This window comes from Pseudoxanthomonas sp. (genome assembly GCF_027498035.1).
GTDB lineage: Bacteria > Pseudomonadota > Gammaproteobacteria > Xanthomonadales > Xanthomonadaceae > Pseudoxanthomonas_A.
The window spans coordinates 1,666,539-1,723,982 of sequence record NZ_CP114978.1; the positions used below are offsets into that span (position 1 = coordinate 1,666,539).

Genomic DNA, 57,444 nt, shown 5'->3' on the forward strand with positions numbered 1-57,444 from the left:
GGCCGCGCGCAAGGCCGGCAACCACGACGACGTCACCGAGCGCCTGGAACAGGTCCTGGCAGCACAGCCGCTGCGTGCCACGGGGCTGCGCGCGTCGTTGCCCGCTTCGCGCCATGACGACTTCGATACCGGCGCCTCGCTGCTGCTGCGCCTCATCGAAGAACTGCGCGACATGACCCACACCGCGGCCGCCATGCAGCACCCGGGCATCGGCGGCCAGCTCGCACGCGCCAGCGAGAAAGTGCGCTTCCGCTACGCCACCGACCGGATGTCGGTCGCCGTCACGGTGGTGCGCAGTTTCCTGGTATCCCTGCTGCTGGGCCTGGCCTGGATGTCCAGCGGCTGGGCCAGCGGCGCCGGCGCGATGGCCAATGTCATCGCCTTCACCGCGATCCTGGCCGCAGGCCCCAATCCCAACGTCACCGCCGCGCAGATCACCAAGGGCTTCTCGCTTGGCCTGTTGATGGCGTTCCTGTGCGTGACCCTGGTGATGCCGCGGATCGACAGCTACGGGATGCTGGTGCTCGGTACCGCACCGTTCCTGATGTTGGCGGTGTATCTATCCACGCGTCCGCCACTGTTCGGCATGAGCCTGGGGATGTGCCTGGGCACGCTGGTGCCGCTGAGCCTCGGGCTGGCGCCGAGCTTCGACGTGGCCAGCTTCCTCAACAACGGTGTCGCGTTCCTGCTGGGCGCGGTGCTGGCGATGATCGCCTTCCAGCTGATCCCCTCGGTGATCGGCACGCAATGGCAGCGCCGGCGCCTGCTGACCGAACTGCGCCACCAGGTCACGCTGGCCGCGCGCGCGCCGCTGGATGGCCTGGCGCCGCGCTTCGAAAGCGTCAGCCGCGACCTGTTCCTGCAGGTGGTCACCCATACCCAGCCCAACAGCAGCGAATCGCGCACCCTGCTGGCCTGGGCGCTGGCCGTGCACGAAACCGGCCGCACCTTGATCGAGCTGCGCCACGACAGCATCGATGCGGCCGTGCCACATGCCATCGAAGCGCACATCGACGCGGCCGTGTCGGCGATCGCGCGCCTGTACGACCACCTGTCACCCGCCGACCACCAGGCCGCGCTTTCGCACCTGGATGCAGCGCTGGCCGATACCGTCGTCAACGGCGCCGTGCCCCCGTCCCTGCAACGGGTCCGCCAGCACCTGCACCTGCTGCGCAGCGCACTGCGCGACGCCGATTCCGTCCTGGCCGGCGCCGCCGGCGGCAACCCCGACACTCCCCCGGAGCCTTCCCGTGCTGCCTCCTGAGATCTCCATCGGCGGCGTCTACGTGCCGGGCCTGCTGGTCCTGGCAGTGGCGCTATTCGTCCTGTTCTGGGTGCTGGATGGCATCGCCGGCCGCATCGGCCTGTACCGCCATGCCTGGCACCCGCCGCTGTTCCGCCTGGCCCTGTATGTCTGCGTGTTCGGACTACTGGGCCTGCTCCTGCTCAACTGAAGAATCACGATGAAAACCCAATCCCTGATCCGCACTGCCCTGACCGTGATCGTGGTGCTCGCCGCCGCCCTCATCGCCCACGCGTTGTGGAAGCACTACATGTACTCGCCCTGGACCCGCGATGGCCGCGTGCGTGCGGAGATCGTGCGAGTGGCACCGGATGTCTCCGGCCTGGTCGCCGAAGTCGATGTGCATGACAACCAGCTGGTGAAGACCGGCGATGTGCTGTTCCGCATCGATCCGCGCCGCTTCCAGCTGGCCCTGGCCCAGGCCGATGCCGACCTGGGCGCCGCACAGGCGGCGGCGCGCGCGGCCGGTGCCAGCATCTCCGCGGCCAGCGCCGGCACCGCCGCCAGCCAGGCCGACTATGAGAAATACGAAGCCCAGTCCGAGCGTCGCCAGAAAGCCGCAGCAGTGATTTCCGCTGAAGACCGCGCCGATGCCGTGGCTACCGCGCGCGCCGCGCAGGCGGCCGTGGCCCAGTCGCGCGCCAACCGCAACGCAGCGACCGCATCGCAGGCACAGGCACTGGCCGCAGTGGAACAGGCGCAGGCCGCGCTCGACCTGGCCCAGCTCAACCTGGACCGCACCACCGTACGCGCCACCGCACCGGGCTACATCACCAACCTGGACGTCCGCGTCGGCGACTACGCCAGTGCCGGTAGCGCACGCATGGCCCTGGTGCGCAGCGACAGCGTCTGGGTGTACGGCTATTTCGAAGAGACCAAGCTGCCGCTGATCCGTGTCGGCGACCGCGCCGATATCCGCCTGATGAGCGGCGGCCACGCGCTCAAGGGCACGGTCGAGGGCATCGCCCGTGGCATCACCGACGCCGACAACCCGACCAGCAGCGGCGACCTGCTGGCCGATGTCAGCCCGACCTTCAACTGGATCCGCCTGGCCCAGCGCGTGCCGGTGCGCGTGCGCATCGATCCGGCCAGCATCCCCAGGGACACGGTCCTGGCCGCGGGCATGACCGCCTCGGTCACCGTGCATCCGGGCGAAGGGCACAACCGCGCGGCCGACTGACGCCCGCTTCCTCACAACCCGGCAGAAATCGCCCGGTTCCGCGTAGCCCTACACGATCAATACCCACAAAAAAGCCCCGCAATTGCGGGGCTTTCTCGTCACCTCAGGCTGGATCAGCCCTTGGGGTAATCACGGCTCGGCGAGCCGGTGTAGATCTGGCGCGGACGGCCGATGCGCGCATCCGGATCGACCTGCTGTTCCAGCCAATGCGCGACCCAGCCCGGCGTACGGCCGATGGCGAACATGACGGTGAACATTTCGGTCGGGATCTGCAGCGCCTTGTAGATGATGCCGCTGTAGAAATCGACGTTCGGATAGAGCTTGCGCTCGACGAAGTAGTCGTCCTGCAACGCAGCTTCTTCCAGCTTCATCGCCACTTCCAGCAGCGGATCGTTGACGCCCAGTTCGCCCAGCACCTTGTGGGTCATCTCGCGGATGATCTTGGCGCGCGGATCGAAGTTCTTGTAGACGCGATGACCGAAGCCCATCAGGCGGAACGGGTCGTTCTTGTCCTTGGCGCGTTCGACCGCCTTGGCCACGTTCTTGGCATCACCGATCTCGGCCAGCTGCTTGAGCACCGCCTCGTTGGCGCCGCCGTGTGCAGGGCCCCACAGGGCAGTGATGCCAGCGGCCACCGACGCATACGGGTTGGCACCGGTCGAACCGACCAGGCGCACGGTCGAGGTCGAGGCATTCTGCTCGTGGTCGGCGTGCAGGATGAACAACAGGTCCATCGCCTTGGCGACCACCGGGTTCAGCTCCAGCTCCTCGCTCGGCACTTCGAACATCATGTGCAGGAAGCGGTCGACGTAGCCCAGGTTGTTGCGCGGATAGCGGATCGGATGACCGGAGGTGTAGCGGTGCGCGGCGGCAGCCAGGGTCGGCATCTTGGCGATCAGGCGGATCGCGGCCAGGCGACGCTGCTCGGGATCGTTCAGATCCAGCGTGTCGTGGTAGAAGGCCGAGAGCGAGGCGACCGAAGCAGCCAGCATCGCCATCGGATGCGCGTCATGGCGGAAGCCCTGCAGGAAGCTCTTGAGCGACTCATGCATCATCGTGTGATGCGTGACTTCGTGTTCGAACTTGCTCAGCTCGTCCGAGCTGGGCAGCTCGCCGTTCATCAGCAGGTACGACACTTCGGTGAAGCTGGAGTTGGCCGCCAGCTGGTCGATGGGGTAGCCGCGATACAGCAGCACGCCCTTGTCGCCGTCGATATAGGTGATGGCCGATTTGCAGCTGGCGGTGGCGCCAAAACCGGGGTCGTAGGTGAAGAGACCCGTTTCCTTGGTCAGCTTGGAAATATCGACACAGTCGTTGCCAAGCGTGGGTTTCAGTACAGGCAGGGCCACCGATTTTTCACCGGCGGTCAGCGTGACCTGGTCAAGTTCGGACACAGTGCACTCCTTCGTGGGGAAGCGCCAAAGCCTGTCGGCCGTGGCGCAGGACAGGATCCACGGCGAGGTGCCGCGGAGTCCGAGGATTATCGCATACGGCCCCGGATCGATGCCCGTTTTGAATGGATTCCGTCAGGTGACTGGCCGCGTTTTCGGCTGCACGCTTCGGTCACCCGGACAAACGAAAACGGCCGCATCCCAAGGGGATGCAGCCGTTGTCTGGAGCAGCGAAACGATTTGTTCGATCAGCGCGCGTAGCGCTTCTGGAACTTGTCGATGCGGCCGCCGGTGTCCATGACCTTGTGCTTGCCCGTGTAGAACGGGTGCGAAGCCGAGGACACTTCGACCTTGACCAGCGGGTATTCGTTACCGTCTTCCCACTTCACGGTTTCTTTGCTGGCAAGGGTCGAGCGGGTCAGGATCTTGAAATCGGAAGTGACATCGTGGAAGACGACGTCACGGTACTGCGGGTGGATGTCGGCTTTCATGGCGGCACCAAAGTAAATGAAAATTTGAGCCGGGCATTCTAGCGGCCCGGCCGGGGCCACGCAAGTGGCCTCAACCGGCGGCGAGCGCGGCCTGCACCAGCGCCTCGAACCGGGCCTGGTCGTAGCCCAGCAACAGCCGGGCATTGTCCGGGCGGCCGGTCTGGCGATTCCAGTCAGTCACCGTGGCACCACGGGTCAGCGTGCCGGTCAGCTCGACCGCAAACGGCCGCGACTCCTGGCGCGTGGCACCGTCCGGATTCAGGGCGAAGGCCATCGCCAGCGCGTCGGCGCTGTGCCAGCGGTCGCCACGGCGGTCGGCCGACCACAGCCGTGTTTGGCGCGAGATCTGGTCATAGAACGCCGCGCGCGGTGACGGCGAGGCCAACCACTGCTCGACGTCGCTATGCGGCAGGCCGTGGGCCATCGTGGCTTCCCAGTCCGCCACGTCGAACTGCGGGAAGGCCTGGAACACCAGGTGCGCCGCCTCCGGATCGAAGGCGACGTTGAATTCGGCCGCCGGGGTCAGGTTGCCGTGCGCGGAGACCGCGCCGCCCATCACCACCAGCCGGGCCACGCGCTGTGGCAGGGTCGGATCCAGCTTCAGCGCCACCGCCACATTGGTCAGCGGGCCCAGCGTCACCAGCAGCAGCTTACCGGCGTGTTCGTGCGACAGGCGCAGGATCGCCAGCGCCGCGTGTTCGGCCTGCACGTCATGCGCGGCCGGCGCGTAACCGACATCGCCGAAACCATCCAGGCCATGCACGTCGGCTGCATCCGGTGAGGGGTGCAGCAGCGGACCCGGGCAGCCGGCGTACACCGGCACATCGCTGCGGCCGGCGATTTCACACAGCTTCAGCGCGTTGCGCACGGTGTGGTCCAGGCCCACGTTGCCGGCGGCGATGGTCAGGCCCACCACCTCATGCGCGGTGTCGTTGAAGGCCATCAACAGGGCGAGCGCGTCATCCACGCCCGGGTCGGTATCGATCAAAAGCGGAATGCGTTGGGTCATGTTCGTCTCACCTGCCGGCGGGCGAGTCTCTCATCGTTGCCAACCTGTTGGAAGCCATGCGCGGGCATTGGCAGTACCATCGGCACGACGCCAACCCGGCCTGCCTGTTGATCGCAGCGTTCTCGCGAGATCGATCAACGCGGCGGCTCCACGCGTGCAGACAACTGTGAACCCTTCCCGCTCGATGGAGACCGGGAAGCGATACGCTCCCCGCCCCCAAGGGGAGGGGAGGTTCAATGCCACACACGACACATCGCTGCTTCGCAGATGACATCAAGACGGAGGCCGCGACGCCGCCTACCGGCCCGCACGCCGCAAGGGCAAAAGACAGGCGGACCTCAACCGCCTGGACGGATTCGGCCCAATGACGGCGGATGCGCGTTGGCCGCGCATCCGTGGCTACTTCGAAGCACTGTGCGATCGACCGGAATCGGAATGGCGCCCGACGCTTGATGCCTGGGGTGCTCCATCCGATGAAGTCGACGAAGCACTGCAACTGCTGCATGCACAGACCCGGAAATTGGGTGGAATGGGCGCGTCGCTGACCAGCCTGCTGCTGCACCTGGACAACCCACGGGACTGGCTCGGCCGCTGCATTGGCCCGTGGCGCCTGGTGAGCCTGTTGGGCAGCGGCGGAATGGGCGCGGTGTTCCTGGCCGAACGCGCCGACGAGCTCTATCAACGGCAGGTCGCGTTGAAGCTGTTGCGCTACCAGCATGACGATCTGCTGGCCCAGCGACTGGCCCGGGAATGGCAGATCCTGGCCGATCTGCAGATCCCGGGCATTGCCCGGTTCTACGACGCAGGCACGAGCGACAGCGGGCAGCCCTACCTTGTGATGGAGTACGTCAAAGGCCGTACGCTCGATCAATCCGTGTTGACGCTTGGATTGCACCCCCGACTGCGTTTGTTCGCCGCGATCTGCCGCACCGTGCATGCCGCACACACCAGGCTGGTGGTGCACTGCGACCTCAAGCCCAGCAATATCCTGATCACCGATGACGGCGCACCGGTGCTGCTGGACTTCGGTGTCTCCCGCCTGCTCGACCATGCAGAACAAGGCCAGGATGAACTGTATGCCAGCCCGGTCTATGCCAGCCCGGAACTGCTGCGCAGCGATGTGCAGGTCGACGTCACCAGCGACGTCTTCAGCCTGGGCGTGATCCTCACCGAACTGCTGTCAGACCGTGCCCTGCAACCTGACAACTCCCAGGCCGGGCAAACCGCGGTCCGGCCCAGCCAATGGGCCACCGCAGCCTGCCCGTGGCGCGCGCGCCTGCCTGGCGATCTGGATGCCATCGCCTCCCGCGCCTGCGCCTGGGCGCGGGAGCAACGCTATGCCTCGGCAGAGTCGCTCGCCGACGACATCGAGCGCTACCTGGACCGGCGCCCGGTCCGTGCCCACCGCACCAGCCGCCTGCACGCGCTGTCGCTCGGAATGCAGCGGCACTGGCAGGGCGTATGCCTGGCATTGATGGTCGGGGTGGGCGCGCTGGTCTTCATCTGGCGGCTGGATATGGCCCGCAAGTCCGCCGAGGCCAATGCCGCGGTGGCCGAGCAGGCCAGCGAATTCCTGGTGAACGCATTCGAAGCAGCCGACCCGGGCCTGCACGGCAACCAGGACGAAATGACGGTGCGCGAGTTGCTGGATCGCAGCGCCGTGCGCATCGACACCGACCTGAGCCGGACCCCGGCCCTGCAGGCCCGCCTGCAGTCGGTGCTGGGCAAGGCCTACCAGCACCTGGGCCAACCGCTGACGGCCGAGACGATGCTACGACGCGGTGCACGCGGCCAGGTCGAAACCGGCCAGCTGGACAAGGCCGCCGAAACCTATCTCAGTCTGTCATTGCTGTTGAGCCGTGCCGGTCGGTATGCCGAAGCCCTGTCCTGGGCCAACCAGGCCCAGGATCTGCTAGCGCCCACCGCCGGCGATCAGATCAACGCGCAGGTCCTGCCGGCAAAGGCCCTCGCCTACGCCGGCCTGGGCCGACCGCTAGAGGCCGAATCACTGCTGCAGCAAGCGTTGACCAGCGATGATGACAACCACCTGCAAGGCAGTTTCGAAGCACTGCTGATCCTGGGTGATGTGTACCGCAGCGTGGGCCGGCTGGACGATTCGGAGCACTGGTTGCGCCGCGCCCTGCAGCAGGCAAGCAAGCAACGCGGCGAGCGCAGCTTTGCCGTCCAGGCTGGCCTGCAGTCGCTGTCCTCCACCCTGTTCGACCAGGGGCGGATCGACGAAGCACTCACGGTCGCCGAACGTCGGCTGGCCCTGCTGGAGGCGTTGGTGGGCGAAGACAGCAGTCACACCGCCAGTGCCGAAGCCGAGCTGGCAGGGCAATACCTGGACCTGGGGCGTTACCGGCAATCCGCCCAACACTTCAGCCACAGCCTGCAGGTCAGCGCCAAGGTTGATGGAGAAGACAGTCGCGCCTATGCCCTCAAGCTACTGGCCGACGGTTCGATGGAAGAAGCCCGGGGTGACATGGCGCGGTCGGAGCAGCGATACCGTCAATCCCTGGCGATCCTGCAGAAGGCGCTGGGCAACAATCATCCCGATACGCTTGAAGCAGAAATGTCCCTTGGGCGCCTGTTGATGCGGAACGGTCAAACCGGACAGGCCCGTGCGCCACTTCGCCATGTCCTGGATGCGGGCTATCAACGGCTTGCCTCCAACCCGCCTGAGTTGAACTTCTTGCGCCTTGTCGAGGTGGAGTGGTGGATCCGCACCGGGCGCTATGCACAGGCCGAAACCGAACTCGAGCGGTTGGCCAAGGCGCAACCACAGATGACGCCCGGGGCCCTGCTGCGCTGGAACATGCAGGCGGCCCTGCTCGCCCGGCGTCGTGGCCAGCATGCAAAGGCGGTACAAGCCTGGGACGAGGTAGTGAAGACCTTTTCCGGATTGTATGGGGCCGATTCAACCGCCACGGCAAAATGGCGGGTCGTCCTGGCCGATGCGCTGGTTGCAGACGGCCAGCCGGATCTGGCGAGGGCACAACTGACGCGGGCTGACCCGCAGTTGACGGAGCTGGCACCGAATGCCTATTTCCTGGAGCGCTCCCGGCACCTGCGTGCCCTGCTGGCATCGACACCCGCCATCGCAACGACATCGACATCGGCATCGGCATCGGCATCGGCCGAGCAGACGATGTGGTGACCTTCCTGGCCAAGCGCCATGACACTGCGCCTGCCCCAGGCGTCATCGGGCACACCACTGCGGACGCACGCACCAATGCGGAAGCGGCCCGGACACGATCCAGAAATCAGCCAGCCATGCGTCCCAACGCGCGATCCTGCAACCGCATCTCTCGCGCCAGTCCGCTGGCTCGGATGCCCAGGTACTTGGCACGACTCTCCGGACCAGGTTCCACGCCCAGTTCCGAGCGCAGGCAACGGGCCATGTCATCGTAGACATCCATCGCCCTTGCGTATTCGCCGGCCAGGGCCAGCACCCGCATGAGGCCGCGACAACGCTCCTCGCTCCAGGGGTCCCGCTCCACCAGTCGATGGGCGATGTCCAGCGCTTCTTCGATGCGATCGGTGCGCGCCAATTCGTCGCGCAGCCGTTCCAGGCTGCGTTCCCTGTCCCGGGCCAGTCGCAACCGGGCCGTCCCCAGCCACTGGTTGAACTCCGTGCAATCACCCACGCACACCCCGTCCAGGAGTTCGTCAACCATGCCCCCGTCGTTGGCGAAAACCTCCACAGAGGCCGCAATGCACAACGCATCCACCCGCAAGGCCGACTGCGGCCGCCAACAGACGGATACCCGGTCGCATTCCAGGGCGGCGCCCACCCCAAGGGCAGCCAGCACCTGGTTGAGGTCGCACAGCACCTGGCGCAGGTTGACCAACGCAGCCTGCTCGCGCAGCTTTGGCCACAGCAGCTCGGCCAGCCGTACACGGCTGTGGCGCTGTGCCGGTTGCAGGACCAGCCATGCCAACAATGCCCAACCCTTGCGGTACTGGAGCCGATGCGTACGCCCATCGGCCGCCACCAGAGCAGGCCTCCCCATCAACCGCAGGCATGCAGATGCCGTGTTTCCAACTCTGCGATGCCGCAGGCCCCGGGCGAGATGCGGCGTGGAATGGATTTCGGCAACGGCTGAATGATCGTGCATGGTGGCCCCTGTTATCAGGGTCCCCCGACCCCTTGCATGGATAACCAGGGAAAGCACTTCAAACCCATCACGCGAATTTCACCTGTACCACCCCGGATCACTTCAGAACGACATCCAATGCCTGCATGCGCTCCAGGGCTTCGGCGCCAGGTAGTAGCTGCGCGATCAGGACCGGACTGGCCAGCGCCAATTGGGTCCGGGCCGACGCCCGACTCCCCGATGCTGCCAGCGTCTCGGCCAGCGACAGGCGCAACTTGGCCAGCAGAACACCCGATGCGGGCTGGCTGGCCTGGCTCCGCTCGACCAGGGCTTGCCAAGCTTCGGCGGCCGCGACCTCGTCACCGCTGCGTTGCGCGATCTCGGCCGACAGCATGTCGCGTCGATCCTGCAAGGGCTGGGACATGCTCGACCAGCCCTTGGCCGGCGCCGCGGCGGCCAGTGCCTGGCGCGCGCGCACCGGATCACCGCGACGCATCCATAGTTCGGCCCGCGTGAGGCGTTGGATCACCATCAACGGGTTGTCTGCATCCAGCAGCCTGGCCAACCCGTCGTAGGCGTGCTGCAACAAAGGCTCGGCCTGATCCATGCGACCGGTCCGCAACAACAGCCGCCCCAGGTTGGCCTCGGTCGTCAGGCTCATCCGGGCTTCCGCTCCCAGCGCGTCGCGCCGGATACCCCATGAACGACGGTACAGCGCCTCGGCATTCGCCACGTCACCCCGCAGTTCCTGCAGGGTCGCGAAATTGTTGAGCAGAACCGCGTCATCCAGGCCGCCCTGTTCGCCCAGCGCGTCCGTCGCGTCACGCGCCTGCTGGTAATAGTCACGCGAACGCACCAGGTCACCCAGGTCCTGGTAGGTCCCGGCCAGTTCCTGGAAGGCGCTGCGTACTACTTCGTTTGGGCCATCACCCAGCTGGCCTCGGGCTAGCGCCAGGCCGCGCTCGAGGAGTCCGGCAGATTCATTTAGGCGCCCCTGGTCGCGCAGCACCAACGCCAGGCCCTGCAGGGAACTCCGGTACTGGTAGCTGCTGTCACCCTCACGCGCGCGGAAGACTTCCAGTGCCGCCTTGAAATAGCGCTCGGCACCGGCCAGGTCGCCCTGTGCCTTGCGCACCAGGGCGAGGTTGTGGAGCATCGATCCATCATCCGGACCAGCTGCGCCGCCACCTTCGCGGGACTGGCTGCGCATCTGCGCACGGCGCATGGCCAGCGCGCGCAGCAGCGCATCCTCGGCTTCGGGATAACGGTCCAGCGCCTTCAAGGACAGTCCGACCATGTTGAGCGATCCGGAAATCATCCCCGGATCGCCCGTGCGCTCGGCCTGCGCCAGCGAGCTGTTGGCCATCGCCAGCGCTTCCTCGCCGTGGTTCTGGTTGCTGAGCATGAGTGCCAAGTCGTGCTGCGCGCTGGACAGCTCGTAAGGCATGTCCAACGTCCTGGCCTCCGCGGCGGCCTGGCGCAGCAGCGCCTCGGCCTGTGTGGACAGGCCCAGGTAGAGGTAGGCACGACCCAGGACGCCGCGCAGGCGCGCGCGCGTGGCGGCGCGTGCCCGCCAGGTCCTGGTCGATGCTGCGCGCACTGGCGTCGAGTATCTCGCGCGCGGTGATCGTCTGATTCCCCTGGCGGCCGCGCGCACGTGGATCGGCCGCCTTGAAGGCGGTGACCAGGAAGTCGCTGACCCGCTGTGCAGTCGCGGCCTGTTCGCGCGCGTCATCGCGCGCCGCCCGCAGGCTCCACATGAAAGCCAGCACCATGGCCAGCACGCAGGCAGCGGCCATCGATGCGCGCCAGCGCCGGCGCAGCAGTCGCCCCGCTGCATACAGGCGTCCACCGCCGCGTGCAGCGACCGGGTAATGCGTCCGCCAGCGCTGCACGTCGCCAATCAATTCCGCGACGGTGGCGTAACGCCTGTCCGGGTCGATCGCACAGGCACGGGCAACGATGGCATCGAAGTCGCCATCCAGCCGCCTTGCCCAGGGCAGCTGGCCACGGGCGAGTACGCTCGCGCGCGGCAACGCCTCTGCATGCGTGTCCATGGCGCGCACCGGTGCCGAACCGGCCACCAGCTCAAGCAGCATCACGCCCAGGCTGAACACATCACTGACGATGCCGATATCGCTGCCGGCGAGCAGCTCCGGGCTGGCATAAGGCAACGTGCAGAACCGCGCGCGCTGGTCCGCTTCGGTTCGATCCAGCAGGCGCGCGATGCCGAAATCCAGCAGGACCGGAGCGCCGTCGGCATTGACCATCACGTTGCCCGGCTTGAGGTCGCAATGCAGCACCAGCTTCCCGTGGGCAGCCTGTACTGCCTGGCAGATGCTGACGAACAAGTCGAGCCGTGCATCCAGGCCAACCGGTTGCGAGCGCAGGTGGACATCCAGGGTTTCCCCTTCGATGTACTCCATCACCAGATAAGGCTGGCCCAGCGGCGTGGTTCCGCCGTCGTAAAGACGCGCGATAGACGGATGCTGCAGGTTCGCCAGGATCTGGCGTTCGCCCGCGAACTGGCGCGCCGCGTAGGGATCGGACAGACCCCGGAGGAATTTGACGGCGACCCGCTGTTCGTACAGCGAATCGGCGCGCTCGGCGACGAATACACTTCCCATTCCGCCGCTCGCCAAATGACGGATCAAGCGCCAGGAGCCGACCTCGTCCCCGACCTCCAGTTCGGGACAGGCCAGCTGCTGCAGCAGTTGGTCCAACTGGGCGGACATCCCATTGAGATGTGCAGTCTGGGCGCCAAGCAGTCGCAACGTCTCGGCCACCAAAGCCGCATTGCTGGTCCGGTGTTCCAGCGCCTCCCGCCATTGCGAAGCGGGCAGCGTGCATACCTGCTCGAACAGATCACGCACCTGCCGCCAGCGGTCGGCCTCCATGCCTAATCGACATCCTCTGCAAGGCGACGCTTCAACCAGGCCCGCGCGATACGCAGGTCACGCTCGACCGTCGGCACCGACACATCAGCCACCAGCGCGATTTCGTTCTGCGTCATGCCCGCGAAATAAGACATCTCGATGGCTTTCGCCGCGCGCGGGTCGATCGTGGAAAAATCCTCAAGCGCTTCGTGCAGCGCCAGTACGTGATACTCCGCGCCTCCGGCGGCCGCCATCTCGGCCTGGGAAAGCGTGACCTGGACCAGGTCCCCGCCACGCTTGCGTGCCAGCGTCGCACGCGCGTGGTCCACCAGCACCGAGCGCATCTTCAATGCCGCCATCGCGAAAAAATGCGCGCGGTCATGGAAGCGCACCTCGCTCCCGAGCAAGCGCAGCATCGCCTCATGCATCACCATCGTGGGCTGCAGCAGTACGTCTCGACTGCTCGCCTCGGCCATGCGTGCGGCAGCCATGCCGCGCAGCGCTGGATAGACCAGGGACATCAGATGCTCGCCCGCCGAGGGGTCCTGCCCCTGCTGCCACTTCCACAGCAATCGCGTCAGGTCCCCGACCGGTGCCTCGCCGGCACTATCCGTGCGAAGACGGTATCCCTCCGTCGTGGACGCTTCCTTGTCATCGTCTTGCATATGACCACCCAGTTCTCGAACTAACCAACACCCGTCGCCGCCATGCCGCGGAAAGATCCAGGCACGCCTCACGCACCGGGCCGATGCCGCAAAGTCGGCCGTGGTGACGCCATCCACCGATCGAAAGGGCGGCCAGGATCGATACCGCGAAGCCCAAACCGGCCAGCCATGACCCGCCCCCTTGCCCAACCACCCCGGCTGGAGCCCACGGCGCATTCTATGGGGCAGCACACGCTGACAACGCGTGCCACGCGCGACTCGCACCCGCGGATTTGTGATACCCGTCGAGAAGCGGTGCACAGTCGCGGCGGTCCGCGTTGCGAATGCGATCAACCCCACCCGGACAACCGAAGACACACCGACCAGGCCACCTTCAACCGCTCAAGCGCTTGCATAACGCGCGGCGCCGCCGATCCAGCGTTCGGTGATGCGCTCAGCCAGCTGCGGTGATGTCGCCAGAAGACGCTCCGCCAGGTCATGCACCTGTGGCAGCAGGCCGGCATCGCGCGCCAGGTCGGCCACGCGGAAGGCAGCCAGGCCGGTCTGGCGCGTGCCGAGCAGTTCGCCGGGGCCACGCAGCTCCAGATCCTTTTCGGCGATGACGAAGCCATCGTTGGTCTGGCGCATGGTGTCCAGGCGCTGCCGCGCCATCTGCGACAGCGGCGCCTGGTACAGCAGCACGCAGGACGAAGCCGCCGCGCCGCGCCCCACCCGCCCACGCAGCTGGTGCAGTTGCGCAAGCCCGAGCCGCTCGGCGTTCTCGACCACCATCAGCGAGGCATTGGGCACGTCCACGCCGACTTCGATCACGGTGGTGGCGACCAGCAGGTCGCTTTCGCCCTGCTTGAAGGCGCGCATCACCGCCTGCTTTTCCGCTGGCTTCATGCGCCCGTGGACCAGCGCCACGCGCGCCTGCGGCAGGGCTTCGGTGAGCTGCTCGAAGGTGGTCTGCGCGGCTTGTGCATCGACCCGCATCGCCGGGCCACCGCGTGCCGCGGGCGCGGCCTTGGGATCGTCCTCGGCTTCTTCGATCAAGGTGCAGACCCAATACACCTGGCGGCCTTCGGCGCAGGCCGCGCGGATGCGCTCGACCAGTTCCGGTCGGCGCTCGGCACTGAGCGCGATGGTCTGCACCGGCGTGCGTCCTGGCGGCAGTTCGTCGATGGCCGAGACATCCAGGTCGGCATAGGCGGCCATCGCCAGCGTGCGTGGAATCGGCGTGGCGGTCATCACCAACTGGTGTGGCACGCGACTGGCGCCGTCGCCGCCTTGCGTGCCCTTGTCGCGCAAGGCCAGGCGCTGATGCACGCCGAAGCGGTGCTGCTCATCGACGATGGCCAGGGCCAGGTCATGGAACGCCACCGACTCCTGCATCAGCGCATGCGTGCCGACCACGACCTGCGCATGGCCGGACGCGACCTCTTCCAGCACCTTCGCACGCGCCTTGCCGGTGACCTTGCCGGCCAACCAGGCCACGCGCACGCCCAGCGGCTCCAGCCAGCCGCGCAGGTTGGCCAGGTGCTGTTCGGCCAGCAGTTCGGTCGGCGCGGCCAGCGCGACCTGTTTGCCCGCCTCCACCGCCAGCATCGCGGCCAGCGCGGCGACCACGGTCTTGCCGCTGCCCACGTCGCCCTGCACCAGCCGCAGCATCGGCCGCGGATGCGCCAGGTCGCGATGGATCTGGGCGAAGACTTTCTGCTGCGCACCCGTGAGCTTGAACGGCAGCGCCTTGGTCAGCTTTTTCACCAATGCGCCCTTGCCGTTCAGCGCATGCGCGCCGTGCTGCTGCAGGGCGATGCGCTGGCGGCGCAGGCTGAGGTGATGGGCCAGTAGTTCCTCCAGCGCCAACCGTCGCTGGGCCGGATGCGTCCCCGCCGACAGCGCGGCGACATCGGCATCGCGCGCGGGGCGATGCATGGTGATCAGCGCCTCGCGCAGGGTCGGAAGATGCAGCTCGCGCAACAGGCTTTCCGGCAACAGCTCCAGCGTGGCCTGGTCCGGCAGGCGATCCAGCGCCTGCACGATCAACTTGCGCATCGTGGCCGGGCCGACGCCTTCGATCGCCGGATAGACCGGCTCCAGCGTGTCACCCAGTGGCGCCTCGCCGTCGCGGCTCAGCAGCTTGTAGCTGGGATGGACGATCTCCAGTCCCTGCTGGCCCGGACGCGGCGTGCCATAGACGCGAATGCGCGCGCCGGGCGCGAACTGCCCGACCTGCGCGGCACGGAAATGGAAGAACCGCAGCACCAGCGTGCCATGCGAATCATCGCCAATGGCCACCCGCAGCACAGGGCGATAACGGAAGCCGCGCTCGACCGCCTCGATGGTGCCCTCGACCTGCGCGGCCACGCCGGGCTGCAGCCGGGAAATCGGCGTCAGCGACGTGCGGTCCTCATAGCGCAGCGGCAACTGCAGCCACAGGTCCTGCAGGGTCAGCAGGCCACGCGCGGCCAGCTTTTCGGCCACTTTCGGACCAGCGCCGGCCAACCCGACGATGGGCTGGCCGAACGTGGATTCCAGGCTGCGGACGACGGACGGCGACATCCCGTCAGGATGCCGGCCGCCACTGGGCTTTACCACCACAGCGCATCGCCCGCGGCTGTCGGAAAACACCGCGCACGGCGCGTCCGGTCAGTTGCCCAGGACCATTACCGCATCGACTTCGAACAGCGCGCCCTTGGGCAGGCCGGAGACTTCGATGGTGGAACGGGCCGGGAACGGTGCGGCGAAGTATTCCTGCATCACCGCGTTGACCGCGGCGAACTGGCCCAGGTCGGTCAGGTACAGGCCCAGGCGCACGATGTCGCCCAGTGAACCGCCGGCGGCTTCAGCCACGGCCTTGAGGTTGTCGAACGAACGACGCGCCTGGGCACTGATATCGCCATCGACGATGTTGCCGGTCGCCGGGTCCAGCGGGATCTGGCCGGAGAAGTAAACAGTGTTGCCGGCGCGCACGGCCTGCGAATACGGACCGATCGCGGCCGGTGCCTGGTCGGTATGGATGATCTGCTTGGTCATGTGGGCGGGCCCTGGTGATGAAAACGAGGCCCGCATTGTAGGCGCTGCGCCGCGACAGGCCGAATCACCAGTCCGCGCGGCGTGCTGCCTTACGCGCGCCGCACGCCCAGCACCGATTGCAGCCGGCGCACCCGACGCATCACTTCAGCCAGGTGGCTGCGATCGCGCACCTGGATGTTGAAACGCATGACCGCGGCGTTGATGTCGCGCTCCAGGTATTCGACGCGCTCGATGTTGGACTGGCTCTGGGCCACCGCGGCGGCCACCTGGGCCAGTGCGCCAGTGCGATTCTCCACTTCGATCATCAGGCTGGCGTCGTAGTCGCCGCTGACGCTGGAATCCCAGCCGATCTGCACCCAGCGATCAGGCGACTTGCGGAACTCGACCACGTTCGGGCAATCCAGCCGGTGCACCACGATGCCCTTGCCGGCGGTGTGGAAACCCATGATTTCGTCGCCGGGAATCGGCTGGCAGCAGTTGGCGAAGCTGATCACCCCACGCTCGCCACCGGTGATCAGGATCTTCTCCTGCGAATGCTTGGAGTGGCCGCCACTGCGCAGTTCGGCAAAGGCCATCATCGCCTGCGCGGCCTGGGCCGGCATCCAGTTGCCCAGCGCCACGTCTTCCAGCAGGGCTTCCAGGCGCGGGTATTTGTGTTCGGCCAGGAAGGCCTCCAGGCGCTGCGCCGGCAGGCGGTCGAGCGAACTGTCCAGGTCTTCCAGCGCGCGATCCAGCATGCGATGGCCCAGCTGCACGGCATCTTCGTGACCCAACTGCTTGAGCTGGTGGCGGATGGCGGTGCGCGCCTTGCTGGTGACCACGAATTCCAGCCACTGCGGCTTTGGCGCAGCCGATTTGGCGGTGATGATCTCCACGCTTTGGCCGCTGGTGAGCTTGGTACGCAATGGCACCAGCCGCTTGTCCACGCGCGAGGCCACCGCCTGGTTGCCCACGTCGGTATGCACGGCGTAGGCGAAATCCAGCGCGGTCGAATTGCGCGGCAGCGACAGGATCTTGCCCTTGGGCGTGAACAGGTAGACCTCGTCCGGGAACAGGTCGACCTTGACGTTGTCCAGGAATTCCAGCGACGACCCCGCCGAGCGCTGGTTTTCGATCAGCTCCGAAATCCAAGCATGGGCGCGGCTCTGCGCGCTGCTCGGCATCTGCTGGCCGAACTTGTAGGTCCAGTGCGCGGCGATGCCGCGCTCGGCCACCAGATCCATTTCCTCGGTGCGGATCTGCACCTCGATCGGCGAGCCGTACGGCCCGAACAGCACCGTGTGCAGCGACTGGTAGCCGTTGGCCTTGGGAATCGCGATGAAATCGCGGAAGCGCCCGTCCAGCGGCTTGTACTGCGCGTGGGCCGCGCCAAGCGCGTGGTACGCATCGGGCACCGAGGCTACCACCACGCGGAAGCCGAACACATCCATCACCTGGTCGAAGCTTTTCCCTTCGCTGCGCATCTTGTTGTAGATGCTCCAGGCGGTCTTGACCCGGCTGACCAGGGCGGCTGGAAATGCCTTCGCGCGTCATCCGCTGGGCCAGGTCGGTTTCGATCTGGGCCAGCGCCTCGCGGCGCATCACCGGCTGGCTCTGGATGTGCTTGCGGATGATCGCGTGACGCCACGGATACATCGCCGCGAAGCTCAGGTCCTGCAGCTCCGACTTGACCAGGCTCATGCCCAGGCGCTGGGCGATGGGCGCGTAGATGTCCAGGGTTTCGCGAGCGATGCGCGCACGCGCCTCGGCACTCTGCGCGCCCAGCGTACGCATGTTGTGCAGGCGGTCGGCCAGCTTGATCATGATCACGCGCAGGTCGCGCGACATGGCCAGCAGCATCTTGCGGAAAGATTCGGCGGCGGCTTCCTTGCGGTCGCGGAACTTCAGCTTGTCCAGCTTGGTCACGCCATCGACCAGCTCGGCCACCGCTTCGCCGAACTCGCTGGCGATTTCCGCGCGGGTCAGCGGCGTGTCTTCGATGGTGTCGTGCAGGACCGCCGCGATCAGCGTCTCCACGTCCATGCCCAGCTCGGCCAGGACCTGGGCCACGGCGACCGGATGGGTGATGTAGGGCTCGCCCGACTTGCGGGTCTGGCCTTCATGCGCGGCTGCACCGACTTCCCACGCGCGGCGCAGCAGCGGCAACTGCTCTTCGGGCAGGTAGCTGGCCGCGGCCTTGAAACGGCGCACGTACTCGGGCAGCTCGTCACCCTGGGGCGGCGGTGTGCGGATGGCCTTGCTGGAACGCCCTGGATTCATTGCGAAAGCCTATGCCAGCCAAGCCATCGCGGCAATGCACCATGTGCGGGAAACCACACCTCGTGATGGTGCAGTCACTGCACACCATGCGCGAATGCACCAGAACCCGACGCCGCAAACGCCGACGGCCCGCACAAGGCGGGCCGTCGGGGCAGGCATTCAGGCTGATCTGCGAAAGATCAGTCGTCGCCCTTGGACATGTCGTCGTCGGCGACCACTTCAGCGGCAGCCCACTCCAGCGCTTCGCGCTCGGCGCGCTCACGCTCGGCCTTCTCGACGCGGTCGATCAGCTCGTTGTCGATCGTACGGGCCGCGATCTCGCGCAGCGCCAGCACGGTCGGCTTGTCTTCGGAGTCGTTCTCGATCGTCGGCTCGACGCCGTTGGCAAGCTGGCGGGCGCGCTTGGCGGCCATCATGACCAGGTCGAAACGGTTGTCGACGACTTTCAGGCAATCTTCTACGGTGATGCGGGCCATGTGGGCTCCAGGCGGACTGCCACCGGCAAGGTGGGCCGCGCGACTAGCGGAAAGGGACCGCGGATTTTAGGCATCTGCGCCCAGGATTGCAAGGCAACCCTTCAAAATCAAACGGTTAAACCGGATTTCGGCTTCCCATGGGCCTAGCGCCTGGGCAAATGGCGCGGCACGCGCACCTGCAGCAGCTCGACCAGTGCCGGATCCATGAAGGCGTAGTCGTCCGGGATGTCCAGGCAGGCCACCCGTACGCCATCCAGATGCGCGCGGAATTTCTGTGACAGGCGCGAACGCTGCGCCTTTTCCATCACCAGCACCAGATCCGCCCAAGCCAGCAGCTCGGGGGTCAATGGATTCTCAGCAGTGTGGTTCAAGCCGGCGGAAGCGACTTCAATCCCGGGCCAATCCGCGAAGACCTGTTCGGCCGTCGGGCTGCGCAGCCGGTTCTGGCTGCAGACGAACAGGACGTTCAAAGCGTGCAGCGAATGCGCAGGCTCAATCAGCCAGCAGCGCGTCGATCAGGCTGCGGTGTTCGGCCAGCTGTTGTTCGCGGCGCAGGCGGCTGGCGGTGAAGATCGAGCACATCTCGTCCACGGCCTGGTCGAACACCTCGTTGACGATCACGTAATCGAACTCATCGAAGTGCGACATCTCCTCGCGCGCGGCAGACAGGCGCTGGGCGATGACGGCCTCGCTGTCCTGGCCACGCTTGCGCATGCGCTCTTCCAGCGCACCGCGCGAGGGCGGCAGGATGAAGACGCTGACCGCGTCCGGCACCTTCTCGCGCACCTGGCGCGCACCCTGCCAGTCGATCTCCAGCAGCACGTCCTGGCCAGCAGCCAGCTGCGGCTCGACGGACTGGCGGGCGCTGCCCTTCCAGTCGCCGTGGACACGGGCGTATTCGAAGAAATCGCCGGCGTCTATCATCGACTGGAACTGATCGGCACTGACGAAGTGATAGTGCTGGGCATGGCGCTCGCCCGGCCGTGCCGCGCGCGAGGTGAACGAGATCGACAGGCTGATGCGCGGGTCGCGCGCCAGCGTGGCATTGACGATGCTGCTCTTTCCGGCGCCCGAAGGGGCCGCGACGATATAGAGGGTGCCGCGCATGGCGTGTGGTGGCCTTGGCATCGCCGGGTCAGCGGCGGTTGCTTCAAAAGGCGGGCAAGTCTAGCAAAGCCGCGCCGGGCCGCCAGCCACGGTCATTCCAGGTTCTGGACCTGCTCGCGGATCTGGTCGATCAGGACCTTCAGCTCCACCGCGATATTGGTCGTGCGCACGTCCACCGACTTGGAGCCTAGGGTGTTGGCCTCGCGGTTGAACTCCTGCAGCAGGAAGTCCAGGCGCCGGCCCACCGCGGCATCCTGCTTCAGCACCCGGCGGATCTCCTTGATATGGCTGCCCAGGCGGTCCAGCTCCTCGTCCACGTCCAGCTTCTGCAGCGACAGCACCAACTCCTGTTCCAGGCGGCCCGGATCGGCCGGCTGGGCCAGATCGGCCAGGCGCGCTTCCAGCTTCTGGCGCTGGCCGGTGCGGATCAGCGGAATCAGCTCACGCGCCTCGGCCGCGTGCGCCTCGATGCCGTCCACGCGCTCGGCGATGGCTTCGGCCAGCTTGCTGCCTTCGCGCTCACGGGCGGCGACGAACTGGTCCAGCAGCGCATCCAGCAGTTCCAGCGCCGCGGCCTGCAGCATCTCCGGATCGATCCCACGGCTGCGCAGCACGCCCGGGTACTGCAGCAGTTCGGTCAGGCTGGTGCGCAGGCCCGGGAAGCGCGAGGTCAGGCCCAGGTTGAGCTGGGCCAGCTCGTCGACCATCGCCTGGTTCAGGTGCAGGCCGCCCTCGCCTTCGGCCGCGCGCAGGCGCAGCACCAGGTCCAGCTTGCCACGGCCGATGCGGGCCGAGACGCGCTCGCGCAGGGCCGGCTCCAGCGCGCGCAGTTCGTCGGGCAGGCGCAGGCCAAGCTCCAGGAAGCGGTGGTTGACCGCGCGGAGTTCGGCGCTCAGCGAGCCGCCTTCGATCTGGCGCTCGACGGTGGCATAGGCGGTCATGCTGCGGATCACGGCGGTCGGCTTCCAGGGGCAAAAGGGGCGTGGATGGTACCCTAGCGTGCCTCGCGGCCCGGTCGATCACGCCGCCGCGACCCACTTCTTCAAAGCGATTTTTCATGACCTTCTCCCGCCCCAGCGGTCGCGCTGCCGACCAGCTTCGTCCCGTGTCGATCCAGCGCGGCTTCACCAAGCACGCGGAGGGCTCGGTGCTGGTGTCCTTCGGCGACACCCGCGTGCTGTGCACCGCCAGCGTGGAGAACCGCGTGCCGGGCTTCCTGCGCGGCAAGGGCGAGGGCTGGGTGACCGCCGAATACGGCATGCTGCCGCGCTCCACCCACACCCGCAGCGACCGCGAGGCCGCGCGCGGCAAGCAGGGTGGGCGCACGCTGGAAATCCAGCGCCTGATCGGCCGCTCGCTGCGCGCCTGCGTGGACCGCGGCGCCCTGGGCGAACGCACCATCACCCTGGACTGCGACGTGCTGCAGGCCGATGGCGGCACCCGCACCGCGGCCATCACCGGCGCCTACGTGGCCCTGGCCGATGCCATCAGCGGACTGAAGGCCCGCCGCGAGATCAAGCGCGACCCGATCTTCGGCGCGATCGCCGCGGTGTCGGTCGGCATCTACAAGGGCGTGCCGGTACTGGACCTGGACTATGCCGAAGACAGCGACTGCGATACCGACATGAACGTGGTCATGAACGACGGCGGCGGCTTCATCGAGGTCCAGGGCACGGCCGAAGGCCATGCGTTCCGCCGCGAGGAAATGGATGCCCTGCTGGGCCTGGCCCAGGCCGGCATCGACCAGCTGGTGCAGGCCCAGCGCGACGCGCTGGCAGGATGAAACGCCGCATCGCCCTAACTACGTTGTTGGTGCACGACTACGACGAGGCGATCGCCTGGTATACCCGTGCGCTCGGTTTCACCCTGCTGGAAGACCGCGCAATGGGTGCCGGCAAGCGTTGGGTCGTGGTCGGCCCTGGCGACAGCAACGCGGCCGGACTGCTGCTGGCCCAGCCTGGCAACGACGCCCAGCGCGCGCGGGTCGGTGACCAGACCGGCGGGCGCGTCGATCATTTTCTGTACACCGACGATTTCCAGCGCGACCACACCGCCATGCGCGGGCAAGGCGTGGAATTCCTGGAGACGCCACGTGACGAGGCCTATGGCACGGTCGCGGTATTCCGCGACCTGTACGGCAACAAGTGGGATCTACTGGAGCCCAAGTGATGAAACGTCTTGTCCTGGCCAGCGGCAACGCCGGCAAGCTGGCCGAGTTCAACGCGATGCTTGCGCATCTTCCGTACGAAATCGTCCCGCAGAAATCGCTGGGCGTGGAAGACGTGCCAGAGACCGGCCTGACCTTCGTCGAGAATGCGCTGATCAAGGCGCGCCATGCTTCGGCCGTCACCGGCCTGCCGGCGCTGGCCGACGATTCGGGCCTGATCGTCGATGCCCTGGGCGGCGCGCCCGGCCTGTACAGCGCGCGCTATGCCGGCACGCCGACCAGCGACGCGGCCAACAACGCCAAGCTGCTCGAGGCGATGCAGGACGTGCCCGATGGCCAGCGTCGCGCGCGTTTTTACGCAGTGATCGTGCTGCTGCGCCACCCGGAAGATCCGCAGCCGCTGATCGCCGAAGGCGCGTGGGAGGGCGAGGTGATCCGCGAACTGCGCGGCAATGGCGGCTTCGGCTACAACCCGCTGTTCCTGGACCCGGACCATGGATTGACCGCGGCGGAAATGGACGCCGCGCTGAAGAACAAGCTGAGCCATCGCGCCCGCGCGCTGGACGTGCTCAATCAACAGCTGACTGCGCTGTTCGCCAACATCTGACCGGCTGGATCCGTTCGTCTCCCGATGCCATCCATGGCGCAACCTCCAGGTCACACCAACCACCGGCCCGGCCATCCATGGCCGGTCGATCAGCCGCACGCGGAGCAGTGCTCCGCAAACGTGCAGCTGATCCCACCGCCCCTGTCGCTGTACGTGCACCTGCCCTGGTGCGTACGCAAATGCCCGTACTGCGATTTCAATTCGCATGAAGGCAAGGGCGCGCTGCCGTTCGACGACTACGTCGATGCGCTGATCCGCGATTTGGAACAGGACCTGCCACTGGTGTGGGGCCGCAGCGTGCACAGCGTGTTCTTCGGCGGCGGCACGCCGAGTCTGTTCCCCGCCGAGCAGATCGACCGCTTCCTGCAGGCCGCCAGCGCACGACTGCGGTTCGTGCCCGAGTGCGAGATCACCCTGGAAACCAACCCCGGCACGGCCGAGCACGGGCGCTTCGATGCCTACCGCGCGGCGGGCGTGAACCGGTTGAGTTTCGGCATCCAGAGTTTCGATGACGCCTGCCTGCGCCGGCTCGGCCGCATCCACGACAGCGCCCAGGCCGAAAGCGCGGTCAAGCTGGCCCAGGACGCCGGCTTCGACAACCTCAACCTGGACCTGATGTACGCCCTGCCCGGCCAGGACCCGGACATGGCCCTGGCCGACCTGGAACGCGCCTTCGCCTTGGCGCCGGCGCACATCTCGCATTACCAGCTCACCCTGGAACCCAACACCGTGTTCTTCGCCCGCCCGCCCAAGGGCATCCCGGACGAAGACGGCGCCTGGGATATCCAGGAAGCCTGCCAGGCGCGACTGGCCGACGCCGGCTATGGCCATTACGAAGTCAGCGCCTACGCCAGGCCGGGCCGGCAGTGCGCGCACAACCTGGGCTACTGGCGCTATGGCGACTACCTGGGCATCGGCGCCGGCGCGCACGGCAAGATCACCTCCGGCGGCGAACAGACGATCCTGCGCCGCTGGAAGATCAAGCACCCAACCAGTTACCTGGCCAGCGCCGGGACCCCTGCCAGCCTTGGTGGCGACGACCTGATCGCCCCGGAACGGCGGCCGTTCGAATACATGCTCAACCTGCTGCGCCTGCGCGAGGGGTTTGCCCTGCGCGATTTCCAGGTGCGCACCGGGCTGCCGGCCGCGCACATCGCCCCGGCCCTGGCGCAGGCCGTGGAGCGGGGCTGGCTGGATGTCAGCGGCACGCGCGTGACCCCCACCGCGCTTGGCCTACGTTTCGCCAATGACGTCATGGAGCTGTTCCTGGGCGAGTGAAAGCACCGCGATGCAGCGGCCCCGAGCCACCGGGACTGCCCAGGTGTGTTAAAAATCCGTGGCAGAGCGCAAAGCCAAAATGGAACCCAATGGCTGCTTCAGGGGCTGCTTCACCCATTCATCCCACCACGGACACGCTGGCCGCGTCCGCGCTGCCGCAGCGCGTCCGTCGCATCCTGGATGTGCTGCTGACCCAGCTGCAGCCGCATCTGGTCACGCGTCTGGAGGCCACGGTCCACGCACTGGAGCAGGAGCTGTTCACCCAGGCCGAACGCGCCCGCAGCAATGAGCTGCAGGGCACGCACCTGGCCAACCTGCAGCACCTGCGCAGGCACCGCTCGCGCCTGCTGCCACGCATGGCTGCCGTGCTGGAAAGCGAACTGGCCAACCTGCGCACGCCGCGCGAGGCACGGGAAGAACCCGTCGATATCCCTTCGATGCTGACCCTGGTGGCCGACGACGACGTCGACCAGGAGATCGTCCTGCAGGAAATCGCGCGCCGGCACGAAAACCGCAACCACGAAGCCCTGCACCTGCTGTCGCAGCGGATGGGAGTGCTGGCCGGCAGCCCGGCGCTGGAAGAAACCCAGCAGCCGCTGTCGCCGCAGTCACTGTGCCGTGCCCTGCGCGCAGCCGCCGTCGAACTGGACGTGGACCTGCCGACCCAGCTGCAGCTGTACCGCGTGTTCGAACAGCAGGGCATGGCCAGCTACGGCGCGCTGCTGGAGGAACTCAACGCCTTGCTCGGCCAGCAGGGCGTGTTGCCCGGACTGGTGTTCGCCCCGCAACGCGCACGCACGCCGTCCGGCCGCATTCCGGTCACCCGTGACAGCCAGTCACCGGAAGCGGCCGCCAGCAAAGCACCGACGGCCGCAGCCGCGGCACACTCCCAGTCGCAGGAGTCCGCGCCCAGCTGGACCCGCCCGCCCGCCTCCAGCCGCCCGCAGGAAGCGGTGTCGAGCTTCGCCTCGCTGCAGCGCCTGCTGTCGGCCAGGCATGCGCGTGTCCCCACCCCTCCGTACAGCGGGGGCGCCCCCGCTGGCGCGGACCCCGTGGGCATTCGCGGCGCGATGGGCGGCACCGATCAGGCCCGGCGCAGTGGCGCCGGCCCGGGCACCGGTCACGCGGGCGACGCGGGAGGTGGCAATACGCTCTCCACCGGCAAACTGCTCAACACCTTGCAGACACTGCAATTGCAGGTCTCGCAGGGCCAGGTACCGCAAGCGCCGATGTCACTGGATGAAGTGCGCGAACGCACCCTGGCCGGCCTGCGCCGCGCCCACGGGCCCGATGCACAGCTGGCGCGCGAAGACGCCGACACCTTCGAACTACTGGACCTGCTCTACCACGAGATCGGCCGCGAGGTGCGCAAGGGCCCGGCGTCGGACCTGCTGGGCCAGCTGCAGGTGCCGGTGGTGCAGGCCGCGCTGAACGACCGGGAGTTCTTCCTGCGCCCGCAGCACCCGGCGCGCGAACTGCTCAACGCGGTGGCCGAATCCGGCGCCAGCTGGCTGGGCGAAGACGAGATCGACCCGGCCCTGCTGCAGAAGCTGCGCACGGCCGTGACCAATGTGCTGACCGAGTACACCGGCGACGAAGCCGTGTTCGAACGGGCCCACCGCGAAGTGCAGGACCATTTCCAGGTCGCCGCGCGCAAGGCCGAAGTGGCCGAACGCCGGCATGTGGAAGCCGCGCGCGGCCGCGACCGGCTGGAGATGGCCAAGCGCGCCGCCGCCCAGCTGATCGACACCAGCCTGGGCGGACGCCAGCCAGCGCCCTTCGTGCAGGCGCTGCTGACCCAGGCCTGGGCCGACGTGCTGACCCTGACCCGCCTGCGCAACGGCGAGGAATCGGCCGAATGGCAGGAAGCAGCCGGCATCACCAGCCAGATCGCCGAGGCCATCGGTTCGGCCGATGCAGCCCCGGAACCGGCACTGGCCCCACGCATCGAACGTGCGCTGGTGCAGGTCGGTTACCACGGCGACGAGGCGGCAGTGATCGCCCAGCGCCTGTCCGGTTCGCAGGCCGAACCACCCGGGGGCACCGACCTGGCCGCACGCGTGCAGGCGCGTGCGAAAAGCGCCGCGGCCGATGCCGACGCGCCCAAGGTGGACCTGCCGACGCGCAGCAGCGCCGAGCAGGCCAGCTACGACATCCTTCGCAAGCAACCGTTCGGCACCTGGTTCGAGTTCACCCACAACCAGCAGGGCGACGTACGCCGGCTGCGGCTGTCCTGGTTCAACCCGACCAGCGACCATGCGCTGTTCGTGAACCAGCGTGGCCAGAAGGTCGGCGACTACACCCTGGACAGCATCGCCCGGCTGATGGCGCGCGGGCAGGCACGTGTGCTGACCGAAGACCGCGGCCGCCTGATCGACCGTGCCTGGCAGGCCACCATCGGCAAGTTGCGCGAGATGGCCGGAGTCGCCGCATGAGCATCACCGAAGCCCGCCGCGCCCAGCGACGCAACCCCAATGGCGCCATCATGGTCAGCGACGTGATGACCAGCCAGGTGATCGGCCGGATCGGCAACATCTCCGAGGCTGGCATGTTGCTGGTCGCCAGCGAACCGCTGCGCGAGGACGCGCTATACCAGCTGCAGTTCACCCTGCCCGGCAGCACGCCCGCGCGCGAAACCACGATCGATGCCGGCGCGCACCTGCTGTGGACCGGCGCGGCGCATACGCCGGGCCAATCGCTGTGCGGCCTGCGTTTCCTGACGCTCTCGCCCGCGCACCTGGCCGCCCTGCGCGACTGGGTGGGGCGTTAAGCCAGCACCCAGCGTCGGCGGGGCGATTCCGGCAAAATTGCGGGCTCATCCGTGCCCCGAGCTTTCGCCATGACGCTGCAACCCGATCCCGCACCGCTTTACGCCGATCACCTGGCCACCCTGACCCGGCGCGCGGATCAAGCCCTGGCTCGTGGCGGGTTGGATCACCTGGTCATCCCCAGTGGCCGCCTGCATTACCAGGCGTCCGATGACCTGGGCTATCCGTTCTACGTCAACCCGCAGTTCAAGGCCTGGCTGCCGCTGACCCGGGTGCCGGACAGCTGGATCGTGTACACGCCCGGCAAGCGCCCGCAGCTGATCTTCCTGCAGCCGCGCGACTACTGGCACGTGGTGCCGGGCACGCCAGAAGGCTGGTGGGTGGAGCATTTCGATATCCACATCATCCGCACCCCGGACGAAGCCATCGCGCTGCTGCCCAAGCCGGCCAACCGCTGCGCCATCCTGGGCGAGCCGCTCAGCACGCTGGGCGAATACGCACCCAACAACCCGGAGGCCGTGGTCGATTACCTGGCCTGGCATCGTTCGTACAAGACCGCGTACGAAATCGCACTGATGCGCCAGGCACAGGCCCTGGCCGTGCGCGGCCATCGCGCCGCCGAAGCCGCATTCCGCAACGGCGCCAGCGAATTCCAGATCCACATGACCTATTGCGCCGCCGTCGGCCAGGACGCGAGCGAACTGCCGTACGGCAACATCATCGGCCTCAACGAACACGCTGCGGTGCTGCACTACACCGAACTGGGCCGCAGCGCGCCGGCGGTGTCGCGCAGCTTCCTGATCGATGCCGGCGCCAGTGCCGCCGGATACGCCAGCGACATCACCCGCACCTATGCGGCCGATACGGGCAGCGAGTTCCAGGCGATGATCGACGCAGTCGATGCCGCGCAGATCAGGATGTGCGAAGCGGTGGGCCCGGGCGTGGACTACAAGCAGCTGCACATCGACGCGCACCTGTCGCTGATGGGCATCCTGAAGGACTTCGGCGTGATCACCGTCTCGCCCGAGGCCGCGCTGGTCAGCGGCGTGTCGGCAGCATTCTTCCCACATGGCCTGGGCCATCCGCTCGGCCTGCAGGTGCACGACGTGGCCGGCTTTGCCGAGTCCGACCGCGGCGGTCGCATCCCGCGCCCGGCCGGCCATCCCTACCTGCGCATGACCCGCCTGCTGGAGCCGGGCATGGTGGTGACCATCGAACCGGGCCTGTACTTCATCGACATGCTGCTGGACGACGCCAAGGCTGCCGGCCATACCGATGCGATCAACTGGGATCGCGTGGCGCACTTCAAGCCCTTCGGTGGCATCCGCATCGAGGACAACGTGCTGTGCACTGACAGCGGTGCCGATAACCTCACACGACCGGCGTTCGCGGCCGCGCCATCGCATTCGCGCTGACGTCCCTCCAGACGCACTGCGCGTCCGTAGCCAGGATAAGCGAAGCGCATCCGGGATGACTGCGGATGCCGTGTCCCCGGGTGCGGCCTATGGCATGACCCGGGCGACGTAACCAAGCGCCCCTGCAAGAGCGGCCCATGGCCGCGATGGGGCTCACCGGTAGGGCCGCTCCTACGAAGCGCTGGCCATGACCTGCTCGATTTCATCCGCGCTGCGAGCCAGCGCACCGGTCAGCACTTCGTGACCTGTGGCGGTGATCACCACGTTGTCCTCGGTGCGGATGCCGATGCCGCGCCACTTGGCGTCCACGCTGGTGTCGTCGGCGGAGATGTACAGGCCCGGTTCGATGGTGAAGACCATGCCCGGCTCCAGCAGGCGTGACTCGCCGTCGATGCGGTAGTCACCGACGTCGTGCACGTCCAGGCCCAGCCAGTGGCCGGTCTTGTGCCGGTAGAAGCGCTTGTAGCTGCCATCGGCGATGCACGCCTCCAGCGTGCCCTTGAGCAGGCCGAGCCGGAGCAGCCCTTCGGTCAGGGTTGCCACGGCCGCCTCGTGTCCAGATTCGTAGGACACCCCCGGCCTGGCCTGTGCCATTGCAGCCGACTGCGCCGCACCGACCAGATCATGCAGCGCGCGCTGCGCGGGGCTGAAGCGGCCATCCACCGGGAACGTGCGGGTGATGTCGGCGGCGTAATTGCGGTATTCGGCGCCCGCGTCGATCAGCACCAGATCACCAGCCCTGGCCTGGCCGTTGTTGGCCACGTAATGCAGGGTGATCGCGTTGGCGCCGGCGCCGACGATGCTGCCGTACGCCGGCCACGCATCGTGGCTGCGGAACACGCATTCCATCATCGCCTGCAGCTGGTACTCGCGCATGCCGGCACGCACGCAGCGCATGGCGAGCAGATGCGCTTCGACACTGATGTCCGCGGCGCGCTGCATGAGCTTGAGCTCGTCCTTCGACTTGAACAGCCGCTGCTCGTGCAACAGGTGGCCCAGCTCCAGGAACTCATGCGGCGGCTGCGCGCCGGTCCGTCCCTGGGCGCGGACCTGGTCCACCCAGCCGATCAGCTTGAGGTCGAATTCGGCATCGCGGCCGAAGTGGTAATAGACCCGCGAACGGCCTTCCAGCATCCCGGGCAGGATCTCGTCCATGTCCTCGATGGGATAGGCATCGTCCATGCCGTAGTCGTCGACCGCGCCCTGCTGGCCAGCGCGTGGGCCGTCGTAGACCTCGCGGGCCGGATCGCGGTCGCGGTTGAACAGGATCACCTCACCGTGGCGGCGGCCCGGGATCAGCACCAGCACCGCATCCGGCTCCGGGAAACCGCTCAGGTACCAGAAGTCCGAATCCTGCCGGAACGGATAGTGCGTATCGTTGCTGCGCACCCGCTCCGGCGCGGCCCGCAGCACCAGGATCGCGTCGTCACCGGCCATGCGCATCAGCTGCCTGCGCCGCCGCGCGAATTCGGCGGCGGCAATGCCGGCCGTGCTTTTCATGCGGGCCTGGAACCCATGTCGAACCGGCCACCGTTCCCGCTGGCCACGTCAGCGCACGCGCGGTGGGGCGCCATCACTCGGGCATGTATCGACATACATTTCCTCATTCGTCCTGGCCCCGCACGCGCGCTGGTGCAGCGGCAGCCAACAGCCCAGGCCTTAGTTCAGGCGCTTGCGGTGCCTGGGCGCCAGCACGCAGTCGCCGTGCAGCAGCAGGACCGCCACACGCACGAACTCCTCGATCTCGGCCAGCGCTTCCTCGTCTTCCTCTCCCTCACCCAGCTCCGGGCTGGCCTGGGCGAGCTTGCCGAGGTCGGCCAAGGCTTCGGCGCCATCGTCGGACAACGACGCATCGCCAACCGCTGCCAGGCCGAAACCACCCAGGAACGACCGGCACCAGTCGAACAGGGCCTGGGCGCGTTCTTCCAGCCCTGCCGCGGCCTCGGGCAGCAACAGGTCGAAGCCGAAGCCACGATCTTCCAACTGGGTGGCCGTGGAAGTGCGCAGTTCATCGAGCGGGCTATCGGGCGCGGGCGTGGCCAGCGACGGATCGGCCAGCACGCGGGCCGGCCAGTCCGCGACATTGTCGCCACCGCCCGCCAGCCAGCCGCACAGGCCTCCATGGAGTTCAAAAGGGCTCGCGCCAAGACCCAGGCTGCGTGCGGCCTGGTCGACGTCTTCGGGGGTCGGCAAAGTCATCGCGTGGCGGCCTGCGGCCGATCAAAAGCATCAGATTGCATGCGCGAAATTGTAGAACGAAAGCCGCCCAACCGCTTGTTGCGTGACGCACCGCACGCCTACACTCCGGGCATTCCCGGCGCTGGCGAACGAAGCGGAGTCGTTTCCGAAGTGATGCCAACGTTCACCGTCCTTGCTCTGCTGGGTAGCGCCCAGCCTGCCAGCACCGCCCGCACGGTGTGGATGATCGTCGCTGCGCTGGTCCTTGCCGCGGTGCTGGTAATCGGCAGCCGCCGGCTGTGGTTGCCTGCGTTGCTGAGGCGCCTGCCGCGGACGCCGCCGGTACACGAAGGAGACGACCACCTGAAGCTGGCCCTGTGGGCTTCGAGCGAGGTGTTCTGGGACTACGACCTGGTCCAGCGCCGCCTGCACCACATGCGGACCGACGAACCCTCCCCGTCCAGCAGCGCCATCACCATGCTCACCCGCGTGGGCGAGGTGCCGTCGATCCATCCGCACGACCTGCCACTGGTGATCCAGCGTCTGCGCAACCACCTGCGTGGCCAGGCGCCGCTGTTCACCTCCGAACACCGCATGGACATGGCCGGCAACGGCAGCTGGGCCTGGGTGCGCGCGCGCGGCCGGGTGGTCGAATCGGATGGCACCGGGCGCGCCCTGCGCCTGGCCGGCACCGCCCGTGACATCACCGCCAGCCGCAAGGCCGAATACGAACACCGCGTCGCCAGCGAGGTCATGCGCAGCATGAGCGAAGCGGTGGCAGTGCTGGATTCGGAATACCGCTTCATCACGGTCAACCCATCCTTCAGCCGCATGACCGGCTACGACGGCGCCGAAGTCGCCGGCCAGCCGCTGGCCCTGCTGGACAGCCGCAAGAACGCCGGCGACAGCACCTCGCGCCTGAGCAACCGGCTGCAGCACGACGGCCGCTGGTCCGGCGAAGCCTGGAAAGCGCGCAAGGACGGCGAGGAAATCCTCTGCCGGATCGAAACCAACGTGGTACCCGATGCCAGCGGGCAGCAGCTGATGGTGGTGCTGGTGCTGAACGACATCACCGAGCAGAAGCGCGTCGAACAGGAACTGCGCTACCTGGCCAACTACGACACCCTGACCAGCCTGCCCAACCGCTCGCTGCTGTCCGAACGGCTGTCGCGCGCGGTGGTCCGCGCCCGTCGCGAACGCAGCCGGGTGGCGGTGCTGTTCATCGACCTGGACCGCTTCAAGGACATCAACGATTCCCTGGGGCACGCCACCGGCGATCGCATCCTGCGCGCCGCCGCCGCACGCGTGCAGCAGACCGTCGGCGCACAACACACCGTCGCGCGACTGAGCGGCGACGAATTCACCGTCGTGCTGGAAGCCATCGCCTCGCTGGCCGAAGCCGAACGCGTGGCCGAACGCGTCATCCAGGCCTTCACCCAGCCCCTGTCCTTCAGCGAAGGGCTGGAGCTGGCGGTCTCACCCTCGATCGGCATCAGCGTGTACCCGGACCACGCCCAGGTGCCGACCGAACTGCTCAAGCATGCCGACACCGCCATGTACCAGGCCAAGGCTGCCGGCCGCCACACCTGGGCCGTGTATTCGGAGGCGATGGACGAAAAGACGCGCCATCGCGCGATCCTGGCCAGCGCGCTGCGCCGCGCGCTGGAACGCAACGAATTGCGCGTGGTCTACCAGCCACGCCTGTCACTGCACGACCAGCAGATCATCGGCACCGAAGCACTGCTGCGCTGGGAAAGCCGCGAGCTGGGCGAAATCTCCCCGGCCCAGTTCATCCCGCTGGCCGAGGAAAGCGGGCTGATCGTGGACATCGGCATCTGGGCCCTGCGCCAGGCCTGCCAGACCCTGCGCGACTGGCACAACGCCGGCCTGGAGGAACTCAGCATGGCGGTGAACGTCTCGTCCCTGCAGCTGCAACGTGGCGACCTGGCCGACGTGGTCGCACGGGTCCTGGCCGAAACCGGCATCGATGCCGCGCGCCTGGAGCTGGAGCTCACCGAAAGCGTGCTGATGGCCAACCCCGAGCAGAGCAGCAGCGAGCTGCGCGCCTGCCGCGCGCTGGGCGTGTCGATCGCGATCGACGATTTCGGCACCGGCTATTCATCGCTGGCCTACCTGAAGCGCCTGCCGCTGACCACGCTGAAGATCGATCAGGAATTCGTGCGCGACATCGACCATGATATCGAGGACGAAGCCATCACCAGCGCCATCATCGCCATGGCACGTTCGCTGTCGCTGAACGTGGTGGCCGAGGGCGTGGAGACCGTCGCGCAGATGGCCTTCCTGCAGCAACGCGGCTGCGACGAGATCCAGGGCCACTACGTCTCGCGTGCGCTGGAACCCAACCAGTGCCTGGATTTCATCCGCGCTTACTACCCCCGTTCCGACCTGTTCGCCAGCATCTGAACAACACCCGCGCGCGGCCGCTCCCGCGCGCTTGACCGGCCGCCACGCGCGTGCCTATCGTGCCGCCCATGGACCCTTCCGATGCGATCGAACAGCTCCGCGCCCTGGCCTCACGCCTGCAGGAGCTGGGCGACCGCTGCCAGCGTCTGACTGACGAGAACCGCAGCCTGCGCGCACAACAGGAGCAACTGGCTGGCGAGCGTTCGCAACTGCTGGCCAAGAACGAACTGGCCCGGTCGCGCGTGGAGGCCATGATCACGCGCCTGCGGTCACTGGAGCAGCACACGTGAGCAGCAACGAAGCGGTCAACGTCCACATCCTGGATCGTGAATACACCATCGGTGTCGAACCCGGCGAACGCGGCAGCCTGATGGCTGCAGCCAGGCTGCTGGATACGCGCATGCGTGAAGTCCGCGGCGCGCACCGCCTGGCCTCGGCCGACCGCATCGCGGTCCTGGCCGCGCTGAATCTCGCCCATGAACTGCAGCAACTGCGTGACCAGCAGGCCGCGCAGGACAACGAGCTGACACGCACGCTGGGCGACCTGCACCGCCGCCTGGATGGCTGGCTCGAACCACGCTGACGCCAGCTTCGTCCTGAACCGTGCCGACAAACGGACTAGGCAGGAAACGATGCGCCGCTATACTGGCCGCACATCCTCTGCTGTGAGCGACAGCGTCAAAACATTCGCCTTGTCCCTTAATGACGACAACGGGGCATCGACGGAAGCCGGGAGCGCAAGTCCGCCTTAGTAGCGGGAAGCCCGATGGCCCCCAAGGTGTCCCACTTGAACCCCGGGTTCAAGGTCGTTTCGAAGCATCGCCATTGGCGGAGGATGTCTTGAATCTTCTAGAATGCCGCGCCCTGCACCAGGACGCGGCATTCTTTTTTCCATGAGCGAAAACGACGCCCGCACCCTCCTGCGGCGCAGCCTGCGCCAACGACGCCGGGACCTGCCCGCCGCCCAGCGCATCGCTGGCGCCGAAGCACTGGCCAGGCAGCTGTTCGCATTGCCATTTCTGCCCGACAGAGGTTACGTCGCCGGCTATTGGGCGATGGACGGAGAAATCGGCCTGCATGCCTTCCAGCTGAAACTGCCCGCCGGCCTGGTGTATTGCCTACCGGTGCTGCATGGCGAAGAGCTACGCTTTGCGCCCTGGCGCGCCGGCGATGGCCTGGTGACCAACCGCTTCGGTATTCCCGAACCGGACGTATCGCCCTCCTCTGCACTGGAGCCCGAACAGATGGCGCTGGTGGTGATGCCGTTGGTGGGCTTCGACGACCAAGGCCACCGGCTGGGCATGGGCGGCGGCTGGTACGACCGCAGCTTCGCGTTCCGCCATGCCGCCGCCGCGCCGCCATGGCTGGTCGGCGCCGGTTTCGAGGCGCAGCGCACCGAACCCCTGGACGTGCAGCCCTGGGACGTGCGACCCGACGCCATTTGCACCGAATCCAACACCTTGATGGCCCAACGATGAGCACGCGCACCCGCTACTGGCTGATGAAGTCCGAACCCGAGGACTTCTCCATCGACGATCTTGCGCGCGTGGGCACCGAGCCGTGGACCGGCGTGCGCAACTACCAGGCGCGCAACTTCATGAAGGACGGTATGCAGGTCGGCGACGGCGTGCTGTTCTACCACTCCAATACCGAGGTGCCGGGCATCTACGGCATCGCCCGCGTGGCCAGCACGCCGTACCCAGACCCGACCCAGTTCCAGAAGAAATCCAAATACTTCGACGAGAAGGCCACGCCTGAACAGCCACGCTGGTTCCTGGTGGACGTGGCCTTCGAGCGCAAGCTCAATGCAGGCATTTCGCTGAACGCCATCCGCGAACATGCCGAGGCGCTGGGCGAGGACTTCGCCCTGATCCGCAAGGGCACGCGCCTGTCGGTGCTGCCGGTGAGCACGGCGCAGTGGAAGCTGCTGCTGGCACTCGAATCCAAATAATCGCCCCCACTTTCCATCCCACTTCCAATCGAGCATCCCATGTCCGAAGCCAAGCGCCTGGCCGCCGAAAAAGCCATCGAGTTCGTTGAAGACGGCATGACCGTCGGCGTGGGCACCGGCTCGACCGTGGCCTATTTCATCGATGCGCTGGGCCGCGACCCGGGCCGGATCAAGGCGGCGGTGTCCAGCTCCGAGCAGAGCACCGCGCGCCTGCGCGCGCACGGCATCGAAGTGATGGACCTCAACCACAGCGGCAACCTGTCGCTGTATGTGGATGGCGCCGACGAGTGCGACCCGAACAAGTACCTGATCAAGGGCGGCGGCGCGGCGCTCACGCGCGAGAAGATCATCGCCCAGGCCAGCGCCAAGTTCGTCTGCATCGTCGATCCGAGCAAGCAGGTGCCGGTGCTGGGCAGGTTCCCGCTGCCGGTGGAAGTGATCCCGATGGCGCGCAGCCTGGTCGCGCGTGAAATCCTGGCCATGACCGGCGGCCAGCCGGTGTGGCGCGATGGCGTGACCACCGACAATGGCAACGTGATCCTGGACGTGCACAACCTGGCAATCACCGACCCGGTGGCGATGGAAACCGCGCTCAACCAGATTCCCGGCGTGGTCGCGGTCGGCCTGTTCGCGCGTCGCCCGGCCGATGTGCTGATCATCGGCGGCGACACCGCACAGGTGCTTTGAGCCAGGCCCAAACACCGTCTGCCGTTCCTCCGTCACGCCCGCAGGAGTCCCCATGTCCGTACGCTTCGCTGCCCTCGTCACCCTGCTGCTGATCGGCCTCACGGCCTGCGCGCGCACGCCGTGGGTGGAACTGGACGGACACCGTTATTCGATCGAGATCGCCGACGACGAAACCGAACGCGCGCGCGGCCTGATGTTCCGCGACCAGATGGCGGCCGGTCACGGCATGTTGTTCATCCACGACGACGAGGAACCCATCGCCTACTGGATGAAGAACACCCACATCCCGCTGGACATCCTGTATTTCGACCACGACCTCAAGCTGGTCGGCGAGCAGCGTGACGTGCCGCCGTGCACTGCTGGCAACGCCTGCCCGTCGTATCCCAGCAACGCCCCGGCGATCTATGTGCTGGAACTCAATGCCGGCCAGGCCGCCCGGATCGGCCTGAAGAAGGGCGACACACTGAAGGTCGATTCCAGGGTGACGCTGAAGGCCAAGTCGAACTAAGCAGAGCGATCATGGTGTCGTTCGCCGTTCCCACGAACCAACCGCCAGGACACGCCCCCGCTCGACCGCGCCCAGCGCACCTCCGGGGCTTGATCGCCCGCGCGAATCGCTGCAGTCTTGGGCCATGGACGATCGACTGATACTGCCAGAATGGAGTTCGTTGGCCAGCCAGGCCGGTGACGACACCCTGCCGCTGCTGGGGACCGCGCTGCTGATTGCGCGCGACGAATATCCAGACCTGGATGCGGATCTGTATGACACGCTGGTCCAGAGCCACGCCGAACACCTGCGCCACGAGACCGACATGATCGAGTCCTGGCCGCTGAAGATGGCGGCCATCAACCGGCACCTGTTCGAGGAGCTGGGCTACGCCGGGGACCACGACGAGTATTACGACCCGCGCAACAGTTACATCAACGAGGTCTTCGAACGCCGGCTCGGCAATCCGATCTCGCTGGCCATGGTCCAGATCGAGGTTGCGCGCCGGTTGGGCGTGCCGCTGGACGGGGTGTCCTTCCCGGGGCATTTCCTGGTCCGCCTGCCGGTGGACGACGGCATCCTGGTGATGGACCCGTTCAACGGCGGCCGCCCGCTGGGTGCCGATGAACTGCGCGAACGCGCCAAGCCACACCTGGGCGGCGATGTGCCCGACGACAACGCGCTGCTGCAGATCCTGGACCCGGCGCCACACCGCGCCATCCTGGTGCGCGTGCTGCGCAACCTGCACGGCGTCTACGCCGAACGCGGGGAGTGGGACCGCGCGGCGCGCAGTGCCGACCGCGTGCTCAAACTGATCCCCGACCAGCCCGACGCACTGCGCGACCGGGGGCTTGCTTACCTGAAGATGGATCATCGCAAAGGCGCGCTGACCGATCTGGGCAGGTACCTGCACCTGGCGCCGTCCGCGGCGGATGTCGAAGCGATACGCGACCAGTTGGTCGGATTGAGCACCAGGCCAATGCGCATGCATTGAGGCACGGCTGCCCTCCGGGGCATGCAATCGACCGGACAGGGCTTATAGTCCCCAGGCGCAGGATGGTCGCCGCCGCCATCCATCCTGCGTGGTCGTCCATGGCCCTGGCCACGCGCGATGCTTCAGGAACCTGTGGCGGTCGCTCCAACGTGCGCCGCCGGAGGCCTACGTGTTCAAGCGTCTGTTACTGATCCTGATCGGCCTGGTCGTCGTGGGATTCGCAGGACTGCTGATCCTGGCCTATCGGCCGGCCATCGCGCCGATTGCGCCGCCGTCTGCCTCCAGCTTCCCCACCGAGCGCATCGCCCGCGGCAAGATCCTGGCCGGACTAGGCGACTGCGCCGTCTGCCACACCCGCAAGGATGGCCAGACCTATGCCGGCGGCTATCCGATGGAGACCGGCTTCGGCACGATCTATTCGAGCAACCTCACGCCAGACCCGGACACCGGCATCGGCCACTGGTCCGAGGCCGCCTTTGCCCGGGCCATGCGCCAGGGCGTCGCGCGCGATGGCTCGCACCTGTTCCCGGCCTTCCCCTATGACCATTTCAGCCTGGTCAATGATGAGGACATCGGGGACCTCTATGCGTATTTCATGAGCCTGGCACCGGTGAAGGCCGCCACCCCGCCCGTGGACATGCCCTTCCCGCTGAGCTGGCGGACGCTGCAAGCCGGATGGAAACTGCTGTTCTTCCATCCCAAGGCCTACGGTCCGCTGACCGCACCGGGCAAGAGCCCCGAGTGGGAGCGCGGCGCCTATCTGGCCGAGGGACTGGGACATTGCTCGGCCTGCCATAGCCCGCGCAATGCGCTGGGCGGTGAAAAAACCGGCGATGCACGCTATTCCGGCGCGCAGATCGACCGCTGGTATGCGCCGCCCCTGGCCGCGACCAATCCCACTCCGATCCCATGGACCGAGGACGAGTTGTACGGTTACCTGAGGACCGGGGCCACCGCATTGCACGGCTCCTCGGCCGGGCCGATGGCACCGGTGATCTACGAAGGCCTGCGCGAAGCGCCGGACAGCGACATCCGCGCGCTCGCGGTGTACTTCGCAGACCGGTTCGGGACAACGGGGCAGCAGTACACCCCGGATGCGCGCCTGTCCAAAGTCATGGACAGCAACAAGCTGGGCAGCGCCCATCAACCGCGGCAGGGCGCCAATCTGTTCAACGCGGCCTGCGCGTCATGCCATTACAACAGTGCGGCCGTGCCGACGCTGGTGCGGCCGGAACTGGGGCTCAGCAGCGCGCTGAACGCATCCGATCCCTCCTCCCTGATCCAGATCATCCTGCACGGCATCAACATCAAGGAAGGCGTGCCCGACACGATGATGCCCGGCTTCTCGCGGACCCTGGACGATGCACAGGTGGCCGAACTCGCCAGCTGGCTGCGCAGCACCCGCACCAGCCAGCCGCCATGGCAGGACCTGGAAGCCCAGGTCGCCAAGCTCCGCACCCTGCCCGCCTCCGCCGAAAGCCAGAAGTCATCCCAATGACCACCTTCCAACTCAATGGCAAGACCGTCACCGTCGATGCCGATGAAGACACCCCGCTGCTGTGGGCCATCCGCGACGATCTGGGCCTGACCGGGACCAAGTTCGGCTGCGGCATCGGCATGTGTGGCGCCTGTACGGTGCACGTCAACGGCCGTGCGATCCGCTCCTGCATCACCCCGGTCGATGCGGTCGACGGACAACAGGTCACCACCATCGAAGGCCTGTCGCCCACCGGTGAACACGCCTTGCAGCTCGCATGGATCCAGGCCCAGGTGCCGCAATGCGGCTACTGCCAGTCCGGCCAGATCATGCAGGCCGCGACCCTGCTGCACGACTATCCGGCACCAACCGATGCCGAGATCGACGCGGTCATGGCCGGCAGCCTGTGCCGGTGCATGGCGTATGTCCGCATCCGCAAGGCGATCAAGCTGGCCGCCACCGCACTCCAGTCATCCCCACAGGACACCGCCACCCATGAATGACTTCCGTCGTCTGCGTGCGGGTGCCGGTGGATTGCAGGGCACGCTGTCGCGCCGCAGCTTCCTGATCGGCGCCGCCGGCACCGGTTTCGTGATGGCCTTCGCCAAGGCTTCGCTGCTGGTCCCTGCGCCCGGTGCGGCCGACCAGGTCGTCGCCGCCCGGACGTTCGATCCCAACCTGTGGTTCCGGATCGACGCCGATGGCCAGATCACGGTCAACATCATCCGCGCCGAGATGGGCCAGCACGTGGGCACCGCGCTGGCCCGCATCCTGGCCGACGAGCTGGAAGCGGACTGGGCCAAGGTGCGCTTCGAACACGTGGACAGCGACCCGAAGTGGGGATTCATGGTCACCGGTGGCAGCTGGTCGGTGTGGCAGAGCTTCGAAGTCCTGAGCCAGGCCGGTGCAGCCGGGCGGACCGCGTTGATCGAAGAAGGCGCCAAGCTGCTGGGCGTCCCGGCCACGGCCTGCACCGCACGCAACAGCGCCGTGCATGCCGGCGCACGTTCCATCGACTACGCGCAGATCGTCCAGCGCGGCAATCTCAGCCGCAGCTGGAGCGCCGAGGAACTCAAGCAAATGCCGGTCCGGCCCGCGTCCGAACGTCGCCTGGTCGGGGTGGACACCCAGGCGCTGGACATCCCGGCCAAGACCAACGGCACCGCCATCTATGGCCTCGATGCACGCGTGGACGGCATGGTCCATGCCAGCCCGCGGATGCCGCCGACACGCAACGGGTCGCGCGTGACATCGGTCGACGATTCGCTGGCCAAGCAGGTCAAGGGCTACCAGGGCTACACCATCCTCAAGGACCCGTCCGAGAGCGTTCCGGGCTGGGTCGTCGCCTATGCCGACACCACCCACCGCGCCATGAAGGCCGCCGCGGCCTTGAAGGTCGAATGGAGTAGCGATGACACGGCCAGGACCTCGGAAAAGGACATCCAGGACCACGCCCGTACCCTGATCTCCGACCCCAAGGCCGGCGTGCGCGTGGTCGACATAGCCGGCGTGGAAGCTGCCATGGCGGCCGCCGCCTCCACCCTGGAAGCGGAATACACCACCGCCAGCGTGCTGCACTTCCAGCTGGAGCCGGTGAATGCGCTGGCCTTCCAGAAGGACGGCATCTGGGAACTGCATGCAGGCACCCAATGGCAGAGCCTGTCGCTGCCGCCCCTGGCCAAGGCACTGGGCGTGGCCGAGGACAAGGTGGTCCTGCGCAGCTACTTCCTCGGCGGCGGATTTGGCCGCCGGCTCAACGGTGACTACCTGATTCCCGCGGCACTGGCATCGCAGGCCATCGGCAAGCCGGTCAAGCTGACCCTGACCCGAGCGGATGACGTGAACTTCGACTCCTTCCGCTCACCTTCGGTGCAGCGCCTGAAGCTTGGCTTCAGCGCGGATGGAACGCCGGTGGCCATGCAGCACGATGCCTCCGCCGGCTGGCCCACCCAGGTGATGGCCGCGGCCTTCCTGGCCAAGGCGCCCGATGGCGGCGCCTATGATCCGTTCGCGATTGCCGGCGCGGACCACTGGTACACCGTGGGCAAGCACCGGGTGCGCGCCATTTCCAATGACCTGGCCAACCGGGCCTTCCGCCCGGGCTGGCTGCGCTCGGTGGGCCCAGGCTGGACCAACTGGGCGCTGGAGAGCTTCATGGACGAAGCCGCGCACAAGCTGGGCAAGGATCCGCTGCAATTCCGCCTGGACCTGCTGGACGGCAGCGGCGACAACGCGGGCAGTGCGCCGAATGCAGTCGGCGGCGCGCATCGCCAGGCGGCGGTGCTGCGGCGCGTGGCCGAGATCTCCGGGTGGGGCCAGCAGCAGCCGGCCGACACCGGCCTGGGCATCGCCACGACGTTCGGCCAGGAGCGTGGCATGCCCACCTGGGTGGCCTGCGTGGCGCGCGTGAAGGTCGAGCGCAGCAGCGGCCGGGTTGCACTGGAAAAACTCTGGGCAGTGGTCGATGCCGGCACCGTCGTCCATCCCGACGGCGCCCTGGCCCAGACCGAAGGCGGCATGCTCTGGGGCGCCAGCATGGCACTGCTGGAAGGCACGCAGTTCGAGAACGGCCGGCCACGCGACCTCAACCTCAACACCTACACGCCCCTGCGCATCGCCGACGTGCCGGAACTGCAGATCGAATTCCTGCCCAGCACCGAAACCTCGGTGGGCCTGGGCGAACCGGGGACCACCGTGGTCGCGCCGGCGATCGGCAATGCGATCTTTGCCGCGGTGGGCGCGCGCGTCCGCCACCTGCCCATCCGGGCCGACGACCTGCTTGAGGTGCTTGCAAAGCCGACCACCTGAAGCAGGTCCGTTACCGGCAGTGGTGGCGCTGCAGGCGCCCCATCAAGGTGGGGATGCCAGAACCCAGGCGGCGCGGATCAGCCGCCTGGGGCCGTCGCTAGGCCACCGGCGCCAGGTCGGGGCGGATCATCGCCATGGTCAGGCCCAGCGCGCCACGCCCGCGTTCAACCAGGAGCCGGCCTTCGGTGGCCATGTGCTGGCGGCGCGGCGCATCGGCCAGCAGCGATTCGAGCAGCTCGCCGACCTCTTCGGCGCTCTTGCCGATCTCGAGCGCGCCGGCTTCCTGCAGGCGACGCGAGATTTCGACGAAGTTATGCAGGTGCGGGCCGGTGACCATCGCCGTGCCCACCGCCGCCGGTTCCAGCAGGTTGTGCCCGCCGATCGCCTGCAGGCTGCCGCCGACGAAAGCTACGTCGGCACAGGCGTAGAACGCCATCAGCTCGCCCAGCGTATCCAGCACGAAGACCTGATCGCCTTCGCGCGGCCAGCCTGCGACGCTACGCCGACCCACCTGCCAGCCCGCGCCCTGGGCCAGCTCGGCGGCACGAGCGAAGCGCTCGGGATGGCGCGGCGCCCACAGCATCAACAAGTCGGGAAAACGCGCCAGCAGCTTGCGGTGGATTGCCACCACAGCGGCTTCTTCATCCGGATGGGTGCTGGCCGCGATCCACACCGGCCGCGCACCAACCTGGCCGCGGAACTGCGCGACCAATGCATCCAGGCCGGTCGGCGCAGCGATGTCGAACTTCAGGTTGCCGGTCTCGACGATGGCCTCCGGTGCCGCGCCCAGGTGCACGAAGCGTTGGCCATCGGCCACCGACTGCGCACCAATGCGATGCACGCTGGCGACCACACGCCGGATCAACGGCGCCAGCACCCGGTAGCCACGCAGCGAGCGCGCCGACAGCCGCGCGTTGAGGATATAGGTGCGGATGCCGCGCGCCCGGCAACCCAGCAGCAGGTTGGGCCACAGCTCGGTTTCCATCACCAGCGCCACGCCAGGGCGGAAATGCTTGAGGAAGCGCCCGACCGCGCCCGGCAGGTCGTACGGCGCGTAGACATGCAACACGCCATCGCCCCACAGCGCGCGCACGCGGTCCGAACCGGTCGGGGTGATGGTGGTGATGAGTAGCTTCAAGTGCGGATGGTCGCGGCGCAGCGCATCGACCACCGGCGCGGCGGCATTGACCTCGCCCACCGACACCGCGTGCACCCACACATCCACGTCGTGCGGCAGCCCGCTCCAGGCCGCGTAGCGCTCGCCCCAGCGCTGGAAATAGCCCGGAACGCGGAAGCCGCGCCAGATCAGGTGGTAGACCGTGGCCGGCGTCAGCACGTAGAGCACGGCCGAATACAGGGCACGCAACCAAATTTCAGTCAGGTCACGACGCATTGGTCGGCAAGGATACGAAAAAGGCAGCCGGCTACAATGGCCGCATGACTGATCGCCCTGCCGAAGCCGCGCCGCGCCAGGCCACCCCGTTCGATCCCGGCCCGCCACCGATGCAGCCTTCGACCTGGCTGACCTGGCTTGGGGTGGGCTTTTCCGCGCTGATCGCACGCCTGCCCTGGCCACTGCAGCGCGCGCTGGGCCGGCCGCTGGGCGCCTTGCTGAAAATCGCGCTGGGCTCACGTCGCAAGGTCGCCGCGCGCAACCTGGAGCTGTGCTTCCCGGACATGGCGCCTGCCGAACGCGCGCGCCTGCTGGACCATGCCTTCACCGCGCTGGGCACGGCGATGTTCGAGTTCTCGCGCGCCTGGTGGGGCGACGTGGCGCCGATGCGCAAGGACCTGCGCGTGGAAGGCCTGGAGCACCTGAAGGCCGCGCAGGCCGGCGGGCGCGGGGTGATCGTGATTTCCGGCCACTTCACCACACTGGAACTGTCCGCCCGGTTGATGTGCGACTACGCGCCGCTGGCCGGCATGTACCGCCCGCACGCGACCGGCGCGATGGAATGGGCGGTCAAGCGTGGCCGGCTGCGCTACGCCACCGCGATGTTCGGCCGCGAGGAACTGCGACCGGCGCTCAAGCACCTCAAGCAAGGCGGCCTGTTGTGGTTCGCACCAGACCAGGACACGCGCCGCGGCGACAGCGTGTTCGTGCCGTTCTTCGGCCGGCCGGCCTACAGCCTGACTTCCACCCACCAGCTGGCGCGACTGTCCGGCGCGGCGGTGATCGCCTTCGCCCATGTGCGTAGGCCCGATGGCGGCTACACGCTGCGGCTGTCGCCGCCGTTCGAAGATTTCCCATCCAAGGATGCGACCGCCGATACGGCGCGGGTGATGGCGGCGATCGAAGCAATGATCCGCGCAGTGCCCGAGCAGTACCTGTGGATCCATCGGCGCTTCAAGCGCCAGCCCGACGGCCGCGGCGCGCTGTACCGGTAAATCATCGGGGGCGCCCGATTGCAGGAGCGGCCCATGGCCGCGATGACGCTCTCCCGGTAAAGCCAATCGCGGCCATGGGCCGCTCCTACAGGTAAGGCGAAACTTCACCTTCCGGACGGGTCTTGAAGCGCCGGTGCCACCATAGGTACTGTGCCGGATGCTGGCGAATGACCGCTTCCAACTCGCGCATGTAGCGCGCGGCAAAGGCAACGGGATCGGTGCCGCTGGCCTCATCCCAGGGCGCATCGAACCGCACCCGGTAGCGACCATCCTCCAGCCGCTGGCACCAATGCGGCACGATCGCCACGCCCGCGCGGTGCGCCAGCTCCAGCGTGGTGGTCAGGGTCGCCGCCTGCACGCCGAAGAACGGCACGAAGGCGCTGTTGTAGGTGAAGTTCTGATCGGCCAGATAGACCACCATGCCGCCGCGCGACAAGACGCGCAGCAGGCCGCGTACATCCTTCTTGCCGATGACGGTGGCAAAGGCCGCGCGCCGGCCCTCCTGCATCATCCGTTCGCCGCAGTTGCCGCCCAGGCGCCGGACCATCCCATTCAGCGGTTCACCCAGCACCTCGCCCAGCAATCGCGCACCCAGGTCCAGGTGCGGGAAATGGGCCGTCAGCAGCAGCACACCGCGACCGTGTTCGCGCGCGGCCTGCAGGTGTTCCAGCCCTTCCACGTCGGCCATGCCGCGCAAGGCGGACGCAGGCGCGTACCAGGCCCGCGCCATTTCCAGCAAACCGGTGACGCTGTCGCGGGTGTTGGCGCGGACCAGCGCTTCGCGCGCCGCAGGGTCGAGCTCGGGAAAACACAGCGCCAAGTTGATCCGCGCGATGCGCCGACGCCCGGCCAGCAATGGCGTCAGCAGCCACGCCAGCACCGCCCCCAGCTGCAACAGGCGCGGTTGCGGCAACCGCGCGATGCCGCGGCAGGCCCAGCGCAGCGGTGCGGCCAACCAGCAGCTTGGCTCAGGGCGCGTCGGCATCGTGGCGGGCCAGCAGGCTGCCCGAGTACAGGGCAGCCAGCAGCAGCGACAACCCACCCCAGAAGGTGGAATAGAACGCCAGGTGCGTGTTGAACGGGAACACCGTCACCGCCAGCGCCAGCATCGCCGGACGCGCGCGGTCACGCGCCTCCATCGACGCATAGCGCCACGCGCGCCAGGCCAGCGCCGCGCCGGCCAGCCACAACAGCAAGCCGATCACGCCGGTTTCGGCCAGGATTTCCAGCACGATCTGGTGCGCATGCAGCGCCGGCCCATGGCCCCAGGCCGGTGCGACCGTCGGCGTTGGATCGCAGGCCGGGAAGACATCGCGGAAGTTGCGCACGCCCACGCCGTTGATGGGGTGTTCGGAAATCATGCAGCCCGCCGCCTGCCAGATGCGCGCGCGACCGGACAACGCGACGTCGACGCCGGTTTCGTCGGCGGCCATCGCCGCGGTGGTCAGCTGTACCCGGTGCGCCAGCTGCGGTGACACCAGTGCCATGCCGACCAGCAACACCGTGGCTGCGATGAACACGCCCAGCAGCTTCTTCCAGCCCAGCAAGCGCCAGCCGGAGAACAGCAGCACCAGCGCATAGGTGATCCAGGCCGCGCGCGCGCCCGCCAGAAGCACCACGATGCCCATCGCGGCGGCGGCGACCAGCCACCCAGCCAGGCCAAACTTCCGCCCTGCCGCGAACAACCCGAACGGCGACAGGCTGGCCAGCACCAGGCCCAGCTTGAGGTTGCACGGCCCGAGGAAACCACTGAGCCGGTCGACCGCGACGGTTGCCTCCACCGAGCACATCGGATGGCCACTGATGACCTGCTTGAGCGCATCGATGCCGAAGAACAGCGGGCTGGTGCCGGACACGACCTGCGCCAGTGCATCGAGCGTCCACACCGCCACGATGATCGCCAACCCACCGAAGGTGATGCGGCGGCCGCGCTCGTTGGCCACGGCCGAGGCCACCAGCCACAGGAACGGCAGATAGCGCAGGTCGGTGGCGGTATCGCCCCAGGCGCGGCCCCGGTCGACCGCATCGAAGGCCGAGATCAGTTCCGGCGCCCAATAGGCGAAGAACATCACGCTGGTCAGCGCCCAGGCTTGGTTGCTGAGCAGGCGGTCGCCGCCGCGGAAGCGACGCAGCACCAGCTGGAACAGCGCCGCCAGCGCACCCAGCACCAGCACGCCTTCGGCATAAGCCGGCGCCGGCCATAGCGCCACGAACAGCAGAATCCACGCCGGCGCCCAGCGCCAGCCATCGGCGCGCGGTGCAAGGCGGAGTTCGGCGGCGGGCGTGGTCATGGGGCGACGAGTTCCTGATAGAGCGACAACGTGGCGTCCTGCATCGCGGACAACGTATAGGGCATGGTAGCCGGCAACGATGGTGGTGATCCCAACAGTAGCCGCGCCGACGCTGCCAACGCATCGGCATCGAACGGCGGCACCGCGCCGGAAGGCTGCAGTTCGGCCAGCAGTTCGCCCACGCCGCCATGGGCCCAACCCAGCACCGGGCGACCGACCGACAGCGCTTCGATCACGGTCCGGCCGAACGATTCGGGCTTGCGCGAGAGCTGCAGCACCAGGTCGCTGGCCGCATACGCCTGCGCGATCTGCGCGGTGGGCGGGGTGAAGGCGACCGCACCGGTGATGCCCAGGCGCTCGGCCAGCTGTTCAAGCTCGCCGATGTAGGCCTCACGCCCCGCCTCACGTGCGCCGGGCAGCCATAGGCGTGCATCCAACCCTTCAGCGCGCAGCGTTGCGAGCAGCTGCAGGCCATCGGCATGGCCTTTCAGGCGGGTGCCACGCCCGGGCAGCAACAGCAGTGGACCAGCACCTGCGAGTTCCGGGAATTGTTCAACCACCTGCGCACGCATGCCGACATCAGGCCATGCCGCACGTGGGAATTGCGTGGGATCCAGTCCGCGCGGAATCACCCGCAGCCGCGCCGAATCGGTCTGCGGATAGTGCTGGAGCACGTAGCGACGCACGGTGTCGGAGACGCAGATCACCCGCTCGCCGCGGGTCATGATCGCGCTGTAGCGACCGGGCGAATTGAGCCCGTGCACGGTGGTGACGAAATGCGGCCGCGCCTCCACCGGCATACCGCGCAGCGCGCCCCAGCCGAGCCAGGCCGGCAATCGCGAACGGGCATGGACGATGTCGGGGCGCTCGCGTTCGAACAAGCGCCGCAGCGGCAGGATCCGGCCCAGGGTGCGCAGCGATTTGCGGCCGATGTCCAGGGTGACGTGTTGCGCGCCGGAGGCTTCCAGCATCGGCACCAGTCGTCCGCCCGCGGACACGACAATGGCGCGCTGACCGGCAGCGACCAGCGCGTTGGCGATTTCCAGGGTGGAACGCTCGACGCCACCGGACTGCAACGCCGGCAGCAGTTGCACCACCGTCAGACGGCGGCGCGCCAAAGTGCTGCGCTCAGTCGGCAAGGACGAAATGCGAACCGCAGTACGGGCAGTCCGCTTCGCCGTTGGGCGCGTCTTCGATCGGCAGGTAGACGCGCGGATGCGAGTTCCACAGCGCCATCGACGGCAGCGGGCAGCTCAGCGGCAGATCGGCACGGGAAACGGTGTAGCGCTTTTCGGCGTTGGCCGGTGCAGTGGCGGTTTGGCTCATGGCGATGGGGTTCTGACGCGGACCGTGAAGACTGCAGATTCTAGCAGCCAGGCCGCGGCGAGACCGCTCGAAAACCTGCGGTGGCCCACTGTCTCCTCAAATCCCCTCGCGCCCTCCCTGTAGAGCGGAGCTTGCTCCGCTGCTCTTGCGTTGGGTTCGTGAGAAAAGCTCCAGCGGAGCGAGCTCCGCTCTACAGGTGGGAGCCGCTTCAGTGGCGATGGGGCTACCCGAAAGACTTCATCGCCGACCACGGTGGTCCCACACAAGCCGGGCCCGCCTGCCAGCCGGCTCAGCGCGCCCCAAGCCAGGCGCGCAACGCCTGCTCCAGGCGCGCAATGCCTTCGGCCAGCTCCTCGCCGGTGATGTTCAACGCCGGCACGAAGCGCAGCACGTCCGGTCCGGCCTGCAGCAACAGCAAGCCATGGGCCGCGCACTGGTCGAGGATCGCGGCGGCTTGGCCGGCGTATTCCGGGCGCAGCACCGCGCCGACCATTAGGCCGCGGCCACGCACCTCGGAGAACAGGCCCAGCTCGGCGTCCAGCTTGGCCAGCGCGGCACGCAGGGCGACAGCCTGGTGTTCGACATTCTCGGCGATCGCGTCCGAGCCCAGCTTGGCCAGGGCCACGCGGGCCACGGCACTGGCCAGCGGATTGCCGCCGAAGGTGGTGCCGTGCGCACCGAACTGCATGGTCTCGGCCACGCGTGGACCGGCCAGCATCGCGCCGATCGGCATGCCGCCGCCGAGCGACTTGGCCAGGGTCACGATGTCCGGCGTGACGTCGTCCTGCCAGAAGGCGAACAACGTTCCGGTACGGCCCATGCCGGTCTGGATCTCGTCCAGCACCAGCAGTGCATCGTGCTGGCGACACAGCGCCTCGACGGCTTTCAGGTAGCCCGGCGCGGCCGGCACCACGCCACCTTCGCCCTGGATGGGCTCGAGCATCACCGCGGCGACATCGCCAGCCGCCATCGCCTGTTCCAGCGCGGGCAGATCGTTGAAATCGACGTAGCGGAAACCACCGGGCAGCGGCTCGTAGCCTTCCTGGTACTTGGGCTGCGCGGTCGCGGTGACCGTCGCCAGCGTGCGACCGTGGAAACTGCCGCGGAACGTGACGATGACGCGCTTGTCCGGGCTGCGCCCCTGGTCGGTGGCCCACTTGCGCACCAGCTTGATCGCGGCCTCGTTGGCCTCGGCGCCGGAGTTGCACAGGAACGCGCGGGTGGCGAAGCGCGAGGCTTCGACCAGTTCCTGCGACAGGCGCAGCGGCGGCTCGGTGTAGAAGATGTTGCTGGTGTGCCACAGCTTGCCGGCCTGTTCGACCAGCGCCGCCACCAGATCCGGATCGTTGTGACCCAGACCGCACACGGCGATGCCCGCCGACAGGTCCACGTACTCGCGGCCTTCGCTGTCCCAGACGCGCACGCCCTGGCCTCGCTCCAGCACCAGCTCGCGCTGGCGATAGACCGGCAGCGTGTAGCGTTTGGCAGAGGCGATGAGGTCGGAAGCGGCGGTCATGGCGGCGAACCTTGTGTGGGCGGGAAGCCGCGCATTGTCGCGCATCGCCGCCCTATGCGGTATCTGCCCCGCAGCTACTTGCCCAGTCGCTCAAGCGCGACATTCCCGTCGTAGTCCTCCGGCACCGTACCGCTGCATTCCCCGGGCCTTCGGTAGACGCAATACTCCTTGCTGGTGCAGCCCAGCAATGCATATTCGGGAGAAAGTGCACCCACGCCGGGAAGCGACAACACCGTATCGAATGCCCCGCGATAACGCATGGCTGCCCCACGATCTTCCGGCGTATTGAATAGGTAGATCGGAGTGTCGCGATGGTAATACACGTAATTGGCAGTCAATGGGTAAGGCGGCTGGTACAGCGCCAACCCGCAGGCTTTTGGATCCGCCCCTGCAAGCTGCATGGCTTCGATCAACGGACGGCCACTTTTCCAGAAGCGTTTCAGCGGACTGTGATATGCCAGCAGCCACGATGCCAGACACCAGAACGCAATCCCAATCAGCACATTTCTGCGTAGTTTTTGCTGATCACCATGCGCCCAGCGGAGCATCAGGTCGGCGCTTCCGATGGCAGCCAGCAGTACCAGCAACACCGCGCTCAACAGAATGAAGCGGTATTCCTTGTGGGGAATCAGCGAATGCGCCAGCACGTTCACCAACGCCACCGCGAGCAGCACCGGATATCGCCGGGCACCCAGGAAAATCAGCGGCACCAGCACAAGCGATGTGTACTTCCACAACCCGCCGATCTGCTGCAGATACCAGTACCAGGGCTCGGTCCCGAAGCTGGCGCTCTTCTTTTCGACCAGATTGATCCGGAAATTCTCGTAGATCCAGCGTAGCGGGGGATGCCCACCCACCAGTGCATCGACCACGGCATCCAATCCAAGCCCCAGCAACGCCCCGGCCACCAACCATGACCATGCACGCCAGCGAGCGCCACACGCCCACAGCGCCAGCACGGCAAGGGCCGGAGCAAGTTGAAAGCGGACGGAAAAACACAGTCCAAGCAGGATGCCAGCGGCCAGGTAGCTCATCCGCGAGCGTCGTTCCCTTTCACCAGTCAGCAGCAACGCGGCAGGCAGGAACAGTGCTACTGAAACCGGTTCGGACATGGCCCGCGAACTGAAGTACAGCAGCTCTGCCCAGGTCGCCATGACCAGACCCGCCATCGCCGCGTGAAGCCGCGAGAGTCGCAATCCCATCATTGTGGCGCTCACCACGATTGACAGTGACAACAACACGAGCAACAAACGCGGGAGCGTCAGGTACAACTGGCTACCTGGGTCGATGAGGTTGCCTAGCCACATCGGTCCGGCCAGCATCGCCGGAATCAACCAGGTGCGGATGCCATCGCGATATTCCCACGCCACGACCCAATGCCCGAACGCCAGGTGATAGGCCGGCTCCAAATACTGCCATACCTCATCGGGATGATGGAAATTGACCGGCAGCATCGCAAGCAATCGCAGTGCGAGCGCAAGCAACAACACCGCCACGGTCAAGCGGACTGGCGTGCACCATGCAAATTTCGAGTAATTAGGAACAGGCATCAACGATTACATCCATGCAATAAGAAAGTCGGGCCAATGACCCGGCCGGCGACTTAATCCACCGACTTACCTGTATCCCGGGCGGAGCATTCCCCTCCCAGAGGGTCCGGGCGAACATCATTACCCGCGTGCGTGGGCACATCGCAATTGACCGGCGGCGCAGCCTCGATCGCCACCTGGGCGCGCCCGCCTCCACCAGGGTAACGCTGCATCAGGAAGGTAGCAGCCGTCGGGCGTTGCGCGCCTTCCTGCGCATTCCCCGTTTCCAGCAGGCTCACGACGTGGCGATCACCCAGTACACCCGGTCGCATCTGGACCAGCGCGCCCGGATCAGTCGGCGCGGCACCACTGGCTGACGGTGGCAATGCATAGAACACGAAACCGTCGGGAATCATCCGCCATTTCAGCGAGCCGCGCCGCGCGCGCAGGAAGGTCTGCACCGCTACACGTCGTGGCGCGACACCAGGCACACGCACCAGACCCTGTGCCAGGACTAGCGCACTTTCACGGGTCAGGTCGTGCACGCCCCAGACCAGCAATGCGCAGCCCGCCGTACCGGCATGCCCTGCATTGCGGGCCAACTGTTGCGACAGCACTGGAACCGGATCACGTCCAACCAGCTCCAACGGCATCCATGCATGGATTGGCGTTCCTGGTGCCGCGTAATGCCCGTAGAAGTCCCGCGCCGCCAGCTCCCGGTAGGCAGGCGTGTCGGGGCCGAACTTGTAGGGTTGCATCACCGCAACCTCCTGCCCCGAACAGCCGGGCATCCCGGCAACGAACTGCGCCGAGTTGCGCCAGGTTTCGTTGCGTTCGATGAAGCGCCCGGACAGCAATGACAGATTCGCCGCCACCAGCAAAACCAGCAACGCCGCCATCGCCTGGCTGGTCCGCGTCAGCAGGCGGGGGCCTGCCGCGTCGTACAGCCACGCCAGCAGCACCCATGCAAATGGCGAGGCCGTCAGCAGGTTGCGCGCCGAATACGAAGGCGCGATCAGGTAGCTGATGACGATGCCACTGACGATCACCCCGAGCAGCACGAACACCGACAGCTGCGCAGCATCACGACCGCCACCGGGCACCCGCGATGCCAATGCCTTGCGACCACCTCGCCGTAGACGCCAAAGCGCAGCCAGCAGCAACAGGTTCACAGCCATCCCGGCAGCGGCAACGGCCAGATCGCGCTTGGCCATCCGGGTCTGGCCCCAGAAGAATTTCGCGCCCGTGTCGAACCATAGCCCGCCATGCACGTCCTGCGTGGTGGCGTGCAGCAGCACCCACACATAGGCCGCGTTGGCCGCCAGGATCAGCAGGCCAGCGACGACCACGGTGGCGCGCACGCGCAGGTCCGGGATCACCCACAGCAGCCAGGCCAGCACCATGCCGGCGCCGAGCAGCAAATAGGAATGGGTCAGCCCACCGACCAGGCCCAGCACGAACACCAGCAACAGGTGCCACACGGGGAAACGACGATCCGCATGCCAGCGATCCCGCAACGCCAGCGCGCTGGACAGCAGGCCCGCCGAAATCAGCATCGACAGCGTGTAGCTGCGCGCGTTCTGCGATTGTTCGAACCAGAACATCGACACCGACGGGGCCGCCAGCGCAAAACCGATCGCCGCCGGGCTGAAACGCCGCCACAGCGCCCGCGCGGTGACCGCCAGCGCCAGCACCGCGAACACCGCACTGGGCAGGCGCAGCCACCACTCGCCCGTGCCACCCAGCTTGCTCCAGCCATACAGGCCGAAGTAGTACAGCGGCGGATGGGTGTCGGTCAGTGCACGGCGCCAGACTTCCGCCAGGCCGCCGTCATGGCCGATCACGTGCAGCGTGAACAGCTCATCGGTCCAGAAGTTGCTGCGGTCCAGGCCGACGAAGGCGAACACGCAGGCGATCACGGCAACCAGCGCATAGGCGAGCGCGGGCCACCGCGTGGCTGGCGCGTCGTGTAAAGCAGGCTGCATAGGGTCGGATCAGTGCTCTTGGGTCGCCGATGCGGCGGCGGGTTCGGTGATCGACGGCGCCATCGTGACCTCGACCTCCGTCCCCCAGGCCGCCCGCTTGGCCAGATGATAGTTCCACACACCGGCGATCAACGCCCCGCCGATGCCGGCCACGAACCACGGCGCGCCGATCCACGCCGCGCCCACGCCCAGCGCTTCGCTCAGGATCGCGCCACTCAGGCAGGCCGCGTAGAACACCAGCAGGCCACGCAGCGCCGCCACGCCATGCAGGCGTCGGTCGCGGAAGGTCAGCAGGTTGTTGAGCGCGAAGTTCCAACTCATTGCCAGCCAGATCGCCACCAGCTGGGCCAGCCAGAACGGACGTCCCGTCCAGGTCGCCAGCGACAGCGTTGCCAGGTGCACGCCCAAGCCGCTGATGCCCACGCCAAAGAACAGCGCCATGCGCGCCGGCACCATTCCGCGTGTGGCTTTCTCGAACAGCTGCGCGCCCAGTTCCAGCACCACGCGCAGGTCCAGCTTCGAGGTGCCGCCGTTGCGCTCGCGCAACTGGGTCGGCACCTGCGAGACCTGCGGCCGGCGCGCACCCGAGGCCAGCACGTCGATCAGAATCTTGAACCCCAGTGCCGTCAGCTGCGGACGGACCTGCTGGTACCAGTTGCGGGTCATCAGGAAGCAGCCGCTCATGGGATCGGCCACCTTCAGGCCGAGCAGGAGGCGCGAGATGCCAGTGGTGATGCGACTGCCCACATGGCGCACCAGCCCAAGTCCCGACGCGGAGGATTCAAGGTAGCGGCTGGCGATCACCACCTCGCTACCCAAGGCCGCGGTATCGTCCAGCATCCGCGCGATCAGCTGCGGATCGTGCTGGCCATCACCGTCCATCAACGCCAAGGTGCGTCCGCGCGCCGCGTCCCAGCCAGCGACCGCTGCCGATGCCAACCCGCGACCGCCCTGCCGACGCAGCAACCGCACCCACGGGTGGGTCTGCGCATAGCCCTGCACCACCTGCGCGGTGCGATCATCGGTCGAATCATCCACCACGATGACTTCGTGCTGGCAATGCGCCAGCGCGCCATCCAGCTCGCGCAGGACACCGCCAATGGCTTCATGTTCGTTGAGGGTACAGATGACAACGGAGACTTCGGGAGCCGCCTCACGCCGGGGGATGCGCTGATCGAACGTCATGCAGATTCCAGAAAACTAGGCAAAAGGCACTCCAACGCCCGGCATCAAACCGCCGAACCTGTCATGCACCTGTGTCACGTGCACGGGTGTCGCTCTGGACAGCTCGTGCACATCGAAAGGACCGGATGCCAGCCTGGCTTTCCGGGAGCCGTGACTTTCGTCATGACCGCAGCGCAAGCTAAACCGTCCGGCGGCCCTGCGCTTGAATTGACTATAAATGCCTGTTCTGGAAGCCTTTTCCGTCAATGCGTGGCGGATTTTATCCGCGAAACGACACTATCTGCCACGGCCCGGCACCAAATCGTAGTTAAGTGTCGACTCTTCCGCTCACCACACGCCGGTGTTGGCCATCGAGGCCCACGGCTCGGCCGGTGGCAGCGCGCCGCCCTTCTGCAGCAGTTCGATGGAGATCAGGTCCGGGCTGCGGACGAAGGCCATGTGGCCGTCGCGCGGCGGCCGGTTGATGGTGATGCCCATCGCCTGCAGGTGCGCACAAGTAGCGTAGATATCGTCCACCTCGAAGGCCAGGTGGCCGAAGTTGCGGGCACTGCCGTAGTCCTCGACGCTACCGTCCTCGCCCGGCCAGTTGTAGGTCAGTTCGACCTCGGCTTCCGGGTTCTCCGGCGCGCCGAAATACACCAGGGTGTACCGACCCGCCTCGCTGTCCTTGCGCTGGGTCTGCTTCAAGCCCAGCCCTTCGGTGAAGAAGCGGGTGGTCGCGTCCAGGTCACGGACGCGGATCATGGTGTGCAGGTACTTCATCGTGGCAACAGGCTCCGATAAGGGAAGGATTCAGTCCAGGAACAAATCCGGCAGCAGCGGCTGGCTGGGATCGATGGCATAGCCGGACAGGTCGGTGACGCCGGCCGCGGCCAGCACTTCGTCGTCGATCAGGAACTGACCACTAAAGCCGGCCGCCGGCCGCACCAGCATCGCGTGCGCGGCATCGGCCATCACTTCGGGCGAGCGGCCATTGGCGGTACTCACGCCCGGGATCATGTTCAGCGCATCGGTGCCGATCAGGGTGCGCGGCCACAGCGCGTTGACCGCCACGCCCTGCGGGCCGAACTCGGCGGCCAGGCCCAGGGTGACCAGGCTCATGCCCATCTTGGCCAGGGTGTAGCCGGTGTGCGGACCCCACCACTTCGGGTCCAGCGACGGTGGCGGGCACAGGGTCAGGATGTGCGGATTGGGCGCGTTCAACAGGTGCGGCAGGCAGGCCTGCGCGCACAGGAAACTGCCGCGGCTGTTGACCTGCTGCATCAGGTCGAAGCGCTTCATCGGCGTGTCCAGCGCACCGCGCAGCCAGATCGCGCTGGCGTTGTTGACCAGGATGTCGATGCCGCCAAAGGTGTCGACCGTGGCGGATACCGCGGCGCGCACCTGGTCTTCCTCGCGGATGTCGCACTGCAGGGCCAGGCCCTTGCCGCCGGCATCGTTCACCGCCTGCGCGGCGGTGTGGATGGTGCCGGGCAACTTGGGATTGGGCACCGACGACTTGGCGGCGATGGCCACGTTGGCCCCGTCGCGCGCCGCGCGCAGGGCGATGGCCAGGCCGATGCCGCGCGAGGCACCGGTAATGAAGAGGGTCTTGCCTGACAATGTGGTCATGGACAGTGGTCCTGTGCGCGGAGGCACACGCGCCGGTCCGCTGGAGCGGCAAGTCTAACGGGCCGGACAGCCAGAGCTTCCTATAATGCGGCCGATGGATTCCTGGTTCGATGGACTGCTCGACTGGATCACCGCACATCCGGTCGCAGCCGGCGCGGTGGTGTTTCTCATTGCCCTGTCCGATTCACTGATCATCGTGGGCGCGATCGTGCCTGCGCTGCCACTGCTGATCGGCGTCGGCGTGCTGATCGGCTTGGGCGAACTCTCCGGGCCGTATGCGGTGCTCTGCGCGGCGCTGGGGGCGTTCGTCGGTGACGGCATCAGCTTCTGGGTGGGCCGGCGCTGGGGCACGCAGCTGCGCGGGCATTGGCCCTTCAGCAAATATCCGCAGTTCCTGGAACGCGGCGAACGCCTGTTCCGGCGCAACAGCCTCAAGGCGATCTTCGTGGCCCGCTATGTCGGGCCGATCCGCCCATTCGTCCCAGCCGTGGCCGGCATGGCGCACATGCCGCTGCGGCGCTACCTGCCGGCCAGCGCGGCCGCTGGACTGTCGTGGGGTCTCCTGTTCCTGCTGCCGGGCTGGGCGCTGGGCCATGCCTACGATGCCGTGGCCGCGGTCGCTGGACGCCTGGCGGTGGTGGTGGCGCTGTTGCTGGTGGTGCTCGCGCTGATCTGGGCGGTGGTGCTCTACACCTATCGCTGGTTCGCCGCCCATGCCGATGCGCTGCTGGCACGCGGATTGACCTGGTCGCGCGCGCACCCGGTGCTGGGGCGCTATTCGGTGGCGGTGTTCGACCCGAACCGGCGCGAAACCGTGTCACTGGCGGTCCTGGCGGTGGCACTGATGGTGGTGGCCTGGGTGCTGTTCGGCTTCCTGGCGCTGGTCGTGGGCCACGGCAAGCCACTGGCGCTGGACCTGTGGCTGTTCGAACTGATGCACAGCTTGCGCAATCCCTTGGCCGACCGTCCGCTGGCGGCGTTTGCCGCGCTGGGCGATGCCGACGTGCTCGCGCCCACCAGCCTGGCGGTGCTGGGCTACCTGGCCTGGCGCAAGCGTTGGCTAGCCGCGGGCCACTGGATCGCCGCTATCGCCTTCGGCCTGGCGTTGACCGCCTGGCTGGGCGTGATGATCGACATCCCCAAGCCACCGACGGTGGCCAGCGGCTTCGGCTTCCCCTCGATCGCCGTGACGATGACCACGATCATCTTCGGCTTCTTCGCGGTACTGATCGCCCGCGAACTGCCGGGGCGTGACCGGATCTGGCCATACCTGGTGGCCGGTGTGGTGGTCGCCACCATCGGCTTCGCGCGCGTGTACCTGGGCGCGCACTGGCTGAGTGATGTGGTCGGCGGCACCCTGCTCGGCGTGGTCTGGCTGCTGATCCTGGGCGTGGCCTATCGCCGCCGCACGAGCCGGTCGATGTGGATCAAGCCGCTGGCATGGATCTTCTACGGCGTGTTCGCCGCGGCGGCGCTGTGGCACGGGCCGCGCGCGGTGGATCGGATGCTGTCGCAGTTCGAAGCGCCGGTCACCAATGTCGCCCGACCGTTGGCTGACTGGTGGAGCGATGCCTGGCGCGCCCTGCCCGCCACCCGCAATGAATTCGACGACGAACAGCGCTGGCCGCTGGACGTGCAGGTCGCCGGCCCGCTGCAACCACTGGTACATCGCCTGGAGGCCGATGGCTGGCGCCTGCAGCCGCAGGCCGGCTGGGAACGCGCCCTGCAGCTGCTCAACAGCAACGTCCCGCCGCAGGAACATCCGGTGCTGCCGGCAACCCTGGACACCCACGCCGAAAGCCTGCTGATGCTCAAGCCTGGCCCGGCCCCGGACCAGCAGTACGCGCTGCGCCTGTGGGCCACGCCCATGCTATTGCAGCCCGATCAGACACCGCTGTGGATCGGTGGCGCGCAGACCCTGCGCCACCAGACCCTGTTCGGGCTGATTGCCCTGTGGCGGCCATTGCCCGATGCCGATGCCTCGCTGGATGTCCTGACCCATGCGGTGAAGGACCTGCCGCAGGCGACCTCGCCACATCCGGCCACCGGTTTGCCGGTGCTGCGCATGCGCACCGATCACCTTGGCCCCGGCCCAAGGACTCCGTTGCCTGCGCAGCCGTAGGGCGGGTCGCAACCCACCTTCCTTGGATTCAAAGGCCGCTGCAATGGCGGGTCAAGACCCGCCCTACGCCATCAAGGCCAGCAGGCGATCCAGCCGTGCGTGCGGATCGTCTTCCTGCAGCACCGCCAGGCGCTGGGCATCGGTCAACGGCAGCAGTTCGGCCAATCGCCAGCCCACCCATGCGGCGCTGTCCAAGTCGCTGGCGCGCATGTTCGGCGGGGTCGCGCCGGCCTTCTCGAAGATCTTTTCCAGCACCGTGGCCAGCAGGCCGTGCTCGGGACGCAGCTCGTCATCACCCTCGGGCAGACACCAGTCGATTTCGCCCATCACCACGCCGTTGTCACGCACGCGGGTGCGCTGCACGTGGAAGCGCCG

Annotated in this window: 51 protein-coding genes, 1 other RNA gene and 1 pseudogene (2 of these 53 running past the window's edge); 26 read left to right on the top strand and 27 right to left on the bottom strand. The window is 67.2% G+C overall.

The genetic code is table 11. The annotated features are described in order from the left end of the window. The 3 genes in view from O8I58_RS07285 to O8I58_RS07295 are tightly spaced (at most 9 nt apart) and all read left to right on the top strand, a layout consistent with a single transcriptional unit that may run on beyond the window. A protein-coding gene (locus O8I58_RS07285; RefSeq protein WP_298321845.1) for an FUSC family protein crosses the window boundary here: on the top strand, positions 1-1,264 show its 3' portion. It extends 887 nt beyond the left edge of the window; only the last 1,264 of its 2,151 coding nucleotides appear in the window; the start codon falls outside the window, past its left edge; its stop codon occupies positions 1,262-1,264. Beyond that, the gene (locus O8I58_RS07290) at positions 1,254-1,454 is read left to right on the top strand and encodes a DUF1656 domain-containing protein (RefSeq protein ID WP_298322827.1); all 201 of its coding nucleotides are present in this window, start codon (positions 1,254-1,256) and stop codon (positions 1,452-1,454) included. Before O8I58_RS07285 ends, O8I58_RS07290 begins: the two co-directional genes overlap by 11 nt. 9 nt (positions 1,455-1,463) lie before the next feature. Beyond that, on the top strand, positions 1,464-2,483 hold the full coding sequence (locus O8I58_RS07295) for an HlyD family secretion protein (protein WP_298321847.1): 1,020 nt from the start codon (positions 1,464-1,466) through the stop codon (positions 2,481-2,483). Positions 2,484-2,596: 113 nt separating this feature from the next. Here O8I58_RS07295 and O8I58_RS07300 read toward each other — a convergent pair whose 3' ends face one another. The 3 genes from O8I58_RS07300 to O8I58_RS07310 all read right to left on the bottom strand — a co-directional run bounded on the left by O8I58_RS07300 (position 2,597) and on the right by O8I58_RS07310 (position 5,374). After that, positions 2,597-3,877 carry a citrate synthase gene (locus O8I58_RS07300; protein ID WP_298321849.1) on the bottom strand — a complete coding sequence of 427 codons (1,281 nt, stop codon included), beginning with the start codon at positions 3,875-3,877 and terminating at the stop codon, positions 2,597-2,599. 245 nt (positions 3,878-4,122) lie between these two features. Then, the gene (locus tag O8I58_RS07305) at positions 4,123-4,365 is read right to left on the bottom strand and encodes a type B 50S ribosomal protein L31 (RefSeq protein ID WP_093138572.1); all 243 of its coding nucleotides are present in this window, start codon (positions 4,363-4,365) and stop codon (positions 4,123-4,125) included. 70 nt (positions 4,366-4,435) lie between these two features. Further along, positions 4,436-5,374 carry a nucleoside hydrolase gene (locus O8I58_RS07310; protein ID WP_298321851.1) on the bottom strand — a complete coding sequence of 313 codons (939 nt, stop codon included), beginning with the start codon at positions 5,372-5,374 and terminating at the stop codon, positions 4,436-4,438. Between the two features lie 364 nt (positions 5,375-5,738). On the opposite strand from O8I58_RS07310, the gene O8I58_RS07315 reads away from it, so the two are divergent. Continuing rightward, positions 5,739-8,534, top strand: a complete 2,796-nt coding sequence (locus O8I58_RS07315) for a serine/threonine-protein kinase (protein ID WP_298321853.1) — start codon at positions 5,739-5,741, stop codon at positions 8,532-8,534. Positions 8,535-8,640: 106 nt separating this feature from the next. Here the strand turns inward: O8I58_RS07315 and O8I58_RS07320 are convergent, their stop codons facing one another. Next, complete coding sequence (locus tag O8I58_RS07320; RefSeq protein ID WP_298321855.1) at positions 8,641-9,552, bottom strand: AfsR/SARP family transcriptional regulator; 912 nt, start codon at positions 9,550-9,552, stop codon at positions 8,641-8,643. Between the two features lie 40 nt (positions 9,553-9,592). After that, entirely contained in the window at positions 9,593-11,074 is a 1,482-nt protein-coding gene (locus O8I58_RS07325) for a tetratricopeptide repeat protein (RefSeq protein WP_298321857.1), read from the bottom strand. Between O8I58_RS07325 and O8I58_RS07330 the strand changes: the two genes are divergently transcribed. Continuing rightward, the gene (locus O8I58_RS07330) at positions 11,031-12,377 is read left to right on the top strand and encodes a hypothetical protein (RefSeq protein WP_298321859.1); all 1,347 of its coding nucleotides are present in this window, start codon (positions 11,031-11,033) and stop codon (positions 12,375-12,377) included. The genes O8I58_RS07325 and O8I58_RS07330 overlap by 44 nt on opposite strands. Here the strand turns inward: O8I58_RS07330 and O8I58_RS07335 are convergent. The 8 genes and pseudogenes from O8I58_RS07335 to O8I58_RS07370 form a co-directional block, all read right to left on the bottom strand. Further along, complete coding sequence (locus O8I58_RS07335) at positions 12,374-13,015, bottom strand: ECF-type sigma factor (protein ID WP_298321861.1); 642 nt, start codon at positions 13,013-13,015, stop codon at positions 12,374-12,376. The genes O8I58_RS07330 and O8I58_RS07335 overlap by 4 nt on opposite strands. A 381-nt stretch (positions 13,016-13,396) precedes the next feature. Next, the gene (gene recG, locus O8I58_RS07340) at positions 13,397-15,559 is read right to left on the bottom strand and encodes an ATP-dependent DNA helicase RecG (RefSeq protein WP_298321863.1); all 2,163 of its coding nucleotides are present in this window, start codon (positions 15,557-15,559) and stop codon (positions 13,397-13,399) included. A gap of 87 nt (positions 15,560-15,646) precedes the next feature. Beyond that, positions 15,647-16,033, bottom strand: a complete 387-nt coding sequence (locus O8I58_RS07345; RefSeq protein ID WP_298321864.1) for a RidA family protein — start codon at positions 16,031-16,033, stop codon at positions 15,647-15,649. Between the two features lie 89 nt (positions 16,034-16,122). Then, positions 16,123-18,292 (bottom strand): annotated as a pseudogene (locus tag O8I58_RS07350) (bifunctional (p)ppGpp synthetase/guanosine-3',5'-bis(diphosphate) 3'-pyrophosphohydrolase). Positions 18,293-18,471: 179 nt separating this feature from the next. Beyond that, positions 18,472-18,768, bottom strand: coding sequence for a DNA-directed RNA polymerase subunit omega (rpoZ, locus tag O8I58_RS07355; RefSeq protein WP_298321866.1), 297 nt, complete (start codon positions 18,766-18,768; stop codon positions 18,472-18,474). Positions 18,769-18,911: 143 nt separating this feature from the next. After that, the gene (locus O8I58_RS07360; RefSeq protein ID WP_298321868.1) at positions 18,912-19,238 is read right to left on the bottom strand and encodes a low molecular weight protein tyrosine phosphatase family protein; all 327 of its coding nucleotides are present in this window, start codon (positions 19,236-19,238) and stop codon (positions 18,912-18,914) included. A 22-nt stretch (positions 19,239-19,260) separates the two neighbouring features. Next, complete coding sequence (gmk, locus tag O8I58_RS07365) at positions 19,261-19,875, bottom strand: guanylate kinase (protein ID WP_298321870.1); 615 nt, start codon at positions 19,873-19,875, stop codon at positions 19,261-19,263. Between the two features lie 92 nt (positions 19,876-19,967). Then, positions 19,968-20,828, bottom strand: coding sequence for a YicC/YloC family endoribonuclease (locus tag O8I58_RS07370; protein WP_298321872.1), 861 nt, complete (start codon positions 20,826-20,828; stop codon positions 19,968-19,970). Between the two features lie 104 nt (positions 20,829-20,932). On the opposite strand from O8I58_RS07370, the gene rph reads away from it, so the two are divergent. The 7 genes from rph to pepQ all read left to right on the top strand — a co-directional run bounded on the left by rph (position 20,933) and on the right by pepQ (position 28,110). Next, positions 20,933-21,658 carry a ribonuclease PH gene (gene rph / locus O8I58_RS07375; protein WP_298321874.1) on the top strand — a complete coding sequence of 242 codons (726 nt, stop codon included), beginning with the start codon at positions 20,933-20,935 and terminating at the stop codon, positions 21,656-21,658. Continuing rightward, positions 21,655-22,044: a VOC family protein gene (locus tag O8I58_RS07380; protein ID WP_298321876.1), complete on the top strand. Its 390-nt coding sequence runs from the start codon at positions 21,655-21,657 to the stop codon at positions 22,042-22,044. The genes rph and O8I58_RS07380 overlap by 4 nt, the downstream gene beginning before the upstream one ends. Next, a complete protein-coding gene (gene rdgB, locus O8I58_RS07385) occupies positions 22,044-22,649 on the top strand; it encodes an RdgB/HAM1 family non-canonical purine NTP pyrophosphatase (RefSeq protein ID WP_298321878.1) in 606 nt (201 codons plus the stop codon). Before O8I58_RS07380 ends, rdgB begins: the two co-directional genes overlap by 1 nt. Positions 22,650-22,769: 120 nt before the next feature. Then, the gene (gene hemW / locus O8I58_RS07390; RefSeq protein ID WP_298321879.1) at positions 22,770-23,927 is read left to right on the top strand and encodes a radical SAM family heme chaperone HemW; all 1,158 of its coding nucleotides are present in this window, start codon (positions 22,770-22,772) and stop codon (positions 23,925-23,927) included. 89 nt (positions 23,928-24,016) lie between these two features. After that, complete coding sequence (locus tag O8I58_RS07395) at positions 24,017-26,362, top strand: DUF1631 domain-containing protein (protein WP_298321881.1); 2,346 nt, start codon at positions 24,017-24,019, stop codon at positions 26,360-26,362. Next, positions 26,359-26,697, top strand: coding sequence for a PilZ domain-containing protein (locus O8I58_RS07400; protein WP_298321882.1), 339 nt, complete (start codon positions 26,359-26,361; stop codon positions 26,695-26,697). The genes O8I58_RS07395 and O8I58_RS07400 overlap by 4 nt, the downstream gene beginning before the upstream one ends. A gap of 69 nt (positions 26,698-26,766) precedes the next feature. Then, positions 26,767-28,110 carry a Xaa-Pro dipeptidase gene (pepQ, locus tag O8I58_RS07405; RefSeq protein WP_298321884.1) on the top strand — a complete coding sequence of 448 codons (1,344 nt, stop codon included), beginning with the start codon at positions 26,767-26,769 and terminating at the stop codon, positions 28,108-28,110. Between the two features lie 171 nt (positions 28,111-28,281). Here the strand turns inward: pepQ and O8I58_RS07410 are convergent, their stop codons facing one another. Together O8I58_RS07410 and O8I58_RS07415 are read right to left on the bottom strand one after the other, a co-directional pair. Then, positions 28,282-29,610: an aminopeptidase P N-terminal domain-containing protein gene (locus tag O8I58_RS07410; protein ID WP_298321886.1), complete on the bottom strand. Its 1,329-nt coding sequence runs from the start codon at positions 29,608-29,610 to the stop codon at positions 28,282-28,284. A 159-nt stretch (positions 29,611-29,769) separates the two neighbouring features. Then, positions 29,770-30,309, bottom strand: a complete 540-nt coding sequence (locus O8I58_RS07415) for a UPF0149 family protein (RefSeq protein WP_298321888.1) — start codon at positions 30,307-30,309, stop codon at positions 29,770-29,772. A 153-nt stretch (positions 30,310-30,462) separates the two neighbouring features. Between O8I58_RS07415 and O8I58_RS07420 the strand changes: the two genes are divergently transcribed. The 12 genes from O8I58_RS07420 to O8I58_RS07475 all read left to right on the top strand — a co-directional run bounded on the left by O8I58_RS07420 (position 30,463) and on the right by O8I58_RS07475 (position 41,116). Continuing rightward, positions 30,463-32,712: a putative bifunctional diguanylate cyclase/phosphodiesterase gene (locus tag O8I58_RS07420; RefSeq protein WP_298321890.1), complete on the top strand. Its 2,250-nt coding sequence runs from the start codon at positions 30,463-30,465 to the stop codon at positions 32,710-32,712. A 68-nt stretch (positions 32,713-32,780) separates the two neighbouring features. Continuing rightward, the gene (locus O8I58_RS07425; protein WP_298321892.1) at positions 32,781-33,002 is read left to right on the top strand and encodes a TIGR02449 family protein; all 222 of its coding nucleotides are present in this window, start codon (positions 32,781-32,783) and stop codon (positions 33,000-33,002) included. After that, on the top strand, positions 32,999-33,295 hold the full coding sequence (locus O8I58_RS07430) for a cell division protein ZapA (protein WP_298321894.1): 297 nt from the start codon (positions 32,999-33,001) through the stop codon (positions 33,293-33,295). Before O8I58_RS07425 ends, O8I58_RS07430 begins: the two co-directional genes overlap by 4 nt. Positions 33,296-33,366: 71 nt before the next feature. Beyond that, positions 33,367-33,551: non-coding RNA, 6S RNA (gene ssrS / locus O8I58_RS07435), on the top strand. A 54-nt stretch (positions 33,552-33,605) separates the two neighbouring features. Next, a complete protein-coding gene (locus O8I58_RS07440) occupies positions 33,606-34,190 on the top strand; it encodes a 5-formyltetrahydrofolate cyclo-ligase (protein WP_298321896.1) in 585 nt (194 codons plus the stop codon). Then, positions 34,187-34,663 (top strand): EVE domain-containing protein, encoded by a 477-nt coding sequence (locus O8I58_RS07445; RefSeq protein ID WP_298321898.1) that lies wholly within the window; start codon positions 34,187-34,189, stop codon positions 34,661-34,663. Before O8I58_RS07440 ends, O8I58_RS07445 begins: the two co-directional genes overlap by 4 nt. Positions 34,664-34,702: 39 nt before the next feature. Then, a complete protein-coding gene (gene rpiA / locus O8I58_RS07450) occupies positions 34,703-35,350 on the top strand; it encodes a ribose-5-phosphate isomerase RpiA (RefSeq protein WP_298321900.1) in 648 nt (215 codons plus the stop codon). 52 nt (positions 35,351-35,402) lie between these two features. Then, positions 35,403-35,858, top strand: coding sequence for a DUF192 domain-containing protein (locus O8I58_RS07455; protein ID WP_298321902.1), 456 nt, complete (start codon positions 35,403-35,405; stop codon positions 35,856-35,858). A 124-nt stretch (positions 35,859-35,982) separates the two neighbouring features. Continuing rightward, positions 35,983-36,831 (top strand): SirB1 family protein, encoded by an 849-nt coding sequence (locus O8I58_RS07460; RefSeq protein WP_298321904.1) that lies wholly within the window; start codon positions 35,983-35,985, stop codon positions 36,829-36,831. A 169-nt stretch (positions 36,832-37,000) separates the two neighbouring features. Continuing rightward, entirely contained in the window at positions 37,001-38,329 is a 1,329-nt protein-coding gene (locus tag O8I58_RS07465; RefSeq protein WP_298321906.1) for a cytochrome c, read from the top strand. Then, on the top strand, positions 38,326-38,811 hold the full coding sequence (locus O8I58_RS07470) for a (2Fe-2S)-binding protein (protein ID WP_298321907.1): 486 nt from the start codon (positions 38,326-38,328) through the stop codon (positions 38,809-38,811). Before O8I58_RS07465 ends, O8I58_RS07470 begins: the two co-directional genes overlap by 4 nt. Next, positions 38,804-41,116, top strand: a complete 2,313-nt coding sequence (locus O8I58_RS07475; protein WP_298321909.1) for a xanthine dehydrogenase family protein molybdopterin-binding subunit — start codon at positions 38,804-38,806, stop codon at positions 41,114-41,116. The genes O8I58_RS07470 and O8I58_RS07475 overlap by 8 nt, the downstream gene beginning before the upstream one ends. A 97-nt stretch (positions 41,117-41,213) precedes the next feature. Here the strand turns inward: O8I58_RS07475 and waaA are convergent, their stop codons facing one another. After that, complete coding sequence (gene waaA / locus O8I58_RS07480) at positions 41,214-42,509, bottom strand: lipid IV(A) 3-deoxy-D-manno-octulosonic acid transferase (protein WP_298321911.1); 1,296 nt, start codon at positions 42,507-42,509, stop codon at positions 41,214-41,216. 110 nt (positions 42,510-42,619) lie between these two features. On the opposite strand from waaA, the gene lpxL reads away from it, so the two are divergent. Then, positions 42,620-43,504: an LpxL/LpxP family Kdo(2)-lipid IV(A) lauroyl/palmitoleoyl acyltransferase gene (lpxL, locus tag O8I58_RS07485; protein WP_298322830.1), complete on the top strand. Its 885-nt coding sequence runs from the start codon at positions 42,620-42,622 to the stop codon at positions 43,502-43,504. Positions 43,505-43,589: 85 nt separating this feature from the next. On the opposite strand, the gene O8I58_RS07490 is transcribed toward lpxL, so the two are convergent. From O8I58_RS07490 to O8I58_RS07535, 10 genes are all read right to left on the bottom strand, one after another. Further along, the gene (locus O8I58_RS07490; RefSeq protein WP_298321913.1) at positions 43,590-44,489 is read right to left on the bottom strand and encodes a lysophospholipid acyltransferase family protein; all 900 of its coding nucleotides are present in this window, start codon (positions 44,487-44,489) and stop codon (positions 43,590-43,592) included. Beyond that, positions 44,473-45,795 (bottom strand): O-antigen ligase family protein, encoded by a 1,323-nt coding sequence (locus tag O8I58_RS07495; RefSeq protein ID WP_298321915.1) that lies wholly within the window; start codon positions 45,793-45,795, stop codon positions 44,473-44,475. Before O8I58_RS07495 ends, O8I58_RS07490 begins: the two co-directional genes overlap by 17 nt. Continuing rightward, entirely contained in the window at positions 45,792-46,913 is a 1,122-nt protein-coding gene (locus O8I58_RS07500; RefSeq protein ID WP_298321918.1) for a glycosyltransferase, read from the bottom strand. The genes O8I58_RS07495 and O8I58_RS07500 overlap by 4 nt, the downstream gene beginning before the upstream one ends. Before the next feature lie 10 nt (positions 46,914-46,923). After that, the gene (locus tag O8I58_RS07505; RefSeq protein WP_298321920.1) at positions 46,924-47,121 is read right to left on the bottom strand and encodes a zinc-finger domain-containing protein; all 198 of its coding nucleotides are present in this window, start codon (positions 47,119-47,121) and stop codon (positions 46,924-46,926) included. Between the two features lie 289 nt (positions 47,122-47,410). After that, entirely contained in the window at positions 47,411-48,637 is a 1,227-nt protein-coding gene (locus O8I58_RS07510; RefSeq protein WP_298321922.1) for an acetylornithine transaminase, read from the bottom strand. Between the two features lie 74 nt (positions 48,638-48,711). Continuing rightward, a complete protein-coding gene (locus O8I58_RS07515) occupies positions 48,712-50,133 on the bottom strand; it encodes a glycosyltransferase family protein (protein ID WP_298322832.1) in 1,422 nt (473 codons plus the stop codon). 107 nt (positions 50,134-50,240) lie between these two features. After that, complete coding sequence (locus tag O8I58_RS07520) at positions 50,241-52,151, bottom strand: glycosyltransferase family 39 protein (RefSeq protein WP_298321924.1); 1,911 nt, start codon at positions 52,149-52,151, stop codon at positions 50,241-50,243. A gap of 9 nt (positions 52,152-52,160) precedes the next feature. Continuing rightward, positions 52,161-53,336: a glycosyltransferase gene (locus O8I58_RS07525; RefSeq protein WP_298321926.1), complete on the bottom strand. Its 1,176-nt coding sequence runs from the start codon at positions 53,334-53,336 to the stop codon at positions 52,161-52,163. A 327-nt stretch (positions 53,337-53,663) separates the two neighbouring features. Continuing rightward, positions 53,664-54,098, bottom strand: coding sequence for a VOC family protein (locus tag O8I58_RS07530; RefSeq protein ID WP_298321928.1), 435 nt, complete (start codon positions 54,096-54,098; stop codon positions 53,664-53,666). A 30-nt stretch (positions 54,099-54,128) separates the two neighbouring features. Continuing rightward, a complete protein-coding gene (locus O8I58_RS07535) occupies positions 54,129-54,947 on the bottom strand; it encodes an SDR family oxidoreductase (RefSeq protein ID WP_298321930.1) in 819 nt (272 codons plus the stop codon). Between the two features lie 94 nt (positions 54,948-55,041). Between O8I58_RS07535 and O8I58_RS07540 the strand changes: the two genes are divergently transcribed. Further along, positions 55,042-57,069, top strand: coding sequence for a bifunctional DedA family/phosphatase PAP2 family protein (locus O8I58_RS07540; protein ID WP_298321932.1), 2,028 nt, complete (start codon positions 55,042-55,044; stop codon positions 57,067-57,069). A gap of 63 nt (positions 57,070-57,132) precedes the next feature. Here O8I58_RS07540 and O8I58_RS07545 read toward each other — a convergent pair whose 3' ends face one another. Further along, positions 57,133-57,444, bottom strand: partial view of an LON peptidase substrate-binding domain-containing protein gene (locus tag O8I58_RS07545; RefSeq protein ID WP_298321935.1) — the 3' portion only. 267 nt of this gene lie beyond the right edge of the window; 312 of the gene's 579 nt are visible here — the last part of the coding sequence; its start codon lies beyond the right edge, outside the window — the gene reads right to left on this strand; its stop codon occupies positions 57,133-57,135.

Excerpts from the sequence above, each read along its gene's own strand:
- recG (WP_298321863.1), bottom strand. The coding sequence starts at position 15,559 with ATGTCGCCGTCCGTCGTCCGCAGCCTGGAATCCACGTTCGGCCAGCCC.
- O8I58_RS07455 (WP_298321902.1), top strand. The coding sequence starts at position 35,403 with ATGTCCGTACGCTTCGCTGCCCTCGTCACCCTGCTGCTGATCGGCCTC.
- O8I58_RS07440 (WP_298321896.1), top strand. The coding sequence starts at position 33,606 with ATGAGCGAAAACGACGCCCGCACCCTCCTGCGGCGCAGCCTGCGCCAA.
- pepQ (WP_298321884.1), top strand. The coding sequence starts at position 26,767 with ATGACGCTGCAACCCGATCCCGCACCGCTTTACGCCGATCACCTGGCC.
- O8I58_RS07415 (WP_298321888.1), bottom strand. The coding sequence starts at position 30,309 with ATGACTTTGCCGACCCCCGAAGACGTCGACCAGGCCGCACGCAGCCTG.
- O8I58_RS07505 (WP_298321920.1), bottom strand. The coding sequence starts at position 47,121 with ATGAGCCAAACCGCCACTGCACCGGCCAACGCCGAAAAGCGCTACACC.
- lpxL (WP_298322830.1), top strand. The coding sequence starts at position 42,620 with ATGCAGCCTTCGACCTGGCTGACCTGGCTTGGGGTGGGCTTTTCCGCG.
- rph (WP_298321874.1), top strand. The coding sequence starts at position 20,933 with ATGACCTTCTCCCGCCCCAGCGGTCGCGCTGCCGACCAGCTTCGTCCC.
- O8I58_RS07470 (WP_298321907.1), top strand. The coding sequence starts at position 38,326 with ATGACCACCTTCCAACTCAATGGCAAGACCGTCACCGTCGATGCCGAT.
- O8I58_RS07445 (WP_298321898.1), top strand. The coding sequence starts at position 34,187 with ATGAGCACGCGCACCCGCTACTGGCTGATGAAGTCCGAACCCGAGGAC.
- rpoZ (WP_298321866.1), bottom strand. The coding sequence starts at position 18,768 with ATGGCCCGCATCACCGTAGAAGATTGCCTGAAAGTCGTCGACAACCGT.
- O8I58_RS07335 (WP_298321861.1), bottom strand. The coding sequence starts at position 13,015 with ATGCAAGACGATGACAAGGAAGCGTCCACGACGGAGGGATACCGTCTT.
- rdgB (WP_298321878.1), top strand. The coding sequence starts at position 22,044 with ATGAAACGTCTTGTCCTGGCCAGCGGCAACGCCGGCAAGCTGGCCGAG.
- O8I58_RS07540 (WP_298321932.1), top strand. The coding sequence starts at position 55,042 with ATGGATTCCTGGTTCGATGGACTGCTCGACTGGATCACCGCACATCCG.
- O8I58_RS07305 (WP_093138572.1), bottom strand. The coding sequence starts at position 4,365 with ATGAAAGCCGACATCCACCCGCAGTACCGTGACGTCGTCTTCCACGAT.
- waaA (WP_298321911.1), bottom strand. The coding sequence starts at position 42,509 with ATGCGTCGTGACCTGACTGAAATTTGGTTGCGTGCCCTGTATTCGGCC.
- O8I58_RS07460 (WP_298321904.1), top strand. The coding sequence starts at position 35,983 with ATGGACGATCGACTGATACTGCCAGAATGGAGTTCGTTGGCCAGCCAG.
- O8I58_RS07490 (WP_298321913.1), bottom strand. The coding sequence starts at position 44,489 with ATGCCGACGCGCCCTGAGCCAAGCTGCTGGTTGGCCGCACCGCTGCGC.
- O8I58_RS07410 (WP_298321886.1), bottom strand. The coding sequence starts at position 29,610 with ATGAAAAGCACGGCCGGCATTGCCGCCGCCGAATTCGCGCGGCGGCGC.
- O8I58_RS07475 (WP_298321909.1), top strand. The coding sequence starts at position 38,804 with ATGAATGACTTCCGTCGTCTGCGTGCGGGTGCCGGTGGATTGCAGGGC.
- O8I58_RS07495 (WP_298321915.1), bottom strand. The coding sequence starts at position 45,795 with ATGACCACGCCCGCCGCCGAACTCCGCCTTGCACCGCGCGCCGATGGC.
- O8I58_RS07310 (WP_298321851.1), bottom strand. The coding sequence starts at position 5,374 with ATGACCCAACGCATTCCGCTTTTGATCGATACCGACCCGGGCGTGGAT.
- O8I58_RS07345 (WP_298321864.1), bottom strand. The coding sequence starts at position 16,033 with ATGACCAAGCAGATCATCCATACCGACCAGGCACCGGCCGCGATCGGT.
- O8I58_RS07380 (WP_298321876.1), top strand. The coding sequence starts at position 21,655 with ATGAAACGCCGCATCGCCCTAACTACGTTGTTGGTGCACGACTACGAC.
- O8I58_RS07510 (WP_298321922.1), bottom strand. The coding sequence starts at position 48,637 with ATGACCGCCGCTTCCGACCTCATCGCCTCTGCCAAACGCTACACGCTG.
- O8I58_RS07425 (WP_298321892.1), top strand. The coding sequence starts at position 32,781 with ATGGACCCTTCCGATGCGATCGAACAGCTCCGCGCCCTGGCCTCACGC.
- O8I58_RS07395 (WP_298321881.1), top strand. The coding sequence starts at position 24,017 with ATGGCTGCTTCAGGGGCTGCTTCACCCATTCATCCCACCACGGACACG.
- O8I58_RS07520 (WP_298321924.1), bottom strand. The coding sequence starts at position 52,151 with ATGCAGCCTGCTTTACACGACGCGCCAGCCACGCGGTGGCCCGCGCTC.
- gmk (WP_298321870.1), bottom strand. The coding sequence starts at position 19,875 with ATGCGCGGCACCCTCTATATCGTCGCGGCCCCTTCGGGCGCCGGAAAG.
- O8I58_RS07420 (WP_298321890.1), top strand. The coding sequence starts at position 30,463 with ATGCCAACGTTCACCGTCCTTGCTCTGCTGGGTAGCGCCCAGCCTGCC.
- O8I58_RS07530 (WP_298321928.1), bottom strand. The coding sequence starts at position 54,098 with ATGAAGTACCTGCACACCATGATCCGCGTCCGTGACCTGGACGCGACC.
- O8I58_RS07295 (WP_298321847.1), top strand. The coding sequence starts at position 1,464 with ATGAAAACCCAATCCCTGATCCGCACTGCCCTGACCGTGATCGTGGTG.
- rpiA (WP_298321900.1), top strand. The coding sequence starts at position 34,703 with ATGTCCGAAGCCAAGCGCCTGGCCGCCGAAAAAGCCATCGAGTTCGTT.
- O8I58_RS07400 (WP_298321882.1), top strand. The coding sequence starts at position 26,359 with ATGAGCATCACCGAAGCCCGCCGCGCCCAGCGACGCAACCCCAATGGC.
- O8I58_RS07535 (WP_298321930.1), bottom strand. The coding sequence starts at position 54,947 with ATGACCACATTGTCAGGCAAGACCCTCTTCATTACCGGTGCCTCGCGC.
- O8I58_RS07315 (WP_298321853.1), top strand. The coding sequence starts at position 5,739 with ATGACGGCGGATGCGCGTTGGCCGCGCATCCGTGGCTACTTCGAAGCA.
- O8I58_RS07525 (WP_298321926.1), bottom strand. The coding sequence starts at position 53,336 with ATGACGTTCGATCAGCGCATCCCCCGGCGTGAGGCGGCTCCCGAAGTC.